We start from the raw sequence: 41683 nt of genomic DNA, 5'->3' as shown, positions 1-41683 counted from the left end.
TTTTATTATTGCTTTCTAGTGCAAGCACTCCGCCTTTGTTATTGCTTTTATTATTGCTTTCTAGTGCAAGCACTCCGCCTTTGTTATTGCTTTTATTATTACTTTCAAGCGCAAGCACTCCACCTTTGACATAGTTTTCTGTTGCAAATTTATTTTGTTCAATTAGAGAGGTATTTCTGTTGTGCATATTTGTTATTAGTGCATTACTTAAATGGTTCGCACCAGTCAGCTTAGATATCCCAACATTTATAAAGAGTAAATACACTATTGCTAGTAATGCAAAGCCAAGCAATCCAATTGCAATCTTCTTCATTAAAAATGAAGTTATTGTTGTAACTGGCAGGTATTTTTGCCAGTTAAGGCATGATACAGACACCAAGAGAATACTGCTTGAAATAAGCAAAGGAGTGCAAAAAATAAAAGCACATAGCTAGATAAGTAGACTCCAATAGTTAAGAACACAACTGCTGCAATCAAGCGTAAGATTCTGTCTTTTTTACCCATATTTTTTTTGATGAAGTTCATAGATAAATTATATACCATATAGAGAAGTATATTGCAGTCAATACGATACCATTGAATAAGAAAACGATATAGAAGATTGCTTATTTGGATCTAAAGATCCTTCCACATCAATCTCAAATAAAAGTAATTATGAAATCCAAAAAGAATTAAAGAATTGGTAGAGAAAGGGCATAAATCATCAATAGATGATTTTCTAGAATATTATTATCACGATTTGCCTGAACCTGCAAAAGTTATCATAGATAATGTGGATATAACTTAGTTGTTAATGTGGTGATAACTTAGCTGTTAGGGTATGATATTGAAATGATTTATACAACTTTAGGAGATACTCATGGGTGCATTTAGTGTAACACATTTAATAATTTTGTTAGTGATTGTAATTTTAATTTTTGGCACTAGTAAGATTAAGGACATTGGCGCTGATTTAGGATCTGCAGTTAAGAATTTTAAGAAAGGTTTACAAGATAATGACACTGCTCAACATACACAATCAGCTCAAAGCTCTGCTCATAGTGAACCTGTTAAGAAAGAAGAAAAGAAAAGCGTACATTAAAATCAATCTTGTATGATTGGATTGAGTTTTGGTGAGATACTTCTTCTCGGATTATTATTTCTTATTTTATTTGATAGTGAAAAGATGCCTGAACTTATGAGGGCAGTTGGTAGTTTTTTAGCTAAGGCTAGGAAGGTTTTATTTGAGGCTCAACAAGAAGTATCACAAGCAGTGGAGTCGGCAACAAGACACAAAGATGAATTTACAAAAATAGCAAACACATCGGTGGCCGAAATCGCAACAATCACGCCACCACCTGCACCAGTTATTTCACTGAGAGAAGAAAAAACTAGTGTTAAGAAAATAAGCAGGAAGGTTGTTAAAAAAGTTGTTAAGAAGTTAAAAAAAGCTACTCCAGGTAAGAAGAAGGCGAAACGAGCATGAGTGAAGGGTCTGCAATGGGGGATTTTTTTAGCCATCTTCGTGAGTTGCGAAGGCATATTGTAAGGGCATTTATTTACTATGTCTGTGCGTTGTTGCCACTTGCAGTTTATTCTAAATCTTTATTTAGCTATATGTCTAAGCCAATGTTAGCTATACTTGGTAATTCTCAAACATTGGTCTCAACTCAAATAGTTGGCACTGTTTTTGTTCCGCTCAAGCTAGCTATGCTTATGGCTCTATTTATTACTGCACCATTAATATTGTATGAAATGTGGAAGTTTGTAGTGCCAGGATTATTTCCTAATGAAATTAAACGAGCAAAACCAATCTTGATTTCTGCGGTCTTTTTCTTTTATGCGGGCTGTTGTTTTGCTTTTTTTGTTGCCCTTCCTTTGATGTTCAAGTATTTTAATGCGGTAACCCCAGAGGGCGTTACCTACATGCCTGATATATCTAATTACTTTGATTTTTTAATTGTCATGTTCATTGCATTTGGAATTGCTTTTGAGGTGCCGGTAGTTTGTTATATTTTATTGCGATTTAAAATCTTGGATTTGAATGCACTGACTAAAAGCAGGCCGTACTTTATAATGACTACAGCGATAATTACTGCTATTATCACGCCTCCTGATGCACTATCAATGTTGCTGGTGCTGGTGCCGATGTGGTTGCTATTTGAAGGCTCGTTAATATTTTTTAGATATTTTTTAAAAGATGAAAATTAGAAGGAAGGTTCTTTTAATAATTCTTGATGGTGTGGGCTGCAACCCGAATCCTGAGCACAATGGAATTGCTCTAGCATCAATTCCATTTATGAAATCAATGTTAGCAGAGTACCCACATACCACATTAGAAGCAAGTGGTCTAGCAGTAGGGTTGCCAGATAATCAAATGGGGAGCTCAGAAATTGGACATGCACTGATAGGGAGCGGGATAGTGTTAGAGCATGACCTGGTACGCATTTCAAAGGCATGTCAAGATCACAGCATAGAGCAAATTGAACCTCTACAGGTATTACTTGCTCATGCGAAAAAAAAAGGCGAGTTGCACTTGTTGGGTTTGGTTTCAGATGGTGGAGTGCATTCTCACATAGAGCATCTTGTAGCATTAATTACCTTGGCGAATACGCTTGGAATACGACCGATTGTACATGCTATCACCGATGGAAGAGATACCCCTCCTATGACATCAATTAAATACTTAGAGCGCATTGATGCTACATGCAAAGGTAATGGAGGGATGATTGCTAGTGTTTCTGGGAGATACTATGCGATGGATAGAGATAATAGAGTAGAGCGCACTGAAAAAGCATATGCTACCCTTACCGGAGATGGTGTGCGTACTTATGCATCTTGGCTCGCTGGGATACAAGAATCGCACGCTAATAATGTTACTGACGAATTTATTGAACCCTTTAGAGTTGAGTCTTCACCGTACATTACTAAAGATAGCGCACTGTTGTATTTCAATTTTAGGGTAGATAGAATGAGGCAAATCTCAAATAAATTCCACTCTTTAGTATCCCATGCAGTATCAATGACTCAAATCGATCCATCGCTTAAAGTTCCCTATCTCTTTGGGGAGAAAAAAGTCGCGACCACATTAGGAAAAATAATTAGCGACCTAGGTTTAAACCAGCTTAGATGTGCTGAGTCAGAAAAATTTGCTCATATCACTTATTTTTTTAATAATGGGAAAAATGATCCCTATGAGCGTGAAGAAAGAATTATCATACCTTCTCCTAAAGTTGCAAGTTATGACTTGGCTCCAGAAATGAGCGCAAAAGAAATTACAAAAACTATCACTGGTGCATTAACGAAAGGGCAACACCACTTTATTGCAGTTAATTACGCGAATGGAGACATGGTAGGACATACTGCAAATAGACCTGCGATCCTGCAAGCGATAGAATGTTTAGACAATCAACTCGCCACAGTTATCTCAAGCGCGATTAAGCACAATTATAGCGTAGTGCTAACCGCTGATCATGGCAATTGTGACGAGATGGTCGACAGCAACAATCAACCCCATACCCAACATAGTTTGCACCCAGTTCCCTGTATTGTTATTGATCCAGAAGTGACTTGCCTTGTGGAACACTCAGTTAATGATGGTTTGAAAATGATTACGCCGACAATCTGTTCACTCATGGGCATTGATATCCCTTCTGAAGTTGAAGGACGCAGTCTGGTTGATTTTTAGAACTGAATTTTTTCAGAAACAAACTGATAGTAAATAGCTGATATTATTGTTTTACAGTATCGCTCAATTGGTTTTCCTTGGCTGTAATCAGCCTTTAGATATTTACTTACTCTACCTTCTAACGCTTTTTGTAAAGCTTGATTGCCTTTATTTGACTTATCTGAATATACTGCTATTGAATGCCCTTGATATTTAGAAATTAAACTAAAACTAGGAATATCTGAAGCGCCGTCTCCAATATAAACAAACCGCTTAAATGGTATTCTATATTCTTTTTCACTAAATTTTCTATTAAGCTCTCGTTCATCTTCATCACTAATTAAGTTTGTCGCTCCTTTACTAATTCGATATAGGTATTGAGTTTTAATGGTGTAATTCACTTCACGAGCAGGCCAAAATGCTTGCAAAGTATCTTGGTCGTACGCAAACTGGGAGGCAAAAATAGTTTTAGCATATTGTTTAATTGGAGTTGTTTCAATCATCTCTAAATGTCCAGCTGAGATGAAATAATGCTCAACAATACAAGGATACGGATCAGAAAATGTTTGAGCAAATTTATTAATTCGTTCAAACCAATTATTTAAACCAATCACGCCAGGAAAATAATGCTTAAGTTTTTTACCATATTGATTTAATCCTGCTCTCGTTAATGGTTTGTTCGCTTTTTTTGAATGTTCCATTAAAAGATACATGTAACACAAGGTCTGTTCCATGTTTAATTTTTTACCCCTTTGTGTGACTTGCTCCCAAAATTGGGTAGGTTTGGAAAAGCCTAAGTCTGGCAATAAATGTTGTTCTTGCATATTGCCAGGGATGAGGGTGCCATCAAAATCATAAACAAAAGCTATAATACAGGCAGTATTTGAACTAGAAGTCTTTAACATATGAATAGTATAATACATGTATGATATTGTCCTTACTTATCAGATTGCAATCTTATTGCTTTGAATTAAAATTTTACTACCTCTATAATTTAATCAGACGAATCAATAAACACTATCGAACTTTTCGTGCAGTTGATGTGTGCCAAACACCCCTTGGAGCGAGCAATTCTAATTATTTTAGAGTCGGTATTTTTTTCTGTCAAAATACTGACCTGTTAATTGTGGGCAATGACATGCTTATGGAATTAAGTAATGGGATAGTTCGTTCAAAACATCTAGCTTCTCTTACCCTCATTCAAGTACATGAGAATATTCTGAAAAATCCTTTACCCGACGCATCACTAAGCACCATGTTATCTTTACCAAATCAATACTCTAGGAAACAAAGAAATCAATGGTTGCGACAACAAATTCTAGCTAATAGTATTGACATTTGGTTAATAATAGATAGCTCATCTAAGTTTTTAGAAAACGACTTGCTCGTATTTTTAGAAAACAGCAATCAAGTGGTAGTCCTTACTGATATTCCATTTAATCAAAAAAAGAGAAACACCAATATTGATATCAACCGATCTGTGTATAGCATCCCCGACTTAGTCTTAATTAGTAATGCTGATGAATTTGAGCTCTGGGAAAATATGCGATTTGATAATTGTTTAATTCGCTCAGCAAAAGTAATTGATCAAATGATTGACCATTATCGAAATAGCTCACAGCTCGTTATTGGGGCAACTAGCTCTGAGCAGAAACACTAATGGCGCTTACCTATACACCTCTTTGTGAGTTTAACACTCCAGCTCCTAATTTTAGATTACCTGACGCGCATGGTACTTTTATTACAAGAGATATGGTAAAGAAAGCTAATGGACTTTTAGTTATGTTTATCTGTAATCATTGCCCCTATGTAAAAGCCATACAAGAAAAACTCGTTTCTACCTCAGAGCGATTGCTAAAAGAATCCATCGGCTGTGTGGCGATTATGTCTAATGATTATTTAGCTTACCCAGAAGATTCACCTGAACAAATGCTTACGATTGCAAAATCTCACCAGTATCCATTTTCTTATCTGATTGATCAAACCCAAGAAATTGCAAAAGCGTACGGCGCTGTATGTACACCTGATTTTTTTGGCTACAACAGCGAACTCAAGCTTCAATACCGTGGAAGATTGGACTCTGCCCGATCAGATACTTCGGTGAGCAACCCAATACCAGAACTACTAAATGCAATGAGTGAAATTATTAAAACCGGCAAAGGTCCGATAACGCAACACCCAAGTATGGGCTGCAATATCAAATGGAAAGCTGATACTCGCCTACCTTAACAACTGATCCTATCAATGAGAGTACCCCTCTTTGATTTTTAATTGTAATAACATTTCTAGATTTTGTGACCGGATTTGTAGTGCATACTTGGCGCAAGCCTTCTTGGCTCTCCCAAATTGCGCTATAGACAGAAATTAACGCTGTTCCACAAGAACCGGTAAACCCCACTCCTCGTTCATAAATGATTATCTGCAATTCTGCATCGCCCTGCATAGGCTCATAAAAACTAACATTAACACCATGAGGGAAAATATCACACTCTGTGTTACAGTATTGGCCGATTTTTGACAAGATGTCAATATCGCCTGCTTGATCAGTGATATCATGTAAATTAAAAATAGCATGTGGATTTCCTGCCGAGATTAAATGCACCGGTATGGTTTTTTCCAGCAGTGGTAAAAATAACAAATACCGGCCATCAGCACTCCTATTAAGTTTATTCACCAGAATTCCAGATTGAATTAACTCGTCTCGATCAGTGCTTGTGACACCCACTTCAACCTCCACGCTTTGATCTTGCAAGACTCTTCCAAATTGACGGTTAGATGGAGAAAGGAGCATAAAAGAATCTTGGGATGTTGATTCTGCAAGATGAGCAATTAAACTTCTAGCTCCATTTCCACATTGTGCAGCATAAGAACCATCCGCATTATGAATATGATATGGAATTACACCATCTGATTCGGGATGAACTTGAAGTAATTGGTCATAGAAAAGCCCAATATGCTTTAAAGACTCAGTTAATTGACGAACCTTGCTTTGCGTTAAACTTGGAATGGTACGCAATAATGGTTGTTTCCAGTATAAAGATTGCTCAAAATAATCATTTGGAAAGTTATTTTGTGCTTGATTTCCTGATATTATTGCAATATAGTTTTCATGGGCATTATAAAGCACCAAATTAATTAATTGATTCGATCCGTTCATACCCGTATAAATTTACCATAAAATAGAGTAATTAATTAATGCGTATCGTCAATCAATCAATTAGCTTTTCAAAGCTAAACAACCTCAGGCATTGCAAAAAAAAGTTTGTACTCAGTAGCCAAGATAGAATTCAAAAAGATACCCCTCAAGACAATAAAACACTGTTTAATCAAGAATCAAGAGAAATTACAAAATACTTTATAAATAATACCACGAAAGATAAAAATTATAAAGATGCTAATTTTGATGCAACAGATACTGCCATACTTTGTCAGACGAAAAATTTATTTATTTCTCGTCCTGCCTATTTATATCAGGATATACCTATAACCTTTCCATTGCTTTTTTCACTTGGAGAAAAAAAAATACAGCTATTTGAACTTAAATCAATTATCAATATTAGAAAACACCATTATGAATTACTGGCGTTAAAAGTACACTTACTTCAATTAATGGGATGGGAGATAGTTTCTACTACATTAGTTAACATTAACCACGATTTCATTTATCAGGGAGATTCTCAATATGATGGATTATTTAAGTTCCATGATTTGAGTCAAACTATTTTAGAACATATTGAGGGCGGGAAGGCAATTTTAAACGAAGCACGATTATTACTTTTATTGGGAAATATTCCAGATACAGCAATGGGCAAACATTGTGAATTTCCTAACCAATGTTACTTTTTTTCTCATTGTTCTGAACATAAAGTTAAACCCACTAATTCTCTTTTAAGTACCAACATGTTAGAATCTATAAATAAAACAATTTCTAAACTTCCTAGACCAATTTATTTTTTTGATGTTGAAGCTATATCATTCACGATACCCCGCTGGAAAGGCTGCAAGCCATTTGACAAAATACCTTTTCAATTTTCTTGCCATGTATTAACTGAAGATGGTGCATTGCATCACCATGAGTTTATAGACACCAGTGGAGAGTACCCAGTAAAACAATTCTCAGAAGCTCTCGTAAAAGCCATCAGGCATGAAGGCTCAGTATTAGTGTATGACATCTCTTTAGAACGACATAGTGTCAAATTATGTCAAAAAACCAATCCAGAAATTGCATCAGAACTACTTAGGATTGACAGATCTTTAGTAGATCTTCTCCCAATCATTCGCTCTGCAATTGCTTCAGACAAATCTTCACAAGAAAAATTCTCATTAAACTTAAAATCATTAGTACATGGTATTGACCCCACTTTAACTTATTCCAACTTAGCCGGTGTAAAAAATGGGTACGAAATACAAAATGCTTACATCAGGTGTATAGATAGCTCAACAACTCATGAAAAAAAAGAAGAGATCAGAACCCACATGGGTGCCTATTGCAAAAGAGACACCGAAGTACTCGTTGCATTACTGCAGAAGTTAGCTACGGTTAACTAGTTACTGAACTTCTTTCGTTCTTCTCTAAAATATTTAATTTTTTCAGCTATTTTTGCCTCAAAACCATGATTCTTTGGATGATACCACTCTTGATCATCTTTAGGAAAATAAACTTGTTCTGGCTCAAATCCATTGGGATAATCATGGGCATAGCGATAGCCTGAAGAGTGCCCCATTTCTTTTGCGAGTGTTGTTGGTGCATTTCTTAAATGTAAAGGCACCTCAAAGGAACTGTGATTTTTTACATATTCCTGAGCCTCTAGCATTGCGTAATAACCTGCATTACTTTTGCTAGCTAACGATAGATACACCACAGCAATACCAAGCGCAAGCTCACCTTCGGGGCTACCAAGTCTTTCGTAGGTTTGGGCAGCTTCTAATGCAATGGTGATTGCTCTAGGGTCTGCAAGACCTACATCTTCCCAACTCATTCGTATAATCCTGCGAGCAATAAAATGTACATCAACTCCGCTATCCAACATACGACATAACCAATACAATGCAGCATCAGGATGGGAGCCTCTGACTGATTTATGTAAAGCTGAAATTTGGTCATAGAAGACATTTCCTCGCTTATCAAATTTAGATGGTTGTTTGGAAAGTAACTGCGCAACTGTAGTAATTGAAATTAAAGTAACATCAGGCACATTTACCATAGCTTCTAGAGCTGAAATTAATCGCCTCCCATCACCATCTGCGTATTGTATCAAATAATCAATAACTTCTTGAGGTAATGGTTTTTTTGTCCACACACGCTTTATTATTTGTAACAAACTTTCATGGTCTAAAGTGCGTAATACAAAAACTCGCACTCGCGATAACAACGCCTGATTAATTTCAAAGGATGGATTTTCAGTAGTAGCGCCAATCAATACAAATGTCCCATCCTCAACAAAAGGTAGTAAGGTGTCTTGTTGGGATTTGTTAAAGCGATGAATCTCATCAATAAATAAAAATATTCGCTTACCATTTTGATGTTCGCTTTTTGCACTTAGAACAGCGTCTCTAATTTCTTTGACACCCGAAAATACTGCGCTAAAAGTAATAAACGATGCGTTATCACTTGCACACAGTACCCTAGCTAGGGTAGTCTTCCCGCACCCAGCTGGCCCATATAAAATCATTGACTGAAACTTTCCAGAACAAATCATTACTTCAATTGGCATTCCTTTACCTAATAAATGATTTTGTCCGAAAATTTCATTAATACTAGTTGGGCGCATTGCCTCTGCCAAAGGTAGGTTTTTATTAACGCTCATCAATCTTATTATAGTAGTTTTGGTGGGCCCCCTCGGACTTGAACCGAGAACCAACGGATTATGAGTCCGCTGCTCTAACCAATTGAGCTAGAGGCCCATGTATAGTTAAGAATCTTCTAAAAATGACCTTATGATCTGGGATCGAGAAGGGTGTTTTAATTTTCTTAACGCTTTTGCTTCAATTTGTCTAATTCGCTCGCGCGTAACACCAAGATGCCTACCAACTTCTTCTAAAGTATAATCTTTTGCAATACCAATACCGAATCTCATTTTAATAACTTTTGCTTCTTTGTCCGAAAGTGTATTTAAAATTTCATGGATAGACACATGAATGTTGGATTCACTATTAAACTGATCAGGTGAAAGTGCGTTAACATCTGTAACAAAATCACCAATTCTGGAATTATCCTCATCCCCAACCATTTGATCAAGTGAAATAGGGTCAAGAGATATCTTTAACGCTTTTCTAATTTTCTCTTCAGATAATACAATTTTCATATTTTTATGTTTTGATAATTGATCTGGGGTTGGCTCTTTACCAGTTTGAGAAAGCAAAGATCGTGATACTTTATTTAGTTGATTTATAGTTTCTATCATATGCACAGGTATTCTAATGGTTCTGGCTTGATCCGCAATTGATCTAGTAATAGCCTGTCTAATCCACCAGGTTGCGTAGGTAGAGAATTTATACCCTCTTTTATATTCAAATTTATCTACAGCTTTGATTAATCCTAAGTTCCCTTCTTGTATCAAGTCTAAAAAGTTTAACCCTCGATTGGTGTATTTTTTTGCAATAGAAATTACTAATCGTAAATTCGCTTCGATCATTGCTTTTTTTGCTTTTTGTGTTTCGATCTCTGCTCTAGTTATGTTTTTGTAGAGATCTTTAATTTTAACGAGCGGAAGTTGGCATTCCTGCTCTATTTTTTGAAAAATTGCATACGACAAATCGATTTCTGAAAGCTGCTGCTTGAATTTAATTTTATCAAATTTAGGGGCGCTCTTAATGACTTTTTCTAACCAATCTCTCTTTATTCCATGTTTAAGGTATTGCTGAATAAATAAATCACGATCCACGCCATTTGATAACGCTATAGTAAGTAATTTTTTTTCCTCTTTCTTAATCACATTTCCTACTTCTCGCGTCAGGGCAATCATTCTCGCAACAAACACATAGGCAAAGCGAAGCTCTAGAAACAACTTTGAGCATCTTTGTTGTGCGGCTGCTTTTATTTTTTGAGGTTTTTTACCTAAGTTACCGCTAAATATATCATAATTTCTTTTGATTGCAGAAAGAGTGATTGCTAATTTTTGTTCATCTATTTGAAATAATTCACCATCTTCATCTTCAACTTTTCCAATTTTCTTCCCACGATACTTTACCTTTTTACGCTTAGCGGCAATTTTAGCTTCTCGGGTTGCTCGAGCAAACGCCTCATCAAGGGTCTCTCGATTGTCATTAAAACCAATTACTATATCAGCCAGCCTCATTAATTTCTGCTGATATAAATTATAAGATCCTAGCAATAAATTATAACTGCTCGGAAAGTAGCATAGGCATTTTAGTAGGATAACAATACCTTCGTCTATTCGTTTTGCTATTTCTATCTCACCTGCCCTACTGAGCAAATCTACCGCACCCATTTCGCTCATATAAATCTTTACCGGATCGCCACTACGAGAGCTTTCGGAGCTTAATCGTTCAAGGCTAAAGAGATTTTCTTGGAGCGCATCTTCATTGCGAAGACTATCGCCACCTTCTGTAAAATTAATCTCATCGTAGTTTGGAGGTTTTACAACAATATCAATACCTAAATTCTGGATTGATTCAGACACTTCCGCTATTTGCTCAGCGTCGATATGTAGAGGTAACCTATCCTGAACTTCTGTTATAGTGACATATCCACGGACTTTATTATCATTAATGAATTCCCAAAACTCTTGCATATTTGGAGCATTGTCAAGATCAATTTCTTTATGCTCCTCAAAGTGTTTTTTCGAATGAGTATCGTTAGCGCGCTGAGGGTCGTTTTTTACTTCATGAGCAACAACACCCTTAACGGTTGAATTCGTTTTATCTTTTGCCTGATCTTTTGTTAGACTTTTATCCTTTGTAGAGACCGGATTTTTATTTAATTTGGGTTCTTTTTTTTTGTGAATCTCAGACTTCTTCGACTTAGTTTTTACTATTTGCTTTGATTTGATTTTCTTTATCATTGTTGATTATTGATTTATTGTTTTAACGTTTTTTTACCATGCTTTGGTATAAAATTATAAAACAAACATTTTACCACACGATTGAGTAAACTATGAGTTCCAATATTAATAATAACTGTTCACTTTCGCATACACAACTTAGTGCCTGTTTACGAGTGCTTTCCTGCGATATGGTAGAACAAGCAAACTCTGGGCATCCAGGAGCTCCGTTAGGTCTGGCGGACATTTCTACAGTATTATTTAAGCGATTTCTAAAGTTTGACCCAAGCAATCCTGACTGGTTAAATCGCGATAGATTTGTTTTATCTAATGGCCACGCTTCCGCTCTTCTATATTCATTATTACACCTCACTGGGTATCAATTATCGATTGAAGATTTAAAAAAATTTAGACAATTAGGCTCAAAAACCCCTGGCCATCCAGAGTATTCTCACACTCCAGGGGTTGAAGCAACAACTGGACCGCTCGGTCAAGGGCTTGCCAATGCTGTAGGAATGGCAATTGCAGAACGCACATTAGCAGCACAATTTAATTTAGATGGCTTTAATATTATAGACAACCATACCTATTGTTTTATGGGGGATGGTGATGTGATGGAGGGTATTTCACATGAGGCATCCTCTTTAGCAGGAACATTAAAACTTAATAAGTTAATAGTGTTTTATGATGATAATGGTATCTCAATTGATGGGAAAGTTGAGCATTGGATGAGCGAGGATGTCTCGCTTCGTTTTAAGTCATATCAATGGAGGGTAATTGGACCGATAGATGGCCATGACCCAAACGAGATATCACAAGCTATTACCCAAGCTAGAACACCTTGCGACAAACCTACTTTAATTATTTGCAAAACACAAATTGGTTTTGGGGTTCCAACTAAGGTTGGCAGTGAAAAAATTCATGGTAGCCCACTTGGAGCAAATGATATAAAACTACTAAGAGAAACTTTGCAATGGCCATATCCTCCATTTGAAATCCCCTTGGAATATAAAGAAAATTGGGATATGCGCACAGTTGGTTCTTACGCATATAAAACTTGGGCACTTCAACTTCAAGCATATGAAAATAATTACCAGGATAAATATATTGAACTAATTAGAAGAACACAAAAAAAATTACCCCTACATTTTGAAGAGTTATTTGAGCAGACTGCTAACAGTGTTCATCAAAATGCAAAAAAACAAGCAACAAGACAAAGTTCCCAACAAGCATTAGAAGCAATCGCACCACAACTTCCAGAACTATTTGGTGGGTCAGCAGATTTAACTAGCTCAAACTTAACATCATGGAGCGGAACAGTTCCGTTACACAAATCATTACAAGGAAATTATTTATACTACGGCGTGAGAGAATTTTCGATGGTAGCCATTCTCAATGGCATCTCACTGTATGGAGGATTCATCCCTTACGGTGGTACATTTCTAGTTTTTAGTGATTACGCTCGTAATGCAATACGGCTTAGCGCAATGATGAATCAAAAAGTCATTTTTATCCTTACCCATGATTCGATTGGGCTTGGAGAAGACGGGCCAACTCACCAACCCATTGAGCATCTATGGTCGCTTCGACTCATACCCGGTCTCTCGGTCTGGAGACCTGCTGATAGTCTAGAAACATTAGTAGCGTGGCGAGAAGCGGTAAAGAATAAAGGGCCAACCGTTTTAGCGCTGAGTAGACAATCTTGCTTATACCTTCAAAAACCCAATGACTCAGCAAGCACGCAATTAAAAGCAATTGAAAAAGGTGGCTACATTGTCCATGACTTTAAAGACTTTGATGGGATTATTATTGCTACAGGTAGTGAAGTGTCTATTGCAACCCAAGTAATGGAAATACTTGCAAAAGAAGAAATATATTTACGGGTAGTGTCGCTGCCATCAGTAAATCAATTTCTAGGGCAACCCTATAATTTTCAAAAAGAAATAATTCCAGAAGACACTGCTAAAATAATTGTGCTCGAAGCCGGAGTTACCTTACCTTGGAAAGGGCTTTTTGGTAAATCAATTTGTGTGCTGGGAATTGATTCCTTTGGTCAATCAGCACCAGAATCAAGTTGTTATAAGTATTTTAAATTAGATGTATTATCAGTAACTATAAAAATAAAGGAGTATATAAAATAATGAGTGTAATAAAATTTGCAATAAATGGATATGGTAGGATTGGTAGAAATGTGCTCAGGGCATTCTTTGAAGGTAATTATACCGATACACTAACCTGCGTGGGTATTAATGATCTAGGTGACTCAAACACCTTAGCTCATCTGACTCAATACGACACCACCCATGGTACATTTAGATCTAAAGTCGGGACGAGTGGAAACAATTTAGTTATAGAAGGTCACACTATACCTGTTTTTTCAGAACGCAATCCTGAAAAACTTCCATGGAAAGATTTAGGTGTAGATGTTGTTTTCGAGTGCACAGGTTTATTTACAAGTAGAGATAAAGCTAAAATGCATATAAATGCTGGAGCAAAAAAAGTGATTATTTCAGCACCTGCAACAGATGTTGACGCAACTATCGTCTATGGAGTTAATCATGGTGAAATCAAAAAATCAGATCAAATAATTTCAAATGCATCATGCACCACAAATTGTCTAGCAAATTTTGTTGCACCATTACATGAGCAATTAAACATCCAATCAGGACTAATGACAACTATCCATGCATATACCAATGATCAAGTTTTATGTGATGTGTACCACAACGATCTGCGCAGAGCCCGTTCTGCTACACAATCCATGATACCAGCAAAAACCGGGGCTGCAGCAGCCATTGGGCTGGTATTGCCGAGTCTTGCAGGTAAGTTAGATGGGTTTGCAATAAGAGTTCCAACATTAAATGTATCAATTGTAGACTTAAGCTTTATTGTTGATCGCAATTCAACAGTAGAAGAGGTACATTCAATATTAACAAAAAGAGCTGATGGTCGTGTATTAAAAATATCAGGCGAACAATTAGTTTCATGTGATTTTAATCATAATTCAGCTTCTGCTATAGTTGATACAACACTTACCAAGGTAAAGAACAATCATATTAAAGTTTGCGCCTGGTATGATAATGAATGGGGATTTTCCAATCGAATGTTAGATGTTGCCTTATTACTAGGGTGATACAGATATCATGAAGCAGATACCGTACAAATCATTTAAAAACAAAAAAATATTATGCCGAGAAGATTTAAATGTGCCAACAACCTATCATAATGGAAAACATACCATAACATCTTTAAATAAGTTTTACGCTACTCAATCAAATTTAAAACCACTTTTAGAAGCAGGCGCTCAGGTTGGCATTCTTACACACTTTGGAAGACCAGCTAATGATGGTTCAGATCAAAAAGAATATTCTGTTGAGTTTATGGTTACTGTACTGCGAGATTTATACAAAGTACCTGTAACATTTTGCTCATCTATACAAAATAAAACAATACCATTTCGAAGTAAAGAAATAATACTATTTGAAAATGTACGGCTAAACGCAGGAGAAACTTCAAACGATGAGGTTTTAGCAGATCGTTATAACTCAATGTGTGATGTATATATTTTTAATGCATTTGCTACTTCACACCGTGCACATAGCTCCACAGAAGCTATTATCAAAATTGCAAAAGAGGTTTACTTGGGGCCATTAGTAGAATACGAAATAAAACAATTGGATACAGCAATGAATAATCCAACTCGACCATTAATTGCAATTATTGGTGGGAAAAAGGTTTCAACTAAATTTGATTTAATTAATAATATGCTCAATTTTGTTGACACATTAATAGTTGGTGGCGGTATTGCCAATACTTTTTTAAAAAGTAACGGTATTAACATTGGATCATCAATTTGTGAAGATAATTTTTTAGAACAATCAAATAATCTTTTAAACAACAAAGGTAAAAATAAAATTATCCTGCCCATTGATGTAATCACTGCTAAATCAATAGATTCAAGAATTGGCAACAATGTAACGATAAGTAAAGGTGTCGCAAACGATGAAATGATTTTAGATATTGGAACACAAACAGCATTACATTATAGTTCAATAATCAAACAAGCTAAAACAATCCTATGGAATGGACCGTTAGGCGTAATAGAAAAAGACTTATTCAAAGATGGAACAAAAGTAATAGCTCAGGCTATAAATAAATCAGATGCATTTGTAATAGCAGGTGGAGGGGAAACAGTGTTTGCAATAGAAATGTTTGGGATTTCAAACAGAATCAATTATTTAAGCACTGGTGGTGGCGCATTTCTAGAATACTTAAACGGAACTAAACTGCCTAGTCTTAAGGCTTTTGAAAAAAGAAAAAAATCATAGGCTAAATTTTTACTCTACTTTTTAACTCACCTCTACTATAGAGGAGAGACATTTCTTCTAGCGTTCTGGCTTTAATTTTACTAGCCATTCCTGCGCAACCAAAATCTTGTAATCTTTGTTTACAAACTAATTCCATAGCTTTTAGACCTTCAGATAGATATTTTCTAGGATCAAATTCTTCTGGATAAGTATTAAAATATTCACGGATTGCAGCAGTACAAGCTAATCTTAAATCAGTATCAATATTAATTTTTCTAACTCCATATTTAATACATTCTTGTATTTCTGAAACAGGAACCCCATAAGATTTTTTAATTTTTCCACCATAAGTATTAATTTTTGAGACCAAGTCTTGTGGGACTGAACTTGAGCCATGCATAACGAGATGCGTATCTGGAATTAAAGCATTAATTTGTTTAACTCGTTCAATAGCTAAAGTCTCACCTGTAGGTGGTTTTGAAAATTTATATGCACCATGGGATGTCCCAATTGCGATAGCTAAAGCGTCAACTTGAGTATCATGCACAAAATTAGCTGCTTCTTGAGGATCAGTTAAAAGTTGATTGTGTGAAAGGACTCCAGATGCTCCAGATCCATCTTCTTCTGCTGCCTTCATTGATTCTAGTGATCCTAAACATCCTAATTCACCTTCCACTGAAACGCCAGCCGCATGAGCTATACTCACAACATGTTTTGTTACATTTTTATTGTAATCATAATTCATAGGGGTTTTCATATCTTCACCTAAAGACCCATCCATCATCACTGAAGAAAAGCCCAATTGAATTGATCTAATACATACTGCCGGAGAGGCTCCATGATCTTGATGCATTACTAATGGAATATGAGGCCAGGTCTCTATAGCTGATTCAATGAGGCTCTTTAAAAAAAATGAACCTGCATAAGCACGAGCACCAGCAGAAGCTTGAACAATTACTGGAGCATCAAGTGAATTAGCAGCTCTCATAATCGCTTGCATTTGTTCTAAATTATTAACATTAAATGCAGGAACACCAAAATTATTTTCAGCTGCAAAATCTAGTAAATGTCTTAAACTAATTAACATTTAAAATTTACAAATAGGTTTTAAAACAAAAGAGAAGAGAACATTATCATCACAATCCTCTCCAAATATCTCAAATAAAGATACTACAAGTGAACTTATAGATCCTAAATCACGTTTTTTGACTGGAGCTTTTGGAAGCGTTGGGTTGAGAACTACATTACCTCTTTTATTACTTAATGTTATTAAAGCTAGTATATTGTTTCCTATAGATGATTTAATAAAAATTGTAGAAGTATTTGATAGGCCATTGTCTACTAAAGCAGAAATATAAGTATCACTTATAGGAGCAAGAACTAACGGTGAAGTGAATGAACCAATATTTCCATACTCAGAATATATAGCTAATTTATTCGCAATTACAATACCATTTGAATAAGAATTAATAGAATTATACGCATTTAATGAAATATAATCTGCCTTAATAGGACTATATATATTAATCGAATATTGATTAGTATCATTTAATGAAGTATTTGGAGATGCTTTTAAATATAAATTAGTAATATTTAGTTGTGATAAAAACGATACTCCACCTATTGGAATAATTATATTCCCAGATAATTGCTGTAAATACAAGGTTCTAGTTGAATCAATCCTATTGAATACTGGTAATATTCCTAAATAAGCTCCCAATAAACCAATTATATTATCACCAGAAGCTATACTTATTACTGCGTCAATACCATTTGAAGAGATATAAATTCTTCTGTTTTCAATATTATCAGAAGGTAGGTTTCCTGTTGCTAATAGAGTAATTGGGGAAGAAATTGAACCAATATTGGAATCAGCTTCTAGACGGATAGTATTTGCAACTATTGATGAAGTTGTAGTAGTTATTATAGAGCCACAAAGTTGCAATAACGATAAACCACAATTTGAACTATTTGATCTATTTTCAGCTTTAATATGTAAATTAATTTTTCCATTTATTAAATTATCAGCAGAAAGATTTATAACTCTTGGAAGAATGATATCGCCATTAAGCTGAATAATTCGTATTAAATGTGTAACATTGCTTATAAAAGAAACATTACTAATAATATTGTTTTCATTAATGGTTAAAAGTGAGAAGATATTAGAATTGTGTGCTAAGTGTAGTGAGGTATTGAATGTGAAATGTACTCTATTTTCATTACTTGAATGTACTAATAATGCGTTTACTGAATCACCTATTGATTGTGAAGCGTATAAATCAAGAAGTATATTTGATCCTAAATTAGTAATATCAATACTAGCATTAGATGAAGAGAAAATATTGCCACTACCATAGGTTGAACTTTCAGCACGTATTTGAATTGTTAAATCACGACTATTTGCACTGTCAATAATAAAGTCATTAGCTCTAAATACTAACGAATTAGATATGGTTATAGAGCTACTTATTGATCTAAGAGAAAGTAAATTATCATTACCAGTAGTAGAAATGCCAGAATAATAAAACTTTGACTTACCAGAACCTAATATATTTAGAATAGAAGTGCTTGCATTTAGGTATACAGAATTATTATTACCGGTCAATTCTATTATTAAAACTTTTGATGGTAGTGAACTTAATGAACTATTTAATCCAATAATTGATAAATCTAATGGTATAGCAAGGCTACCAATTGAGCCATTTGAAGAAAGAATAAATGAACGAGCAGTTAGTAGTGTTAAAGCATCAGTAGTAATCCCTGATTCTGAATTTGAACGATAAAAAAAGTCACCAGGTATAACAAAACTTTTATTAAACTTAAACTTACCATACCTTGATTGATATAAATACAAAGGTGAACTTACATTTGAAAAACTAATAGCATTGAGTGAAATCTCGCTATTAGTAGCAATTGCAATTCCTGATTCTGAAACATAATCAGCAATTTGTTGATAGAAATTAGTACCAACAACATTAATATCACATGCACAAACTAGACTACCAAATTGCTCACTTGATGTGCTAAAAACAGTAATATTAGGAATTCTTGATGGATTCAAAGAAGATAATTTGACAGAAATAGCTTTAGTGGCTTGTACATGTAGAGAATCAACATAAATACTACCAGTAGTATCATCTATTAAACTTCTAGTAATGATAGAACCATTACTAAGTAAAGTAAAACTAATATTTGCATCTTGTGTAGTGATAACATCTAACTGTAAATTAATACCTGAACTTGGTATATAAACATTTTCATTGGCGCTAAGATTTTGTAATAATAATTCACATTGTGGAAGACATAGCGATGGGTTAATCCAATTAATTGCATTTGGAGATCCAATGGCATCTAAATTAAGTAAACTTAAAATTGAATGATTTTTACTTAAATATATTCCTGAGCCAGCAGTAAAAGAAAGTGTATTACTTACAAAATCAACATTGGTATTAGTGTTGGCTTCAATAGTAAGAGGTACTTGGCTAGTTCCTATTGAATTATAAGCATATATTCTAAAAGCATTTGCAACTAATGTAATTGGAGAAATTGAATAAACATTACCATTAATTGATGTAAGTTGTAAAAGTGAAATTTTTTGATTATTGTATAAAGTATTTCCACCTGGTAATAATACTTTATTCTGATTAGTTAAACCAAAACTTGATTGGGGAAGCAAAAGATCTCCCACTGAAGTTGTAATAGCTAATTCATGAGAACCAGATACACTTACTTGATCTGAAAATGAGATATATAAACCACCGTAACGAACCGATAAATCAGGATCAGTAGATATATCAATATAGATATTACCGTCATAATATGTAGATTCAAACCATCGTGAAATAGTAAATGAATTTCCTCTTGAATTATTAATTAGAACTGGGCTTCCAGTTGGGTTTAAGGCTAAAACTTGGAATAATTGATCTGGAGATCCAATATCTCTTGCGCTCACAATCTGCACAGCGCCAGCTGTGATTAATCCACTGCTTAAAATACTTTGCCTTTGATTTTCTAAAATTTGATTTTTAGTTTTTAATATTAATGTAACTAAGCTAGAAAATGTTAAGCCATTTGAACCAATATTAATTTCTGAAGTATCATTTTCGAGATAAACAATATGATCTACATCCTGTGTAAAATTAATATTGTTAGTGTTTGCAGAACTTAAATGTAAAGCATTAATCAAATTCGTAGTACCTACTGCTTGTACATATATACTATCTCTAATTTCAACAAATAAAGTGCCTGCAAATGGTTTATTTAATAATGTACGAATAGGGGAATTTGCATTTCCAATACTGCCATTAGGTGCAATCAAATCAATTGTATCACTATTTAATGCTCCGCATTGATCTATAACAATCACACATTCTATTGAACTATTTTGGGCAACTAAAACTATTGCACTAGATACATCATTGAGACCAATCAATCCTGAATTAGGGAGTGAAATACCTGAAGATGGAATTATTATTGGATCTGTATCACTATAAAGTGAAAAATAGTACTTTAAAGGAGTGACAGTATTAAGTTGTATATTTAATTTTGTTAAATCTATTTGACCAGATAGAGCAATTGAGTACAAATTATTTGGAGAAACAAATTGGCTACCAGTATAACGATTTATTGTTACTATTCCTGCGTTTTGGACAGATAGACGCTTAGAGGTATCTAGTATCGCATTTTCCCTACTAAATATATATCCAATATTTAAAGCATCGATTACTATAGATGAAGTAGAAGATATAGTTGCAAGTACAGTATCTGGTTTACTATAAAGTGAACCATCTACATTAATTGAAATATACTCATTGGCAAATACATTTCCAAGAATTAAGGTACTATCAGAATGTATTAAAACAGTGTTGGGTAATCGACAATTCAAACCATTGACTTGAGTAAAACAAATTTCATTTGAAACACCATTATATAAATACCCTGCAACGGTTAGAAAAGCTAAATCTTCGGTATTATTATTTGTGGTGTTTAATTTAAATGTAGATAAGCATGAATTATTTACATTACTTATTGCACAAATATTATTATTAGTTACCAAAGTAATTGGACCATTTTCAGTAGTTAGACTGCTCTGAACTGAACTATTTGAAGTAATGCTGCCTGTAAATGCTAATAAAGATATACTACCAGTACCAGAAGTCGTAATTCGTGTATTATTCAAAGTAATTCCCAATCCAGTATTATCAATTAAATTTGAGACCTCTAAAATAATGTTCACATCTGAACTTAAATTAATGACACCATTTAAATTACCAACAATAGAATTAAAAGCCTTAAGATGTATTGTGCCAAAAGAAACTGATTCTAATTGGTTTTTGGTTATATAAACATCTGTACTTGCATTAATTAATGCGTACCCGTTATTAAACAAATCAAATAATACAATTTGATTTGTTAAATCAAAAGCATCTGCAACAATTATAATATTGCTAAAACTATTACCAAATATATTTTCGGTAATAGTTGAAGAAGATAAGTTTACTTCTTTAAGTGAAATATTATTGTTATATACTCCATATATCTTATTATTCCATAAATATTGTGAATCTTTCTCAATATAGGCACGAGCATATGCAGGAGTAACAATTAAAATATTATCAAAGTTTAAAGCACTATTTCCAGGCCTTAATTTAATATAAGAGCTAGAACCACCAATATCATTACAGGTCGACTGATTGATTGGACATTGACTCAAAGTAGTTTTAAAACCTGAATATAGATGAATAGTAGATGCTGTAAGTACCTGTGGTGTAGTTCCTTGAGTAATGGAACCTTGCGCATATAATGCGATTGATCTTCTTGTAGATAAATTTGAAGGTAAATAGTCTAAAACTAAATTATTACTATGAGTTCCTAGTCCTACTGAATAAGCCTTACTTATTAAAGTATTTAGTGAGGATTTTACTGAATTAGTTAAAGTTGAACTAAAAGGATTGTCAATAAACAATATATATAAATTATTTGCTATATCAGTGGCGAAACCAAAACTTAATCCAGGAAGAATTGAAGTGTTATTTTGGATAATTAATGGGTTTTGCTCAGATCCATAAGACTTATTTAAAAGAGAGCCGCTATCCCCAAGTATTAAATTTGCTGCTGGTGAAATTGTTATAGAATTTGAACCATTATTAAATAAACTATTATTAAAACTAACTACTCCGTTTATTGTTATTGAAGATAGTAACTCAATATTAGTGTTAAATCTAACAATTGAATTTACCAAATCAGTAAACTTAATGAGAGGAATTAATCTAGTGGAATTAATCGTTGTTGTTCCAGAACCAATTGAAAGAGCTAGTCCATCATTAATTGTATTATTAATTAACGTTACCGAAACATTAGTTGATGCTGTTAAACAAAAGGAATAGGTTAACACAGCACCGTTACAATTAAATGTAATACGACCATTAGATTTGTAATGATTTGAATCAGTACCGGTAATAGAATTTGCAGATATAGAAATAGAATTTGCAGTAATACAAGCTCCCACTAACGCGCAAGAAAATGATTGGTTACCATTATTAATGAAGATATTAGCATTGGAATAATTCAAACTATTGGTGATAGTTGTAGCAACAGTTGAATATAGGTACAAATTCCCAATCGAAACAGAAGTAAAGGTAAGAGTATCAGGTATTAATGAATCAATAGAACCAATTAAATGAATTGAATCACCAGTTGTAAAATTATAATTTTTACCAGAACTATTTAATTTAGATAATACAATTGGATTGGCAGATGATCCTATGGAATTAATTGAAGTTAAAGTAATAAAATTTGAATTTAAAGTTCCAGAAATTATAGAACCAACCGAAACAATAGTAATGTTAGTAGCAGTAATTGATGGTAGTGCTAAGTTGCCTAGAATATTATTGATTGATATTGATCTTAATGTACAGGTACTAGGGCATACTTGATTTACTACAGTGTTACTTAGTTGCAAAGATATCTCATTTGCAGAAATGTTAAGGTAGCCATTACTTATATTAAGTTTATTGCCAAGACCAACTGTATTTGTGTTTATTGTAAATGAATTAGTAGATGTATTGCCAATAAAAGATAGCATAGTAGAAGGCAATGAAGAAACATTAGAAATAGGTGTTAACTTATAATTTTGTATTGTTGCACTTACTAAATTACTTATATTACCTAATTGAATATAGGTACTATCAGATTCGATTAATAAGTTTTGTAATGAGATAGACGATGAATCACTAATAGTAATTGTGTTAATAGTGCTAGTTGCGCGAGTCGTTACAGAACCATAACTACCTTTTAAAGATAATTGAATCTTATTCAAGCTATTAGCTAGACCTGAATAATTAATAATAATATTAATTTTATTAATTGATGTATTTGTGATTTCAAATGTACTATCACGGGATATTTTAAAATTTAAAGGAGAAGTTCCAAAAGAATTACTATATAAAAACACATTAGAATTTTTTGGTAAAGAAACTTCACATACACAATCATTGGCAAATGAAAAAGTATTTGTTCTAATTTCTATTTGACTTGAAGAGATATTTACAAATCCAGTATTTAATATATATAAAATAGAGTTATCTATCGGAACACCTTGATTATTTAATATTGCATTTGCAACATATGGGCTATTGATTAGTGTACTATTTGAAGAAATAATAACAATCTGACTTGGATTATAGAATTGTTGTTGATAAGTATTTTCTAAATTATTGTTGAAGATTACAGTTGTACCTATAGTGGCACTTAATTTAGATCTAAAATTAGCTACGGTTAATCCTGAAGTTGCTTTTAAGAAAGCATTTGAATTTACACTAGTTGTAATTTCAATAGAAGCTAAACTAGGGCTATTTGAATTGAATATAGATATTGGATAATTAAAACTACCTATTAAACCATTGCGCGCAGATAAAGAGATAGAGCTTGCAATAATACTACCAAAAGTCTGGATAGAACCATTAGTAGAAACTAAAATAAATCTAAAATTATTGCTATCTGTATTTAATGCTATAGGATTTATACCATTATTAGAATTAATATGACCACCAAGATATTCTAAATATAAGGTGGCATTAGTTGAAATAATATTATTGTCTGTAGACAATAATATTTTATTATTTATATCAGTTAGGTTTTGTGGTAAGTAGTCATATAAGGAAATAGTACTAGATAATGCAACTAGATTATTTGATTTGATTACAAATTTATCGTAAATAACTGAACTATTCGGCAAGCTCAATTTTAATGGCCTAAATACAGAGCCAACATTTGAAGTACCTATTAATTCAATAGAATTTGTAATAAGTTGTGCATCAGAATAAATCTCACTTGCATGTAAAATTAATTCTGATGATGAGTATAAAGTAACATTCATTAAATCTATAATTCCATTTTGTGAATCTGCAATAAAAGATAGTTTTGAAACTGATGGATTTATTTGTATAACATTAGAAACTTGATTGAAACCAAGCACACTTAATGTATTTAAATTTTGAAATATTATTTCTCCAAATGCTAAATTCTCTAAAAATGTTTTGGTAATAAAAACTGTAGCTAAGTTATTTGAAGCAAAACTAATCGTATTAGTGATAAATAAATTATAGCTTACATATGAATTAATACAATAGTCATTAGTATAAATATTATCCGGACAAGTAGAATCAGAAATAATATATGCATTAAACTTTGGTGCTACTATTTGAGTAGGAGGATTGTTGGGTTTGAATACAAACAAAGAAAAGTTAGATGGTGCATTAAAGTTAACAACACTTTCTACGATGATATTTGGATTTAAATTGATATAAGCATTTTTTTGCGTAGTAATAGATAAACGAGATAAATTACTATTATTAATTGATATAGGGTTGTTAAAAGTACCAAGTTCACCATTAACAATGAAAGTTAAATAATTAGGTTTAAATGGAATTGCACTATTAGAAATAATATTACCATTAGACTCTATTGTAAGGATTGATAAAACTGTATATTTACTAATTATATTAATAAATAAATTATTAAGATCAACATCAACTATGCCAGCTCCTGAAATGGTAATAGTTAAATTTTGAACTGCGCTTAATGGAATCTCAGGAGTATTTTCAAAATTAATATTTGGGTTTGTAAATTCAAAAGATAAATTATTTGCCAAACTGTTAACTGGTGTTACAAATGATGATGTTAATGACAAATTAAATAATGTCGGTGTATCAAAAATAATAGATTTAGTATCATAATAATCCATAATCTGAATGGTTTCGTAATTGCTAAATTTTATTTCATTAACACTAACCATACCAGTGATTGACAATGAATTGTCACTTTGAGATCTATCTATAAAAGTAATAAGTACATTACTTAGTTCATTTTTACTGCTTGGGACAGGAGTATCAAAACTTGAAGAAGATATTCCTAAATTAGATTGATTGATTGTATTGGTTAAAGTTAAACTTGAAACAGAAGAGGTAATGGAAATAGAATGAAGATTATTAGTAGAACGCAAGCTAGAAATAAAATAACTATTAGATAGAGCAACTATTATAGAAGGAAGATTGTTGGAAAGAATATTAATTCCACTATTTTCTATCTCACCAGCAATAAATGAAGCTGAATTTAAAGTAGAATTAATTACTATGGGGTTACTGACAGTTCCTAAGGATTTAGAGGTTCTTAAAATTATATTGCTTACATTAATATTAGAATTTGAATCAAACATTAGAATAGAACCATTTGAAAATATATGCACTAAGCTAGAAGCATTACTATTTGAAGTAATAGTATTAATTAATAAATCATTGCTAAAATTATTATTTATATAAATTACTGTAGAAGTAGCCGCTGAAGCATTTGAAATAGTTAATTTAGAAACCGCTATCTGTAATGGTGATAATAATGTTCCAATTGAATTATTTGATGTAATAGTTAAATCAGAAGTTTGTAAAAGTGAATATTGATTTTGATTATCAACTTTTCCAGTTCCAGTAGCTGTTATTTTTACAAAGTTATTTACACCAATTGTTTGTATTCTTGAAATAAATAAATTATTATCGGTAGTTAAAGTTACGTTAGCGTTTGTAAGTATAGAAATTATTGAACTACCAAAAATTGAACCATTAATTGCCTTCGCTGATCTTATGTATAGATCAGTTTGTACAGAAGTATTGAAAGTGACTCCACCATTTAATGAATAAAATGATAAGGCATAAGCAGTCAGAGTATTTGAAATATTAATTGAATTTACATCTTCTGAATCAGTAATAAGGCTTATACGAGTTTTTTGAAAACTATAATCTAAATCAGTTGATACCTGTATAACTCGACTTCCAAAATGTAAAGATAATAAATTATTTGACAAAGTGCTTATTGGAGTAAGCGCTCCAGCAGATGTATAAATAGAATTTGTATTACTATCAATTTGTCTAAATGAGTAGCTAGTTTTAGGAATTGCTAGTAAGTTAATAAGATGTGAAATTAAAAATACATTATTTGAAACATTCACATTAAATGTAGTAGGGAATGTTGAAATTTGAAAAGGATTACTAGATGCGCCGATTGAGTTTTTTGCAATTAGGGTTAGGTTTGTAGAAGCAAATGAAGGACAAATAGAAATACACAAAATTGAACCATATAACGATCTAAGAAGAACAGTTGCGTTGGAAGTAAAATTATTTGAAATAGAATCTATAAAAATATTACCAACTACTTGAGTTATCTCAATATTTTTACTAGTGCTATTATTTTGATTATAGCTAATAGATAGTAAAGGTGTAGAAAATGTGCCGGCTAACAATAAGTTACTCGCAGTAACAGATTGAATATTTTTTATTGTAATAGATATTGTTCCAGTAATATTGACAATTAATTGGTTTAGATTTGTAGAATTGGTAGTAGAACCAGCAATTAACACCAAAGAATTTGAAGTGATTTGATTTGCAGCGGTGCCGATTTGTGTAATATTTCCAGAATAAGCATTATAAACAGTATTCGAATCTGCATTTAATCGAACAAAACCAGAAACTCTGATATTACCTAGTTCGGTAATTGGGCTAATGAGACGAAGTCGTGCTGTATTTGGGAAAAGACAAGATACTCCTCCAGTACAAGTTACACCATTTTCATCAAGACCATTAATAATAATTTTCCCAGAAGTAACAGACACTAATAATTCACCTTCTATAAGTGAATAGTTAACTGTATTTTCAATAATAGTTCTTGGAGTATCTGAACAACTAGTATTTATTGCAATTGTGTTAAAACAAATTGCCGCCTTAGAATTGAATATTAAGTCAGCACCGTTAACAGACACTAAACGATTAAATGTTGTAAAACCATTATTAGTATTAAAAACTACTTTTGCTGTAGAAACTAATGATACATTATTTAAATTTATACCAGAATAAATTGATTGATTTGTAGAAGGATTGTTTGATACCACTGTAAAGGTAGTAATTGAAGAGCGATTAACAACAACAGGAGATGAAAGTAATGAAACAATACCATACATAGCTCGTAAATTGAGATCAAAAGTAGTTAAAGAATTGAAAATTGAAATAGGAATATAGTAATTTGATCCTCTTCCAGCAAGTATTATATTAAGATCCCCTTGATTCACTGGTGTAGTTGAAAGACATTTATCAGTTGATAGCAATGTAATTGGACAAGTATCAACAATTAATATTTGATTAAAGACTAAACTAGAGGATGGAATAATAGTACAAGAATTTGTTGGATTACAATTCCACTCATTTGTATTTAAAGCTCTTATAAAGTATGCAGGAAGTGTAGTAACATTTATAATTACTTGATTATCATCAGTTTTGTTATAAACCAAACTTGAATCACATTGAGAAATACAAATATCTAGCTCATTTTGTTCTGGATATAGAACTGTAGATATGTTAATAGGTAAACTTGAAGTTCCAATACTATTTGCGGTGAATTTAAAGGTTCGAGCTGTTACTATTGAAATAGCATTAGTTGTAATTGAGCCAAATGAGGTAAGTGAAAGTTCTAAAACTTTTACATTATTATTAATAGTTATTGGACCAGCTGTAGCATTTAATTCTAAAATAACTTTTCTAAGTCCATACACTCGTGAAAATGAAGCGTAATTATCAGAGATAAATTGATTTATTTCATTATTAATTGTTATACCTGATGCACCAGAAGTTGTAATATTTAAAGTATGATAAACATTACTATCAGAATTATCATAATTTCCATCAAAACTAAATCTTACAAAAGAACTTGAGGTTTTATCAGTTACGAGATTAATGATATCAGAAGTTGTCTTTAAATATATTGAAGAATTATTTCTTGCACCAGCAAGTATTTGAATAGTAGTTGGATTTGATGAAAGAGCAATAGGTAAATTTAATGAACCTACAGAGCCGCCTGAGGTTAAAGCAAGGTGACTAACGGTTAAAGAAGTTCCACTGGATTGTTCAATATTTTGGACTGAGTTTATTGATAAAAGACTTGCTGTAATGTTATACTTAATTAAAACTGGGTTTGTACTTACTATGTAGATACTACCAGTCATATTTATTAAAGGTAGAATAAATTGTGGATTTGTAGTTGCGCTATGTAATTGTATATATCGTAAAAAACTACCAGAAATAAAACTAGAATTAGTTAGAATAACATTTGCATCATCTAATTTCTCAACCCTTAAAGCAATATTAGTTGGATTATTAAAAGTTAATGATGAAGCGTTAACAATTGACAATGGAACAGCATTCCCATAATTATTTATCAATCCAATCGATACAAAATTTGTTGCTGCACCTGAAGTAGCGCCAATTTCTAGACTAAACGGCGTTAAGCTACTAATAAGCCCAGTATCTGACACATAAATATTACCTGATGAAGTTGTTAAACTTATTGAAGTCGCGGATACTGACTCAATACTATTAACATACACAGTTGATTGAGAAGTAACTAATATCGAATTAATTGATTTAATAGTTAAATTAGAAATATTTAAAATACTTCCATTTAAAAGATTTGCAGCGGACAAGTTAACTGTACCTGTTGAATCTAAAACATACGAACTGAAAACACACTGTGAACATGTAATGTTATTATTAGTTGTTGTAGTTAGTAAATATAACCCAATATTAGGATTAATTAAAAATTGATTTGAAAGATTCTGGGAAGAGAACCCAGTTAAATCAATTGGTGTATTAGAAGCGATATAAAGCAAATGACGATTGTTGCTAGAATAATTACTTGCATAATCAAACTTAATGGTATTTAAATTTGATGTAATCAATGGATTAGTATTAGAGAATAAAAAAGAGATAGCTATAAATGTGTTATTATTATTTCCAGCTAATACAGTTAATGGAATAAATTTCAGTTTAACTGGTTTAATATTAACACTAAGCCCACTATCACAAACAGAAGGGGAATTAGCTGAGCAAACACCAATAGAACCATTACGAGCAAATAATTCTACAGAAGGAGAATCTAAAGTTCCTTGAATTTCTAAATTATTAGTAGCGTCTAAAATTAGTTTAGAATTATTAGGTAAAATTAATCCTGCATTTTCACCAATTATAATATTACTATCAGAGCGTATCCAAATCAATGTTGCTAGATTAAATGTAATAGTACTTGGAATAATTACATTACTGCTTGTGTGTAATTCTAGGCTTACAATATTCTCATTAATAACAAGACCGACTTCAATATTAGGATTAGTATTTTCAACTACAGGATAAAGTAAATTACTAAGAGAAAAATTATTATAGTTTGATCTATCTAAGCATATATATGATGTAGAACAACTTGAAATCTGTGTAAATATAGTTACAGAAGAAGGGTTATAAAAATTATAATTGACAGAGTTTGGATTAAGTATAGCACCTGATATTTCAAATAGTTTTAATCTTACATTTGCATTATTTGCAGTTATTTGTCTGTACCATAAAGAAGGTAGTTGTTGTCTAGATAGATATACAGTTTGTGAACTTGCTGAAGTGGAATCTATAGTAAGTGTAAAAGTAGTAAATGGCGATTGGACGCTATTAACAATATTTGATACTGGTATTGGATTTGAAATAGTTCCAATGGTATTATATGCGTGTAAGTTTATAGATGAAAAACTTAAGATATTAGAGGAAGAATTTGAAAGAATACTTCCATTTATAGCCCAAAGAGTAATGGATGAGACTAAACCATTATTCGTGATTACACCATAATTAGAAAATAAATTATTAAAAGTAGAATTGATGGTAATATCGCCATTTGTAAGTGCTAATGCAAGGGTATAATCGTTTGATGGAGTACTTGAATTAAAATAGATGCCAACAGCGTTTGTTGGTCCATTAAGATGTATGAGTGGATTGATCGCAATACTAGTAATTGCGACAAGTGCATTTGAAGAGGTTGCTTCAAAATACGCACCATAAGACTGATTTGAAGCGCTTAAGTTTGAATTACAGGTTAATGTAATGCCTTGAATAGAAGTGTTACAAATTGTTAATCTATCAGTTGAAGTAAAATTATAATTTATAAAATTATTTAATGTCCCAATAGAAGCTGCTCGTAGATACAGTTTTCTAGCTGTTAAAGTGCCGGAACTTTCTATTGTTTTTCCTGATATAATTGCAAGATTACCTTGCGATACAGTTACATTTGAATTAAATGTAACTGAACCTAAAACATTAATTAATAAATCATTTGTAACATTTAATAAAGAATTTTCATTTAATATGAAACCACTATTACTATTAGATGATACTACTTTTAAAGAACCAAAATTTGAACTATCATTAATAGTTAATGTTGTTTTTAACCCACTAACAATAACACTACCTGAAATTAATATTGTTCCATTAAATTCTATTACATTAGGTGAACTTACATTTAAATTATTAAATTGTAAATTTGAATTGTCAGAAAATAATAAAGAGGAAGAATTGGCTTGATTGAAAACTAAACTTAACCCAGTATTAATTAAAGATGAATTTTGATTTAATAATACATTAGTAGAGACAGAATGATTTATTGTCAAATCAGAACTATGAATAGTACCAATAATTAGATTACCAGATGGTGTGGAATTAATAGTAGATGCGGAGGAGGTTATTAGATTAAAAGTTAAATTTGAATTACTACTAATATTGACATTATTAGTGCTATTTGCTGTAATCGAAATTTGATTTGCTGTTAAAGTTCCATTACCACTAACCATTCCAGGAGTTGATAATGAGATTACATTCGCTATTATTGAGTTTGAAAGAGAAATAGTTGATAGCGCTTGTGAAGTAGATAAAATAATTGAAGCTGATGGAAAATTCAAATTTGAAGCAATAGTTAATGAACCTGAAGATTGATCAAAAGAAAATACACCCGATGAAGAAAAAGAAATAGTTGATGAAGCCATACCAAGAAGAGGAAGTATACCTTGAGTTCCTGATTTTATATATACAGACCCATTACTAGCAGAAACAGTTAAATTTCCACTTGACCAAGTGCCTGATACTCTTTCAATAGTTATTGGATTTGATGATGATCCAATAGATCCATTGCTTGAAGTTAAAGATAAAATTGAAGCTCGTAGAGTGCTTCCTGAACCTCTAAGAATATCACCTAAAGTTTTTAATTTTAATGTTGCAAAATTTGTAGGAATGATGTAAGGAATATATAAATTCCCATTCTTTTGATTAATTTCTACCACTGCTGTAGAAGGAAATGTTCCACTTAATAATTTTCCTGAGGTACTTAATGAAGTTATAAAGATTGAACTAGCATTAACAATGAACTGACTTGATAATATTTCAGTTTGGGTCTTATTAGGATTTACATTAATCGGGTTAGCATTACTACCAACATTTCCTAAACCATTATTGGCAATCAAAGTTAAATAACCACTAATACTTTTAGTGGTTATACTGAAATTAGAAGAGGTAGTTATATTACCATTTGACGATAACGAAATTGAATTAGTTTCTAAAGAACAATTTGTAGAACAAGTAGAAATTATATTACCATTAGTATTAGCAATATTAATAGTGTGATTAGAAATATTTGTATTAAATAAGTTAATAACAGAATCAGTAAAATCTAAGGATGTATTCGAAGTCGGTGAATAATTAATATGGATGGTATTAGACCCTGTATTATAATTACCTGTAATTAAAGTGTTAAATTGATTTTGAGAGGTTGATTTAAAATAAATAGAAGCACTTACTCCATTAAGATAGACATTAAAATTAGAATTATTAAGCACATTAGATGTATCTACAATTATTAATCGATTTGTTAAATCAGCAATATCTGAAACTCTAGATAGTAGTAATAATGAGTTGGTGATTCCAGAACTTGAATTTATAGTTATGATACGATCTGCATTTAGAATAATTCTATTTGCAAATAATAATATTTTAGTAGAAGTTAAATCAGTATTTAGATAGATATTTCCAGATAATGAATTTATAGAAAAACCGTTATTTGTAGCTATTGAAGGAGCGCTTGATAAAGTAATATTATTATTACTTTGAGCTATTGCAAATAAACCATTAGCATTTAATGTTATGTCAGCATTTAATAATGATAACGCATTATCTAAATGTTCTAAATAAATACTTGATGCAGATGTAGTACAAGAGCTTGTACAATTTGAGCTAACTATCAAATTAGTATTAGAGATAGTTTCATATAAATCAACTTTAATGTAGTTATTTACATTCCCAATAGAAGCGCCTGAGTTTATTTTAATATATGATGCTTGTAATTTATAAACATTAATTCCAAATAAACTCGCACCTGAAGTTCCGTTTTGTGTGGTTAATTCTAATTTACCGTTTTGAATGTTTGTATTAACACTTCTATGTAAAGAAATCCAGATATTAGTTAAATTTATTGCAAATGAATCTGTATTTCCACATGTGGAAGAAGCTAGACACCCATTTGTTGAGATAGTAAAATTAATACCTTGTCCTAACGCAATTGTGCTAATTGAATTAACTGATGAATAAATATGAGATAAGACATTCCAGTTAATATTTGATTTAGCTTGATTTATAGTATCTGGTGTAACAATTATTCGATCATACTCCGTTGCATTAATATAGATATCACCATATGGTGAATATGAACATCTTTGGTCACTAGTGCTACATTGACTCGCTATTTCAACTACTTTATAATTCTTTATTGATGTGGCATCTATAGCTGAATTTATAAAAATAGTTCTGCTCGCAGCACTAGAAGATTGCAATCGTACGATACTAGTATTAATTGAGATTGTAGATTGAACATAAACATCTTTTGTTCCAAAATATAAATATTTGAAAACATTATTAATGTTTCCAGAATTTATAATAAGTTTATGAGCTGAGCTACCAATTCCGGAACTTGCACAAGAAGCAGAAACACAAATTATTGAAATGCTATCTGAGGCAATAATAGATTTATCAAGATCATTATTTAAATTATTAATTTCTAAAATAACAGTTTTTGCAACGATATTTTCCATAAGATAAATATCAGCACCGCTTCCACCTACTTTAAACACATTTCCGGATAAAGAACCATACAGATTGATTCTATTAGTTGTACTTTTATTAATTACATACGCTGAACCATTCACTGCACTTAAAATCAAACTAACAGCTGCGCCTGGTTTTATTGCAATTGGATAGTCTAATTCACCTATTCCAATAGTACCATCTGCAATTAACGTTATTTGATTAGCAATTATTTCAATACTTAGATTTGATGAAGTTTTAATATTCTCAAAAGATTCTAATGTTACACTACTAGTACCAACATCAATAGTGGAATTTAATACTATTGAACCTTTTAAAGATTTAATATCTAAACCATAGCCAACACTACCTGATGAGTAGGTTTTTATATTTGAATTTAAATCTAAATCACCAGTTGTTTGAAATAAGTGTAACACTTTAGAAGTAATAAGTGAAATTGGGGAAGATGAACTTAAAACACTGGTTGATAAAATGGACGATACATTATTAGATGATATATACGCATCAAAGGATAAAGCTGTAGATGAGTCAGCTCCAATAGTTAACAAACCATTAACACCAATTGAAACATAAACCGGTTGTAATTTAGAACCTATTTCATCTGAAGAAAAAAGATTGATGTTATTAGCAATTAAAGCTCCAGTAAAGTTACTAATACCAGCAGCAGTTAAAGTAATATTTCCTGATGTTATCAATGCACTACCAGACAATATTTTGGTGGTATTAATATCAAATAGAATATTATCATTAAAGAAAATATGACCATTAAAATTTAATGTAGTAGATCCAGTACTGTTATCATAAAAAGAAACAGTAGTTGCGCTTTCACCTAATTGATAATTTCCTAAAGCTAATTTATTGATATCATTAGCGGCAATATAAACACTGCCACGAGTATTTGAGATACTTAATAATGCGTCGCCACCAAGGTTTATAGACATTCTATTGGTGGATGAAGATTGACCTATATCACCATTAGTATTAACAATAGTGACAACATTCGCATTAATAGAACCATAAAACTGATTTCCAGTCAGACTACGAAACTCTACAGCATGTGAAGTAATTGATGCTGACCCGGTAAAACTTTGTGCACTAAAAAGAAGTTTAATTTGATTACCTGCAGCAACAGTTGAAATATTATTTGACAATACAGGTTGATTGGCTGATGTAGAATCAGTAAAAATAAATCCTATCGTGCCATAATTAAATGGTTTAAAGTAAGTTCTACTTGAATCCACAGATCCAATCAATAATTGGTACAGTGATTTTGAGCTACTAGATACATAAAGATTTCCACTTTCTGCAACAATACTAAAATGTGAGTTGCTAGTAATTGAGGTACGACCATAAACATTAAGTGCTATTGGTTGAATTGTTTTTAACAAACCATCATAACCAATCGAACCTTCTTTTGAAGTAATTGTAAGAGAGGCGCTCGTATCCGCTAATTCTAACGAACCTGTACCATAAATATTGCTTAGGGCAACAATAGTTAAATTTTTTACTTTAATTAAAGCGCTATTATTTAAATAACCGTACTTAACATCAATATGTAAAGAAATATCGCTTATATCAATAGTACCATTAGGAATGCTCAAATTCTGATTTAGTGATGAATCAGCGATAAGGAATAAATTATAACTTACAGAAGAAAAACTTAAATCGCCAAACAAAAGAGTGTTTTGTGAAACCGGAGAACGAAGATATACATTACTACTAGCAATTGTATCTACAATAAAATTTGTATTTGAAATGAATGAATCGGATTGTATTGTTAATGGATATGTTATTGTTCCTATATTTTCAGCTTTAAGAGTGATTGATCCAGAAACTGTACTTCTGATTGTTCCCCTGTAATTTATACTGCCAGAACCGGCCTCTAACTTGATATTATTAACATATAAAATATCACCATTTGCATTCCCTCCATTAATATTACCATTTTGGGTAGTTACCACTAATGATGGAATATACTGCGAAATAACATTAAAAGCCCCGTTAATTGTAATATGACTAGGTGTTCCAGCAACCGCAGTTAATTGTTTTAACGAATAGATACCTGTAGTGCTTACTTGAACGGTTCCTTCAGTAGTTGGTAGTAAACTTCCTAAAAAAGTAGATTGTGATTTTGAACTCAAATAAATTGAACTATTAAGTGCATTAAAGAAAAATTCATTTGAAGAATCTGATAAAGATCCCCTGCTACTTTCAATCTGTATTGGACTAGTTGATAGCCCGATGCCATCTGTACTTGTTGAGCCATTAGCAACCAAATAAACTCCCCCACCATTTAATTGTATATAGCCTGCTGTTGTAGTATCATTTTTTATGTATTTTGAATTTAAACTTACAGAACCTGCAGATATAGCTGGCAACGATGATTCTTCTTTTAATAATATTCCCCTCGTACTTATCGTTGAGATATATACTTTAGAAAATCCAAAATCTAATTTAGAAATAGTTACATCAGTACTACTAGAAGAAGTTGAATCAACTAATACAATAATATCTGATGCTGAAAGCAATAAATTCGAGCCATCAAAAGTATTAGGCAAATCGAATTTAATCGCAATTTGATCTGCCTTTATAGTTCTATTAGTTGCGGTTATCTCTATAGCATTAATGTTTGCAAATCCAGTACCAACATCACCTAAGGAAGATCCCGTAATTGTTGATGAATCATAAAGAAAATCGTCAGTCGTTGTAATAGAACCACAACTTGCATTAGAAAAACACTTTAAAGAATAAGCATTATATATCTCAAGATCTTTTAAAGAAAGATCTGCCGACAATGTTATAGTTCTATTATTTACAGGATTTAAATTAAATAAGATAGTGAGATTTAAAGCAGAATAAGAGATAGAATTTGTAACTGAAGCAAACGAAGATCCTAGCACACCGCTCTGGGTAACAAACAATCTTGTCGCGCTAGTACTTTCACTCGTACCTGAAATTGTTGTAGTACCAGTTCTATAAATAAAATTAGCAGAATTACTAAATAATTCAAAAAGATTGCCGTTTGTATCGAGATATATATTACCTCCGGCAACTAAATTTATAATTGTTCGACTTGCGTTATATGGTATTTGGATTGGCTGATCAGGACTACCTATATCACCATCAGAATGTATTGTAATAGATAAATAAGTGGAGAGATCAAATTTACTGCCTCTAGTTTGATCAAAAAAATTAGTAACTCCATTAATTGTTGAGAGTCCTAAACCATTATTAGTGGCATTTAAAATATATACATTTGCTAGTGTTACAGTTGAACACCCTAGTGAATTCAAATAACAACCATTAAATAAATCAACTTTTAAATTTTCATTAATAATTAATGAATTAACAACTGTTGCAGGTGCTGTCCCTGCTCTACTTATAAAAGTACTGCCGAGAGAATAAGAAGTGCCAGAAACACAAGTTGTGTTGCCAAGTTGATTACAAAGATTAGTTGTTAATGTGGCAATATAAATATTTGCATTACTAGAGCTAGTTGAGTCTCTGACAAGTAAACTGCAAAACTCATTAACATTAATTGTTGATGAAGTTGAGTCTCGGCAAGCATTACCAGAATCTGAATTAAATGCATTTAATATTATTGGATTTGTAGAAGTTCCAAGTGCGCCGTTAACAACCAATTCCAATCTTTTTGCTGAAATTAGATACCTTCCACTATTATTTGTTATACCTGCGCCAGATTTAATAATTAACTTTCCATACTCAATAAAATTTGACTTTACCGATGAACTTCCAAATCTGAAATTAAAAATATTTATATCTCTTGAAATATCTAAGGCAGTTGCTCCAGTTCTCTCAAATGAAATAACTTTTGATGAAACAACACCTGAAGCGACCGTGCTAGTACCAATGGTATCAAAAAGAGCGTTAACAAAATTTAAAACTGAGTCATCTGAATAAGATATATAAACATCATTTTGCGAAGAAAAAATAACAGTGCTTGGAGTAACATTAGCGACAAATAAATTAATCGGGGAAAGTGAAGTCCCTATAGAGCCTGCATAAATTGAAAGTGTATTAACTGCAATTTTAGCAGTACTAGCAGTAGTCAGCGTAGTGTTACTTGGTACTTTGAGATATAAATTATTAAAAGCAAATTGACTTGCAGTACCGGAATCTATAGTAGCAATGCTGACCAAATTTGAAAGAACATTGTGGATTTGGGTCAACCCTAGCGTACCGGAAGGTGAAATAGTAAATATAGTCGTTGACGCCGTATTTGTTGCAACTATATTTATGAAATCATCTGTAGAATCATTTGTGTCGCTTAAGTAAATATCGCCATATACCGCAGAGAAAATATTGTTTGCAAAATCACTTGTTGTATTATTTCTAATTGAAACCGGAAATATAGAGCTACCTATAGACCCCTCAGTACTATTTAATTTGATTGAACCTGAGGGTAATACTCTAAAACCACTATTATTTGCAAGAGCCGTAGTGGTAATATTAGACCTCGCATTCAATTCAATATACTTAGCATAGATATAGCCATTGCTAGGTAAAGAAATAGTAATATTTCCTTTAGATGGATTGTTACTATTAGCATTAAAAGTTAACTTGCTATTAGCATGCAGAGAAAAATCCAAGTTTCTATTAATGATAATATCACCACTTTCAGTAGCGAAAATAAAATTTATAGTTGACGAGGTGACCGGCCTAGACAGCGTGATGCTATTTGAACGATTTCCAACTGGAAAAACTAAATCACCAGAAATTAAAGTGAGGCTAAGAGTGGGGTTTGCATTGTTAGAATTTATGGTAGAAATAGTTACATTTCCTGAAAAATCGTTAACGTTACCTATAAAGGCATAGAGCAGACCATTTGAAGCACCAACACCTGTACTTCTTAAGAATACATTGGTTTTTGAAGTTATGGTAAATGTATTTGAGAGATTACTAACATTGTAAATTCGATCTTGATCAGCTAATGTGTTAAATGATATTTGTAATGGTGAGGCTGAAGTACCAATTGCGCCAGTTGTAGTACTCAGTTTAAGCACAGAGTCAGAATTAGTTGATTTTAACCCGAGTGAATTAATTGTGATAGCAGAAGCACTGAGCTCTAGACTTCTAGTTATTAGGTTTGTTGTCCCTGTAAGTTCTCCATTAAGTGTCAGATTTAACCCGATATCTAAAGAAATTGGATCGCTAGATATAGGATTACTAACTACTGATATTGAACTAACACCAAAAGTTTGAATAATATCCAACGTTGGGAAAGTATTGGCACTTGACACCCCAAATCCTTCATATCGTGCAAGTAATAAATTAACAGGGGAACTAGATTCAGCGTAAATAATTTGCCCACCAGGAATATTAAAAACAGTATTATTTGTATTAATTGCAATAGATGAAGGAATAATAATTCTTCCAGTAGCATTCCCAATAGAACTAGAAGAGACCAGTTGCAATCTACCAGTGGTAGGATACACAAAGGTGATCTTATGTGAAGAATTAAAAAGCTTTGAGCCAGAAATACTAATGGAAGGCGCACTTATAGTTATGGGTGCTCCTAAATTAATTTCGTTTAATGTTGAACTTATGTTAATGGAGAAGTTTAGTGTCAACCCACTATTAATAATAGTTTCCATCGAAATTGCGTCAGCTCTAGTTAAATACAAAATTTTATCGTTAGGAATAGAGGGGTTAATACTTCCCAAAGAGTTTAAAAAACCTTCAAGGGGTTTGTAAATTGTTGCCGAATTAGTAGCGTCCACTCTATAATCTAAACTTAAATAAACATTATCCAACGATATAATTCTAATTTTGTTATAAATTGAATCAGTTGATATTAGTTTCAGCCCGATTGAATTTGAACCAATATTAGTATTTGAATTTAAAATTAAATCGCTACTTTTAACATCTATTAAAACCGACTGATTAGTGGCTTGTATATTAGAAGCTTGTACAGATGTGTTACTTAAAAGTTTTAGACTAGTTCCAAAATAAAAATTACCACTGGAAACAGAAATATTGAGAGGTAATGCAATTTGACTTTGCGTAGGAATAAAAGTAACATCGCCCTGTACTTGTGTAAGGTTTATAGATTGTATTGCAGTAGGACTTGGTCCGAGTGGGGTAGCGTTATTTAAAATTTTATTATAAATAGAATTAATATTTGAATTTTGTCCTAAATTACTATTTCCACTAGCATAAATACTGCCATTTCTAGTTTGAATAATTAATGTGGTAGGTACAACACTAAATAAAATTGGATTACTTAAAGAGCCTATATCTGATCTAATTGAAACTAGAGTAACATCACTGTACTGTAAAGTGGTTCCTGAGCTATTAGTAATATTGGTTGCCCGAATTGTGCTTGGAATTGAAAAGATATTTTGCGCAATAGTACAAAGTTGTAAACTGGAACAAGTCGCGATATCAACAGGGTTATTAAATAATGTAATAATTGAATTTGTTGAGATAATATTTGCAACAGCTGGAGCTGCAGCTGTTTTTAAATCATTTAACTCAGAAACACCAACTGAAGTAAGTCTAGAAAGGAAAATGTTGCCCGCTCCAGTTAAACATGATGAAGAGCAAGCGACTGCAAAAAAATTTGAACTATTGTAATCATTTGGATCATAAGTTACATAAAATGTATTTCCAGCAATTACTAATATCGGATTAGTTTGGCGACCGATCGATCCATTTATAGCCTGCAATCTAATTATTCTTGAAATTAGAGCGCTTCTAGGTTGAGAATAGATGTTTCCTGAGACTGCATGGAGTATTAATATGCCACTACTGTTAGTTAAAGCTATGTCTTGATTTGGCAAAATAATATCATTTACAATTTGAGTCAATCCGAATAAGCCTAGTGTGCTATAGCTAGCATTTCCGCCACTTCCAAACATTCCAACTTGATAAAGAAAAACATCTTCACTGCTGGCAAGGTACACTCTGGTGGATTTAAAAACTAGATTTGAACTACTAAACAAGCCACCACCGTAAATTGACAAATTTAATTCACTGTTTATATTTGCGGGATCGGGCACTGTGCCTGCGGCAGGAGTGGTGCTTATCCCTATTCCCTGCGCTTCAAGGAGAAAGGATTGTGCGGTTATTTTGAATTGTCTATCTGAGCTATAAATAAATCCAGTTGCGGTAAGTGATAGTCGGTTATTAAAACTATAATTAGAATCTATCAAAATACTACCATCCTGTTCTAAATTAATATTACCGGAGATTGAATTATTGGAATTTTTAAAATAACTAATTACATTATTTGTAAATGATTTTATATTGATGTCATTAGCAGAAAAAGTAACAGTTGAAGTTGCGCTACTTTTTTCTATTGTTAGTTTAACTGCGGAAGTTCCAATATCATCAGAAATGGACTCTAGCGATAATCTTGCATTATTATTTATTGTGAAAGAACCAGATCCATTAATACTCCCGTCTGAACTTAAGGTCAAATTATTATTAACAGTTATTACTCCGTTAATAATAATTTGCCCACCTGGATAAAGATTGTAAATTGCTAAGTTAGAACTTGGTGTTAGGGTGCCGATTGTAATATTTCGCAACGATGGATTAGATTGATAGTAATTTAATGACCCATTAGTTAGAGAAATAGTAGAAGAATTATTAATTAACGATATAATCTGATCGGCTTTTATAAAAACATTGCCCGATGAATTAATAGAAAGGGAAGACAATTTTGAGCTATTTACTACTAAAGGCCTTAATTGCGTGGCAATTGTACCTGAATTATTTATTAAGGTTAAATTGGTAGCATTGAGAACCTCAACAGTTTGAGAAGTTTGAATACCACTATTTGAAGTTATAGAAACTGAGTTTGCAGTAATTAGAGAATCAATTCTAACTGATGATTGCGAATTTATAGTCACATCACCTGTTGTGTTAATTAGCACACTGATGTTAATATAGTCGTTAACCCCAGCACAATTTGTACTACAAGTTGTGGTCAAAGCTAAAGATTTATTTCCTAAATTTAAAGAATTATTAGTGAAGGTGCCAGAAAAATAAATGCCTTTAATAGCGGTTAAACTTATTATCCCACTATCAAAAGATTGTAGAACTGACTGATAAATATATGATATACCACCGGTATTATCACTCGCATTAATCATAGAACCTATTACACAGTTCTGACAGGGAATCGGAGCAACACCACCTTTTATATCTATATAGTCAGGATCTAGGAGTAGGGTATCTTGGGAGTTGAGGGTGAAGGGTTGG

General features: G+C 32.3%; 18 protein-coding genes and 1 tRNA gene. 10 read left to right on the top strand and 9 right to left on the bottom strand.

What is annotated here, in order from left to right:
• Positions 1–313 (bottom strand): hypothetical protein (locus QM538_03285; protein ID MDI9347504.1); only part of this gene is annotated, 313 nt, incomplete at its 3' end.
• A gap of 11 nt (positions 314–324) precedes the next feature.
• Complete coding sequence (locus QM538_03280; GenBank protein ID MDI9347503.1) at positions 325–525, bottom strand: DUF2892 domain-containing protein; 201 nt, start codon at positions 523–525, stop codon at positions 325–327.
• Positions 526–859: 334 nt separating this feature from the next.
• On the opposite strand from QM538_03280, the gene tatA reads away from it, so the two are divergent.
• From tatA to gpmI, 4 genes are read left to right on the top strand one after another with little or no spacing between them, the layout of a single operon-like run.
• Positions 860–1081, top strand: coding sequence for a Sec-independent protein translocase subunit TatA (gene tatA, locus QM538_03275; protein MDI9347502.1), 222 nt, complete (start codon positions 860–862; stop codon positions 1079–1081).
• A gap of 12 nt (positions 1082–1093) precedes the next feature.
• Entirely contained in the window at positions 1094–1465 is a 372-nt protein-coding gene (locus QM538_03270; GenBank protein MDI9347501.1) for a twin-arginine translocase TatA/TatE family subunit, read from the top strand.
• Positions 1462–2190: a twin-arginine translocase subunit TatC gene (gene tatC, locus QM538_03265; GenBank protein ID MDI9347500.1), complete on the top strand. Its 729-nt coding sequence runs from the start codon at positions 1462–1464 to the stop codon at positions 2188–2190. The genes QM538_03270 and tatC overlap by 4 nt, the downstream gene beginning before the upstream one ends.
• Entirely contained in the window at positions 2180–3667 is a 1488-nt protein-coding gene (gpmI, locus tag QM538_03260; protein ID MDI9347499.1) for a 2,3-bisphosphoglycerate-independent phosphoglycerate mutase, read from the top strand. Before tatC ends, gpmI begins: the two co-directional genes overlap by 11 nt.
• On the opposite strand, the gene QM538_03255 is transcribed toward gpmI, so the two are convergent.
• A complete protein-coding gene (locus tag QM538_03255; GenBank protein MDI9347498.1) occupies positions 3664–4551 on the bottom strand; it encodes an HAD family hydrolase in 888 nt (295 codons plus the stop codon). The two genes, gpmI and QM538_03255, sit on opposite strands and share 4 nt — an antisense overlap.
• Positions 4552–4571: 20 nt before the next feature.
• Between QM538_03255 and QM538_03250 the strand changes: the two genes are divergently transcribed.
• Both QM538_03250 and QM538_03245 read left to right on the top strand, forming a co-directional pair.
• Positions 4572–5306, top strand: coding sequence for a hypothetical protein (locus QM538_03250; protein MDI9347497.1), 735 nt, complete (start codon positions 4572–4574; stop codon positions 5304–5306).
• Positions 5306–5875 (top strand): thioredoxin family protein, encoded by a 570-nt coding sequence (locus QM538_03245; protein ID MDI9347496.1) that lies wholly within the window; start codon positions 5306–5308, stop codon positions 5873–5875. Before QM538_03250 ends, QM538_03245 begins: the two co-directional genes overlap by 1 nt.
• On the opposite strand, the gene QM538_03240 is transcribed toward QM538_03245, so the two are convergent.
• Entirely contained in the window at positions 5844–6803 is a 960-nt protein-coding gene (locus QM538_03240; protein MDI9347495.1) for a hypothetical protein, read from the bottom strand. The two genes, QM538_03245 and QM538_03240, sit on opposite strands and share 32 nt — an antisense overlap.
• A 38-nt stretch (positions 6804–6841) precedes the next feature.
• On the opposite strand from QM538_03240, the gene QM538_03235 reads away from it, so the two are divergent.
• Entirely contained in the window at positions 6842–8194 is a 1353-nt protein-coding gene (locus QM538_03235) for a DUF2779 domain-containing protein (GenBank protein ID MDI9347494.1), read from the top strand.
• Here the strand turns inward: QM538_03235 and QM538_03230 are convergent.
• The 3 genes from QM538_03230 to rpoD form a co-directional block, all read right to left on the bottom strand.
• Positions 8191–9453 carry a replication-associated recombination protein A gene (locus tag QM538_03230; protein ID MDI9347493.1) on the bottom strand — a complete coding sequence of 421 codons (1263 nt, stop codon included), beginning with the start codon at positions 9451–9453 and terminating at the stop codon, positions 8191–8193. The genes QM538_03235 and QM538_03230 overlap by 4 nt on opposite strands.
• A gap of 20 nt (positions 9454–9473) precedes the next feature.
• Positions 9474–9550 (bottom strand) — tRNA-Ile (locus QM538_03225).
• Between the two features lie 8 nt (positions 9551–9558).
• Entirely contained in the window at positions 9559–11670 is a 2112-nt protein-coding gene (rpoD, locus tag QM538_03220; GenBank protein MDI9347492.1) for an RNA polymerase sigma factor RpoD, read from the bottom strand.
• Between the two features lie 92 nt (positions 11671–11762).
• Between rpoD and tkt the strand changes: the two genes are divergently transcribed.
• From tkt to QM538_03205, 3 genes are read left to right on the top strand one after another with little or no spacing between them, the layout of a single operon-like run.
• Positions 11763–13790, top strand: a complete 2028-nt coding sequence (gene tkt, locus QM538_03215; GenBank protein MDI9347491.1) for a transketolase — start codon at positions 11763–11765, stop codon at positions 13788–13790.
• A complete protein-coding gene (gene gap, locus QM538_03210; protein MDI9347490.1) occupies positions 13790–14782 on the top strand; it encodes a type I glyceraldehyde-3-phosphate dehydrogenase in 993 nt (330 codons plus the stop codon). The genes tkt and gap overlap by 1 nt, the downstream gene beginning before the upstream one ends.
• A 10-nt stretch (positions 14783–14792) precedes the next feature.
• Positions 14793–15977, top strand: a complete 1185-nt coding sequence (locus tag QM538_03205) for a phosphoglycerate kinase (GenBank protein MDI9347489.1) — start codon at positions 14793–14795, stop codon at positions 15975–15977.
• A 1-nt stretch (position 15978) separates the two neighbouring features.
• Here the strand turns inward: QM538_03205 and fba are convergent, their stop codons facing one another.
• Positions 15979–17043, bottom strand: a complete 1065-nt coding sequence (fba, locus tag QM538_03200; GenBank protein MDI9347488.1) for a fructose-bisphosphate aldolase class II — start codon at positions 17041–17043, stop codon at positions 15979–15981.
• Positions 17044–41574: a hypothetical protein gene (locus tag QM538_03195; GenBank protein MDI9347487.1), complete on the bottom strand. Its 24531-nt coding sequence runs from the start codon at positions 41572–41574 to the stop codon at positions 17044–17046.
• Positions 41575–41683: the final 109 nt, after the last annotated feature.

This window comes from Candidatus Methylacidiphilales bacterium (assembly GCA_030054035.1).
Classification (GTDB): domain Bacteria; phylum Pseudomonadota; class Gammaproteobacteria; order JASGCS01; family JASGCS01; genus JASGCS01.
This window is presented reverse-complemented; position numbering and strand designations above follow the sequence as displayed.

Excerpts from the sequence above, each read along its gene's own strand:
- tatC (MDI9347500.1), top strand. The coding sequence starts at position 1,462 with ATGAGTGAAGGGTCTGCAATGGGGGATTTTTTTAGCCATCTTCGTGAG.
- QM538_03255 (MDI9347498.1), bottom strand. The coding sequence starts at position 4,551 with ATGTTAAAGACTTCTAGTTCAAATACTGCCTGTATTATAGCTTTTGTT.
- gpmI (MDI9347499.1), top strand. The coding sequence starts at position 2,180 with ATGAAAATTAGAAGGAAGGTTCTTTTAATAATTCTTGATGGTGTGGGC.
- QM538_03270 (MDI9347501.1), top strand. The coding sequence starts at position 1,094 with ATGATTGGATTGAGTTTTGGTGAGATACTTCTTCTCGGATTATTATTT.
- QM538_03250 (MDI9347497.1), top strand. The coding sequence starts at position 4,572 with ATGATATTGTCCTTACTTATCAGATTGCAATCTTATTGCTTTGAATTA.
- QM538_03195 (MDI9347487.1), bottom strand. The coding sequence starts at position 41,574 with ATGATTAATGCGAGTGATAATACCGGTGGTATATCATATATTTATCAG.
- gap (MDI9347490.1), top strand. The coding sequence starts at position 13,790 with ATGAGTGTAATAAAATTTGCAATAAATGGATATGGTAGGATTGGTAGA.
- QM538_03245 (MDI9347496.1), top strand. The coding sequence starts at position 5,306 with ATGGCGCTTACCTATACACCTCTTTGTGAGTTTAACACTCCAGCTCCT.
- QM538_03230 (MDI9347493.1), bottom strand. The coding sequence starts at position 9,453 with ATGAGCGTTAATAAAAACCTACCTTTGGCAGAGGCAATGCGCCCAACT.
- rpoD (MDI9347492.1), bottom strand. The coding sequence starts at position 11,670 with ATGATAAAGAAAATCAAATCAAAGCAAATAGTAAAAACTAAGTCGAAG.
- tatA (MDI9347502.1), top strand. The coding sequence starts at position 860 with ATGGGTGCATTTAGTGTAACACATTTAATAATTTTGTTAGTGATTGTA.
- QM538_03240 (MDI9347495.1), bottom strand. The coding sequence starts at position 6,803 with ATGAACGGATCGAATCAATTAATTAATTTGGTGCTTTATAATGCCCAT.
- QM538_03235 (MDI9347494.1), top strand. The coding sequence starts at position 6,842 with ATGCGTATCGTCAATCAATCAATTAGCTTTTCAAAGCTAAACAACCTC.
- fba (MDI9347488.1), bottom strand. The coding sequence starts at position 17,043 with ATGTTAATTAGTTTAAGACATTTACTAGATTTTGCAGCTGAAAATAAT.
- tkt (MDI9347491.1), top strand. The coding sequence starts at position 11,763 with ATGAGTTCCAATATTAATAATAACTGTTCACTTTCGCATACACAACTT.
- QM538_03205 (MDI9347489.1), top strand. The coding sequence starts at position 14,793 with ATGAAGCAGATACCGTACAAATCATTTAAAAACAAAAAAATATTATGC.
- QM538_03280 (MDI9347503.1), bottom strand. The coding sequence starts at position 525 with ATGAACTTCATCAAAAAAAATATGGGTAAAAAAGACAGAATCTTACGC.